Consider the following 57,671-nt stretch of genomic DNA (forward strand, 5'->3'; position numbering starts at 1 on the left):
TGACAAACTCACTGGTGCCGATATTATGATGTCTTTCATCGTCGATATTCTCACCAACTTTGGTTTGCTAGAGCGTTATTCCAATATCACTCGCTATGCAGAGCAACTCGCTAGCCATGAAACATGGCAAAAAGCGCAGCAACTAGAAATCAAGTTCTCATAACCTGTTCGCTTTCAAGCTGCCAAACTCAGTTTGGCAGCCTATTACCCAGCCTTTATGTTCTATTTATTCTCCTAGCATCCCTCAAGATAGAAATTATCTATCGATAACATAGCTACAATCAGTTTTATATCTAAGCCCCTGCCAACTATTCTCTGTCGTAGATAAACAGTCCTGCAAGACTTGTTAAACATGAACAATTCGACTGTCACCGACAAAACAAGAATCAACCAGACAGTTGAAAGTACGCGACACTAAGGAGCAAAATCATGGAACACAAAAATGGTAACAATGGCGGTCAGTGCCCAGTAATGCACGGCGGCGCAACCTCTTCAAATTCATCCAATGTAGCTTGGTGGCCAAATGCGCTTAACCTCGACATCCTTCATCAACACAACCAAAAAACTAATCCATTGGGCGCTGATTTTAACTATCGAGAGCAACTAAAAAAGCTAGATGTAGACGCGCTTAAAAACGATCTGAAAGCATTGATGACGGACAGCCAAGATTGGTGGCCTGCAGACTGGGGACACTACGGCGGCTTGATGATTCGTATGGCATGGCACTCTGCTGGTACGTATCGCATTGGCGATGGTCGCGGCGGCGCGGATACAGGTAATCAGCGTTTTGCTCCTCTTAACTCTTGGCCAGATAACGGTAACCTTGATAAAGCTCGCCGCCTACTTTGGCCAATCAAACAAAAATATGGCAATAAAATCAGCTGGGCTGATCTTATGATTCTTGCGGGTAACATGGCCTATGAATCAATGGGATTAGAGACATTTGGTTTTGCCTTCGGCCGTGAAGATATCTGGCATCCAGAAAAGGACATCTACTGGGGTGCAGAGCAAGAGTGGCTAGCCACCAGCGATTCAGATAACAGTCGTTATTCTGGTGAACGCGATTTAGAGAATCCACTAGCAGCTGTGATGATGGGACTTATCTACGTCAATCCAGAAGGTGTCGACGGTAACCCAGATCCACTTAAAACAGCCCAAGACATGCGCGTGACTTTTGCACGTATGGGGATGAACGATGAAGAAACCGTTGCCCTTACCGCGGGTGGACATACTGTCGGAAAAGCACACGGTAACGGCGATGCGTCAAAACTAGGTGCGGAGCCTGAGCGTGCAGAATTAGAAGAGCAAGGCTTAGGATGGAACAACCATACCTCTCGCGGTGTCGGTCGCGATACGGTGACAAGTGGTATCGAAGGTGCTTGGACAACCAATCCTACACAATGGGACAATGGCTACTTCCACTTGCTGCTGAATTACGATTGGTGGCTACAAAAGAGCCCTGCTGGTGCTTGGCAATGGGAACCAACCCATATTGAAGAGCACGATAAGCCTGTCGATGTTGAAGACCCAAGTATCCGTCATAACCCAATCATGACTGACGCGGACATGGCTCTACGATTTGATCCTGACTATCGTAAAATATCCGAGCGTTTCCACAACGATCCAGAGTACTTCTCAGAAACCTTTGCCCGTGCATGGTTCAAGTTGACTCACCGCGATATGGGACCAAAATCTCGCTACTTTGGTCCAGACGTTCCAGCTGAAGAACTAATTTGGCAAGACCCTGTTCCAGTAGGGAAAGCTGACTATGACGTTGCGGCAGTAAAAGCCAAAATCGCTCAAAGTGGCTTAAGCATCAGTGAGATGGTCTCTACGGCATGGGATAGTGCACGCACCTTCCGCAATTCCGATAAACGTGGCGGTGCCAACGGCGCACGTATTCGCCTTGCACCTCAAAACCAATGGCAAGGTAACGAGCCAGAGAAGCTGGCTAAAGTGTTACCAATAGTAGAAAGCATTGCGAATGAGTTCGGTATTAGCGTTGCAGATACCATTGTTTTAGCTGGCAACGTCGGGATTGAGCAAGCGGCTAAAGCTGGTGGCATAGATATTTCGGTTCCTTTCGCTGCTGGTCGTGGTGACGCAACCGCAGAACAAACTGATATCGAATCATTTGAGGTTCTTGAACCTGTGGCTGACGGCTTCAGAAACTGGCAGAAGAAACACTACGCTGTCAGCCCAGAAGAATTGATGCTAGACCATGCTCAATTGCTCGGCCTAACCGCACCTGAAATGACAGTACTAATCGGTGGTATGCGAGTACTCGGTACAAACCATTCAGACACTCAACATGGTGTATTCACGGACAAGGTTGGAACACTCACCAACGACTTCTTCGTTAACTTGACGGATATGCGTTATACGTGGAAGCCAACAGGTCGTAACTCATACTCGATTATCGAGCGCAGTAGCGGTGAGGAAAAGTGGACTGCAACACGCGTTGACTTAGTATTTGGCTCTAACTCAATCCTGCGAGCTTACGCTGAGGTTTACGCACAAGACGATAACAAAGAAAAGTTTGTTCAAGACTTTGTCAATGTATGGACTAAGGTCATGAACGCAGACCGTTTCGATTTAAAACGGTAACTTGAATCGCCTCCACTCTCTTCAGCGAGTAGTGGAGGCACAAACGAACTATTGAAAGCGGTTAATCGCTTGGAAAAATCGCCCAAGTTGCACTAGTTTTAATGATGTAACCAAAATTAAGAAATGAGGCGCATATAACGCCTCATAATCTATAAAGTAAGTGTTACCAGTGAGGAGAGTTGGTTATGAAAGGCTTCGATTTCTTTAAGTTGTTTGATACCAAAGAACTATTCATCTATTACTGATGTTTCGCTACCGCTTTCATCAGTACCGACGTATCCATACGCCCGAAGCCATCTTGCTGCAGTTCGGCGTATTGTTCGTCCACCTTTTTAGTTAAAGGTAGCTCTAACCCAACGCGCTGTGCTTCTTTCAGACAGAAGCCCAAGTCCTTACGCATCCAATCAATCGCAAAACCAAAATCAAACTTATCTTGTGACATTGTCACGGCACGATTTTCCATTTGCCACGAGCCTGCTGCACCATGCTTTAATGTTTCAACGACTTGCTCGACATCTAAACCTGACTTCTGCGCAAGTAACAGCGCTTCACTTAAGCCTTGCAAGATACCACCGATACAAATCTGGTTAACCATTTTACAGCGCTGGCCTTGACCATTTTCACCCAGCAAGGTCATCTGTTTGGCATAAACATCCATGACTGGTGCAACTTGATCAAATATAGCCTGTTCACCACCACACATAATGGTAAGTACGCCATTCTCAGCCCCTGCTTGGCCGCCCGACACTGGCGCATCAATAAAGTGATTGCCATTGGTTTGAGCCGCTTTGGCAAGTTCCACCGCTAGTTCAGCGGAAGTCGTAGTATGGTCGACTAAGACTGCCCCTTCCTTTAGCCCTGCAAATACACCATCTTCGCCGTAGATAACACTGCGCACGTCATCATCGTTACCTACGCAGACAAATACAATGTCACAATCCTGTGCAGCCTGTTTTGGCGTCTCACACGCAGTGCCTTGGTAATCATTAGCCCATTGCTCTGCTTTAGCTTTGGTACGATTGAATACCTTAGTTTCATAGCCTGCTTTACTTAAAAACCCAGCCATTGGATAGCCCATCACACCTAAACCAATAAAGGCTACTTTCTGCTTAGTCATCCCTATCTCCTTTTGAATTTTATAGTTAGAGAGACAGTCTACTAAACATTAGCCGTTTGTTTGACTAAAAACTTTTTCAGCAAGCCATTGTAGAAGTATCGAACTTTGGTTGAGGTGTACAAACGTTAATAAGGCAGGTGTAGAGACTAAAACGCGCCATTGGGGGGATGGCGCGCGGCGTCATGGCAGTAATGGACGCGAGTCTGATACTAGCTATCTTCGACAAGAAAAAACATGAAAGGAATTAGGAAGAATTGTGCATGTTTTCTATCAAGTATTTTTATTAATCCAAAGATTGTAGAAGTCGCTGTAGCCACCTTTACTTATTTCAACGCCTTGAACTTCCACACTGCATGTCACCTTTTCTTTCCCATGAAATAATGGCAATAACTGTTGGTGGCGATATAAAGATTGCTCAATTTCTTTCAACGCTTGGTATGGGTTTTGGTGACTTACTGCCTTCTTAACAGCTTCACAGTGTTTTTGCATTGCTTCATCATTATAAATAAACCTCAATCCTGATGAGGCAAGTAGCCAATCATATAGCCCAAAATCTTGAGGTTGCTCGATAATTTCCTCTATGAACAAGATATCAGCCTGATCTCTCATCGCGCCGGGGTCACTGATATCTTCAAGTGTTTTTATATCCACTGTGACACCCGTTTTCTCAATGACATCTTTCAGCCAAGCGACCGTTTTCTTTAACAGCGGAATCGTTAGTTTTGGCTTGGTGATTACTAGGTGCCCTTCTAATCGAGGTGGTACCGCCTGCATTATCTTGCGCTCATATTGCGAAAAACTTAGGTCATCAACGACTAAATCGGAGTCAAAAAGCTTTCGTTGGCTCTGCACATAATCAATAAGCTTTTTAATGGTCGCTTGGGTAATTTCAGCGCCATTTCGATAATTGATCGCTAAGTAAGAAAGAGCATTGATCATACTCTCTTCCACCACACCTTCTTTACGATTAAAGCTCAAATTGTAATCTTGTAACTCTGAAGCTTCCGTCAGCGTTATTTGATCAAGTAGCGCACTATGCCCATAGTACTTACAATGCCGTTTTAAAACCAAGCGCTCGCTGTCCCACTCTTTGACGAAAAATGGTCCAGTCCCTACGTTTACACTTAACCCATTCGCGAACTCAGCTTTATCCTCACTGTATATCGAGGTATGGGGTAGACATAAGATATATAGAAAAAGCGGATTTGATTGACAAAGCTCAATCGTCAGTTGGTTTCGACTCACCACCTTAATGTCACAAACTTGCTCAAATAGATATTTAACAGGCCCATCTATCGACATGAGTTGATTTAAGCAATCCACAACATGAGTGACTTCTAATCTTTTACCGTTGTGACATACCACCTCTGGCCTTAACCAAAGATGTATAAATCGTCCTTCTAGCTGCCAACAGTGCGCTAGCCCAGCTTGAATTTTTCCTTCTTTGTCCTGCACAAGTAAGGTGTTGTATATACTGCGTAGAATTTGTAGTTCGGGCAATCTATAAGTTTTAGCTGGTTGTAATTTATCAACCCAAGGGTATTGAGTTATCAGTAAATTTCCGCACTCCTCATTGAGTTGATTTTGTTTTTCAGTGGCTAACGTTAGCGCTTTAACGGCAGTTTCTCCGAAGAGTTCCATCATCCGAGTAATGTTCGAAAAACGGCCATGTTCAAGCTCTGCAACAAATAACTTTTCTAGCACACAACATAGCGTCACTTTGATTTGCAGCTGGCTCAAATTGCCCCTGCCTTTCGAAGGAATCCAACAGATCCACCCCAGTTCAGACAAACTTTTAATGATGTTTGACGTATTTCTACGCGAGGTTGAAAAAGCGTTCTCCAATTCTTCGATCGCCAAGTGGTAAACCTTATCAGGTTCATATTTTAATAGTAGCTGCTGGAGTCTACGTAAGTTCGCGTCGCTCAATGGTTATCCAATAAGTTTAATAAATTCAATTGCATAATGTTGCGGGTCAAATGAAAACATATAACTTTCCTCTTGCCAATCTTTGCTGGAGAAAAATCAAATTGCGTTGATGCCATTCACCCGATCATAAATGCTACCTTGGTATGTATTTTATAAATTTGACCCCTACAGAGCGTGAGCACAATTCCGGGTTTACATTTAATCGCTACAAATAGAGAGCGGCAAAAATATCATTATTGTGAATATCAATAACGAGAAAACCCTATGAAAAAAATAACATCAATATTCGCTGCCACAGCTGCACTCTGTATTCCTCAAGTTGCCAGTGCCGAGGCAATACTTCATGCATTCAATTGGAAATACTCCGATGTCACTCAGAATGCACAACAAATTGCTGCCAACGGTTATAAGAAAGTGTTGATTTCACCAGCAATGAAGTCAAGTGGGACTCAATGGTGGGCACGCTATCAACCACAAGACCTCCGTGTTATCGACTCACCGCTAGGGAACAAACAAGACCTAGAGGCTATGATTGCGGCTCTTAAAGCGCAAGGGGTAGATGTCTATGCTGACGTCGTTCTGAATCACATGGCGAATGAATCTTGGAAACGCAGCGACCTCAATTACCCTGGTACCGACGTATTAAATGACTACTCATCTCGCGCTAGTTATTACGCAAATCAAAAACTGTTTGGTGATTTGAGCCAAAACCTGTTCTCAGCATCAGACTTTCACCCTGCAGGATGTATCACTAACTGGAACGATCCAGGTCACGTTCAGTACTGGCGACTATGTGGCGCGGATGGTGATACCGGTCTACCAGACTTAGATCCGAACAACTGGGTTATATCACAACAAAAAAGTTACCTTAAAGCGCTAAAGTCGATGGGTATCAAAGGCTTCCGTATTGATGCGGTTAAACATATGAGCCAATATCAGATCGATCAAATTTTCTCTTCTGACATTACATCCGGAATGCACGTGTTTGGTGAGGTGATTACTAGTGGCGGCAAAGGTGATTCCGGTTACGAAGCATTCTTAGCCCCATACCTTAACAACACCAATCATGCTGCATACGATTTCCCACTGTTTGCTTCTATTCGAGGTGCTTTCTCTTTTGGTGGTGGGCTAAACCAACTGCATGATCCGCAGGCGTATGGTCAAGCATTAGAAGATGCACGCGCGATTACCTTTACTATCACCCACGATATCCCGACGAATGATGGTTTCCGTTACCAAATTATGGACCCTACCGACGAAAAACTCGCCTACGCCTACATTCTAGGCAAAGATGGGGGAACGCCTCTTATCTACAGTGATGAACTGCCTGACAGCGAAGATAAAGATAATGGACGATGGGCAGATGTTTGGAAAGATTCAACCATGATCAACATGCTCAAATTCCACAATGCGATGCAAGGTAAATCAATGACCATGCTACACAGTGATCAATGTACCTTGCTGTTCAAGCGCGGCAAAGAAGGGGTTGTCGGAATCAATAAATGTGGTGAAAGTAAAACAATCACTGTTGATACCTACCAGAATGAGTTTAACTGGCACGTTGCGTATAAAGATGTCTTAAGCTCAGATACGACAACAGTTAACTCACGTTACCACCAATTTACTGTACCCGCACGCACCGCTAGAATGTGGAAGCTGTAGCAGTACACCATCTCAAAGGCCTAATCATCGCTTAGGCCTTTGAACTAACCTCTAGACACCTAAGACCGCTATCCTAAACCTTGGCTTTTACTATAATTATTTTGTGTGTAAGAATGTCTGACCACACTGTTATGGATTAAGTCGTACCTATGAAATTTCAAGCTGCCATCTTTGATATGGATGGGCTATTACTCGACACTGAACGCGTTTGTATGCGTGTGTTTAAGCAAGCCTGTGAAAATGTCAATCTCCCTTTCTATGAAGACGTGTATCTATCAATCATCGGTAGAAACTCTGCGGGCATTGATCTGATTCTTCGCCAAGCATATGGTGACGATCTTGATAGGCTGCATGCAGAATGGCGCATAAATTACGATGCCATCGTCAAGTATCAGGCAATACCGGTAAAAGATGGTGTTGTTGAGCTACTAGAGTGGTTGAAAAGCAACAATGTTCCAACTGCAGTGGCGACCTCCACTCATCGTGAAGTCGCAACGATTAAACTCGAACTCGCTGGTTTGTCTAAGTATTTTGATAGTTTGACTTGCGGCTGTGAGGTCACACACGGTAAACCTGACCCAGAAATTTACTTACTTGCAGCTGAGCGCCTAGATGTACAGCCAGAACACTGCCTTGCATTTGAAGACTCCAATAATGGCGTTCGCAGTGCCGTCGCAGCTCATATGACGACATTCCAAATCCCCGATCTTGTTGAGCCTTGCGAAGAGGTCACCGCATTGGGTCATCAGATCCAGCCTTCCTTAATTGATGTCCTTGCTTATTTAAAAGCAGATCACTAATCGCCATGCAGGCTTAGACCAACTAAGCCTGTTTGTTTTGTTTATTAGTAATTCCTTATATCCTTTCCAAATTGTCAATAACCAGCTGTTCAAATAAAAAATTCCTTAAGGGCTTTTTATCCGATTTATGTATCCCAATGTTTGTTATTGCCGGATAACAATCTGAATAAGGAATAACAATGACAAACCAATACGTACCACCAAAAGTATGGAAAATGGATGACGAGAACGGCGGCCAATGGGCGAGTATCAACCGTCCTGATTCTGGTGCTCGTCATGAGAAAGCGTTACCTGTTGGTCAGCACCCTATCCAGCTACACTCTATGGGTACTCCAAATGGTCAGAAAGTCACAATCATGCTCGAAGAATTGCTTGCACTCGGCGTGACAGAGGCTGAGTACGATGCATACTTAATTAAGATTGGCGAAGGCGACCAGTTTGGTTCCGGCTTCGTTGAGATAAACCCAAACTCAAAAATTCCTGCATTAGTTGACCAATCAGGCGATACTCCGATTAATGTTTTCGAGTCAGGCAATATTCTGCTTTATCTTGCAGAGAAATTCGGTCACTTCCTACCAAGTGAAGTTACTGCAAAAACTCAAGTCATGAATTGGTTATTCTGGCTTCAGGGTTCTGCCCCTTACCTTGGTGGCGGATTTGGTCACTTCTATGCTTACGCGCCAGAGAAGTTCGAATACCCGATCAATCGCTTTGCCATGGAGACAAAACGCCAGTTAGATGTTCTTGATAAACAACTGGCAAACAACACCTTTATCGCCGGTGAAGAGTACAGTATCGCTGATATCGCAATCTGGCCTTGGTATGGCAATCTAGTGTTAGGTAAGACATATGATGCCGCAGAATTCCTAGACGTTGATAGCTACAAAAACTTGAAACGTTGGGCGGAGCAAATTGAAGCCCGTGAAGCAGTGCAACGTGGTCGCATTGTTAACCGAGCTTGGGGCGAAGATTGGGAGCAAGTTCCTGAACGTCACAGTGCTGAAGATATTGATAAAGTACTGGCTCTGAAACCTTAGCCCTAATCAATACAATCCATAAAGCCCTGCTAAATAATTAGCAGGGCTTTTATTTTGTCCACAACAAAGAACTGAGCCCCACCCCTCACAACCGAAATCAACCACAAAACATGGGGTTGATTCGATGAGTCTAATTAATAATAATTATCATTACATTAAGTTGAGGTGGATATGGATAATCAACAGTTACTTTATAACGCATTTTACAAATCTCAGGATCGATTTCTTGATCGTTATACTCAGTGTGGGTTTGAACCTGATGTCATTCACGACTACATACATTGGGGTATGTTGTTGGCGTCTCAATACGAGTCTGGAACCGACAACGAAAACCCACTTCTGTGTGAGCTTTTCCTGCGCCAACTCTATTTTCACCTGCTTGATGCTATTCAAGATCCAATACGCAGCCGAATTTTTCGTCGAGTCTGCCTAGACTCTATCCATACTCCGTTGATGTGTCTAAAACGCTACTACTATCAATGGGAAGATGGTGACGTTCAGTTTTTACACCTAAAACAACAATTACAGCGCATACAAGCGCCATTAGACTAATTCAAAAGGACCCAATGATGACTCAACGCCCTACTGCACAAGAATTTCGTACCGAGAAAGACAGTATGGGAGAGGTAAAAGTACCTCTTAATGCTCTATACCAAGCTCAAACTCAGCGTGCTGTCGATAACTTTCACTTCAGTAAACATGTGATGCCGGAAGGCTTTATTAAAGCACTGGCCTACATTAAGCAAACCGCCGCTTTGACCAATGCACAACTAGGACTGCTAGAAGGTGATATCGCACAGGCTATCGCAGATGCAGCACAAACCATCATTGATGGCGAGCACATGGAGCACTTCCCTATCGATGTCTATCAGACTGGGTCTGGTACCAGTTCAAACATGAATGCCAATGAAGTGATCGCAACGCTCGCCTCGCAATTACTTGGTGGCGATGTGAATCCTAACGACCACGTTAACATGGGACAAAGCAGTAACGACGTTGTTCCTACTGCGATCCAAATTAGTTCCGTATTAGCGATAGAAACGCAGCTTATCCCAGCGTTAAACCACCTTTCACAGGTGCTAACCGATAAACGAACCGAAGTTGGCGAGAGTGTTAAAACCGGCCGAACGCACTTGATGGATGCGATGCCTATTACTTTCGACCAAGAACTAGGTGGCTGGCAGTTCCAAATCGAACAAGCGAAAGCTGGAATCGAACAATCTCTGACTGCAGTCAAAGCCTTAGCTCAAGGTGGTACGGCTGTTGGCACAGGTATTAACGCTGACCCGAGATTCGCGACCAAGTTCGCAGACAACCTCGCCCAAGCAACACGTATTGATTTTGCTTCTAGCGAGAATTTCTTCTACAACCTCAGCAGCCAAGATGCCGTTGTTGCGCTTTCAGGTCAGTTAAAAACGGCCGCGGTAGCAACAATGAAGATTGCTAACGATCTACGCTGGATGAACTCTGGACCGCTGGCAGGTTTGGGTGAAATTGAACTGCAAGGTCTTCAGCCTGGTTCATCAATCATGCCAGGAAAAGTTAACCCTGTAATTCCAGAAGCGGCAGCAATGGCAGCCGCTCAAGTGATAGGCAACGACACGACAATCACGGTGGCCGGTCAGTCAGGAAACTTTCAGCTTAACGTTATGCTACCAGTGATTGCTCACAACGTACTGGAGAGCATTGAGCTACTCGCTAACAGCGCAACCGCGCTAGCAGATAAGGCAATCGCCACATTTAAGGTCCGCGAAGACAACCTCGAAGTCGCATTGGCGAAAAATCCAATTCTGGTGACAGCCTTAAACCCAGTGATTGGCTACCTGAAAGCAGCAGAGATTGCGAAAAAGGCCTACAAAGAAGGTGAAGCGATTATTGATGTTGCTGAACGTGAAACCGATTTAGATCGTGCAACACTAGAACGTTTGTTGAACCCAACGAAGTTGACCAAAGGTGGTGTCGCTGAATAGCGTATTTGGTCGGTCAAAACAGAAAGCACACATCCTTGTGTTGTGTGCTCTGGACTAAATCCAAGCCAGAGACAACAGCAAAAATGGTAAGGCAATCGCCGATGCCATTTTTGCTAACGCCAAAAACTCTCTTAGCATCACTTCACGCTTAGGTGAAACGGCTGCTTGCGAGAATGACGCCGCAACTTGTGCACTGTTCATATGTCCTCAAACAAATGAGATGTGAAAGGAGCGGCAATTCTATATCTAGCTCTGCTTGACTTCAACTGATATAAAATTAGCGAATATTTTGCGCAATTCTCCACAATACGCCTGATGGATCAATTACGCAGAACTCCAGCATTCCCCACGGCTGCTCAATCAACTCAGTCACTTTACAACTAAAGTTTTGCGCTATCTGCGAGTCTTTGACATGACTAAACCAACTGTTCGCATCCTCAACCAGTATGTGCATCATGGTGTTTTCTGCATGCTCAACGTTGTAGTAGTTTTGCAGCAAAAAAGCGTGGCTATCTCGCCTTAGGTAAGCGACATCACCAAATACAGAGGCAACTTCAAAACCCAGAGCTTGATAAAATCGTTGAGACTCATTGAAGTCTTTACTTGGAACAAACGATTTAATTTCTGTGATGGCTAAATTACTCATGATGAGCTTCCTTTCTCTCGGCAAAATTTACTAGGTGAGCAAAGGATACTCTGTTTGATAGTGAGAATCGATATCAATAACCAATTTTCGTCACAACCATCTTGTGATCGGAGCCATTCGGCTTTTCTACACTCCTACGCTCACAGATCCTTCTGCCACTTTGACTCGACTTAAGCCATAAATGGTCGATCGCAATCATAGTAAAATCCGGGGTTTGAAGTTGACTCGCCCAATTTGGCCAACTCGCTACGGGGGCGGTTTGAAAACTAGGGAACATTTTTCCAAATCGAAGGCTCACGGAAGAGAGGTTAAAGTCGCCGACAACCAACACTTCGTCACTGATATACAACTGATTTAATGACTCAATAGTACGGATAATGGCATTGCGTCGATACCATAGCTCTTTGGTCCTCGGGGAGGTGGGGTGCGCCACCATAAGCGTAATATTAGGATGTTTGTTTGGGTGCCATGTCCCACGAATAATCGCTTGTTCATCAGGCGTGAGAAAAACCGACATATCTTTTAGTGGTGAGCGACTTAACACCATCTGACTCGATGGATAACCTATTCCCTCTTGACCGCCATAGTAATAAGGGTAAACGTCATCAAGGGTTTTAAGCTTCTCACCTATTTCCGGAGCCACCTCTTGGAGAACCACCAAATCACTTGGATTGGCGAGCAAATAATTAATGAACCCATTTACATTGTCGTTCTCGTAGTAAAGGTTAAATTGAGTCACTGTGATTGGGTTGACGCAATTGGTAGTGAGCACACGGTTCGACTTAGGTGTGAGCAAAAAGAACACGCCAGAAACGACCAAGCAAACACACGCTTGCAGCCAATGTTTTCCGAGACAGAAGCCAACACTCATCACCCAATATACAAGCAGAAAGATCGCCGGAAATGCGACGATGTTTTCTATCCACCACGTTGACTCGTAGAACGACAGGCTCACCCAAGCCAATGCTGGAATGAATACGATAAACCAAATAACTGCTCTTTTCACCGAGACTCACTCTAAAGAATAAGGTTCAGTAAGTATGGTCTACATAACGTGAATGTCTCCAGATTGTCTTAATCTTAAGCAGCTAGTTTGTTATAGCCAACTCTCAAATTTCGATAACAATCAATAATATTGGAGAATGTGAATGAAACTATAAAATCAATAACGCTATACTTATCGAACAGAGCTAACCCTCTCAAGGAGTGATATGAGCAAGCTAACGGACAAAAAACTAATCAATCTTATCACCTATGCTCCCGCTACAATCGTTGCTTTTTTTACCCTGCTATGGGTATCGTTTACCGTTAGAGACACCATCCTAAGCTCTCAAGAAGATCTCGCTTCACTTCAACAGGATTACGAGCAAAGACAGCTTGTCGAATTAACCAACCGTGTAGAGTACGTCACAGAGCAAATTGAGTTCGCCCGTGACCAAACAGAACAACAACTAGAAAGTACGATTAAAGAGCGAATCTACGAAGCACACGCTATCGCCACTCGCATCTACGAAAACAACAAACAACTCCCTGAAAAACAAGTCACTAAGCTCATCACTGACGCCTTAAGAGATATTCGCTTCAATAACGGACGCGGCTACTTCTTTATCTATAAGACGGAAGGCCTCAATGTTATGCACCCTCTGCTCCCTAGAGTGGAAGGGACGTCTTTATGGGATTTCAGAGACGTACGCGGTAGCTACATTGTCCGAGAAATGGGCGAACAAGTTAAAGCTAAGGGCGAAGACTTTTATCGCTGGTGGTTTGTAAAACCCAATAACAAGAATCATGAGTTTGAAAAAATTGGGTTCGGTAAATATTTTGCACCCTATGATTGGTTTATTGGTACGGGTGACTATGTTGTCGACGTGGAAAATGACATCAAAGCGACTTCGCTCGAATGGTTAAAAAACTTAAGATTTGGTGAGCACGGCTATGTCTTTGTCGTTGATGAGAACGGTCAAGTTCTCTCTCATTTAGATCAGTCGTTAATTGGCAAAAGCATCTTTGATATTGGTAGTGAAGAAGTTAAAGAAGGCGCGAAGCGTATCATGGAAACCAACAAGGGCATTGTGAAATACATCGCGCCTGTTGGCCCTTCTAATATCTCTAACTACTCTAAAACCAGTTACGTCGTCAAAGATGAAAACTGGGGGTGGACAATCGGTGCAGGTATTTATAACGAACTAAACAATCAATATTTGGCCAGCCGTGCTCAACAAGCTGAACAAGAACAAAAAGCAACACTACAGCAAATGCTAGTCATTGGTGGATTCACGATATTCGTTGTCGCTGCTTTGTCTTTAGTGCTTAGCCGACTTATCGCTAATCGATTCAAGCGATTTGAAAAAAGAATTAACCGCGATTTTGATGATTTACAAGATACCAAGGACAAACTCGAATACATGGCAAGTCACGACGAGTTAACCGGACTGCCTAACCGAGCCCAACTTCACAACAATATTCGACAAGGTATTCAACTTTCCGAAAAGGCATGTTGTCAATTAGCAGTCATGTTTGTTGATCTAGACGACTTTAAGAAAGTGAATGACTTATACGGACACAGTGCCGGCGACAAGTTACTTAGTGAAATCGGTAAGAAGTTTGATGAGTTCTTAGGTCCAAATGACTTCGTCGCTCGCTTTGGTGGCGATGAGTTTATCTTCTGTTTCTCTAAGCTGAAAAACCTTTCTGAAACCGAATCGAAAGTCGACAAGATAAAAAACGTGTTTAAACAACAGTTTGTTATCGATGGTAAGGTTATTTTTGCCAGCTGCTCTATTGGCGTCTCCATGTATCCATCAGATGGAGAGGAGCCTGAGGATTTGATTTCAAAGGCCGATATCGTTCTCTATAAATCTAAGGCACGTCAAAAAGGCGATGTTCTGTTCTTCGACAGCTCCATCAATAAACAGGTGCAGTACGATTTCTTGCTTGAGAGAGAGTTAAGAGAAGCCATCGAACGTGACGAGCTGACCGTCAGCTATCAACCTCAAGTCAACGCCCAAACGGGTGAGCTGCATGGCGTTGAAAGCCTACTGCGCTGGTATAACCCACAACTTGGAAATGTGTCTCCATTAGAGTTTATTTCACTCGCCGAAGAGATCGGACTCATAGGTCAGATCGGAGAGTTCGTACTAAACAAAGCCTGTGAAGAGTTTACCCGTGTCTTCCCATCTCCAGAGTACAACTCTACCCTATCGATTAACATCTCCCCAATGCAGTTAATGGATAAGGCCTTCATCAGCCAACTAATAAAAGCGATAGAAACTAACAACTTACCAAGCAGTCGAATTACGTTAGAGATAACGGAAAATGTGTTAATCAGCGACCTACCCAAAGTGACTCCTATTATTAATCAGATAAAAGAGCTTGGCTTTACGATTTCTCTTGATGACTTTGGCACCGGTTATTCATCTTTGAGTTATTTGAGTAATCTACCGTTGGACGAACTCAAAATTGACCGAGTCTTTGTCGATAAGATGCTGAGCTCTGAACGAAGTGACTCTTTGGTAAAAGCAATTCTCGCTATCGCGCAGTCCGCCAAGATGAGGGTTGTTGCTGAAGGCGTGGAGACTGAAGCGCAGAAAGCCGTACTGATCGAATATGGATGCGATATTTTGCAGGGCTACCTTATTGAAAGGCCAATGCCCATTGCACAATTGGCAGAAAAGTATGCTGAGTTATAGTTCACGTAATTTTGTTGACACTGAGGTTACAAATCTCGCTAAAAAGTCGCTAACATTTGTAGGACTTCCTTCATTTGGTTAATGGTTTTTCATGGCCCTACGCTTATACGCTACTTTATTCTTTGGCTTATTTGCCTTCGATGCAAATGCATCTTTGCAGCAGATTTGGCAACAGTTTTATCAAAGCGCATGGTCTATAAATGAAGTGACATTGTCACAAGAAAAACTCTCTCAGTATCCTCATGAGTTACTCACTTCAGACAGCCAATATCCCAATTTTAGCCAGTTTTCGTGGCTAGACCTTGAGACACTTTCTAAAGTCGCAACACAATGTCAGGCTCCTTTAATTTATAGTCCTTCTCTGAAAAGCGCGATTGAGTTTGAGCTTTATATTTGCAACGAGAAGGCGATCCCGGACTCATGGTTTAAGGAAAATCCGAAACGCCACCCTGCTGGAGGCACTTTTGTCGACCGCTACTTCGAAAGCATCAAGCCAGTTAACGACCAACTAGTGGTTTGGTTATCTGGCGACAACCCATCACACCCATTACGAAGTGTATTCAACCAGATTTCAGAGACTGGAAGAGACGCACTACTTAAAGGTTACCGGGCTTGGCTAGAACCTGATGCTCTATGGCTCAATGGAGAACAAGGCTGGAAGAAGATTCTCAACAAAGATTGGCAGCCTATTGCACAGCAGTTTGCGCTCACGATTAATGGCCGCCAGTGTGACTTTCGCTATAGCAACCTGTGTATCGCTAAAGCTCAATCCAATGGATATATTGCGACGATACTCGCTTACGCCGTCTCTTTAGTATTGGCTTTGATCTTAGCTCGCACTCTTTATCTAAAACGTCAGCAAAGCCGGAACAAGCGTTTTATCTTACAGCTACTGACACATGAGCTGCGTACTCCCATTGCCAGTCTCGGTATGACCGTCGACCTTTTTCGCCAAGAGTTTGATTCGTTGAGTGATAACTCGCAACAGGCAATGTGGCGTTTGTTAGAAGACTATCAAAGGCTAGCTCAGCTCACCGAAGCCAGCAAAGGGTACTTGAGTTCAAAAGAAAGCTACAACGACGCCAATCAAGAAGCCTATTTAAGTGAATGGTTAGATCATACTTGCTCTGGGCAGAGCGTTGACTTCTGTTTGGATGAAGACAAACAACTCACACTCCCCTTCTATTGGCTCAGTATCTGTTTGAACAACCTGATAATAAATGCCAAACAACATGGTGAATCTCCAATCAAAGTCCATGTTTCTGCCAATGAGAAGCTCTGTATTACCGTTTCGGATGCTGGACAATTCCCTTCCTATTGGGATCGTATCAGAGTGAGAAAAAACACCAACCAAGACAGTAATATGGGCATCGGCCTAAGTTTGGTTCGCCATCTGATGTCGCACCTCGGTGGGAAACTTACCATCAACACCAATCCAACACGCATTACTTTGGAGCTGCCTCTATGAATTCAATCCTGCTCGTTGAAGACGATCAACTGCTCGGTCAAGGAGTCCAAGCCTTCTTACAATCCAATGGGTATCATTGTACTTGGGTTATCAACGCTAAAGAGGCCGGAAAACACTGGTTTAGTGCTGATCTCGTGATATTAGATCGCCAACTTCAAGATGGCGACAGCCTTAATCACTTACCCACTTGGTTACAAACGAAAGCACTGCCTGTGATCGTGCTAACAGCTAAAATCGAGGTTGAGCAACGCGTCGAAGGGTTAATGTGTGGTGCGAAAGACTATATGACTAAGCCCTTTGCACAAGAAGAACTCTTAGCCCGTATCGTTACTCACCTTCGTCCTCTGGGCTCAAGTACGATCGCTTATAAAACCCTTTCTATTGATGTATCTATGCGACAGGTGCTCGACCAAGATAAACCAGTCACCCTGAAACCGAAGGAGTTCCAGCTTCTCGTTCTCTTAATACAAAACCAAGGTCGTGTTTTCCATCGTGAAGAGCTGCTTAATAAGATCTGGGGTTACCAAGCCTTTCCCACAACCCGAACCGTAGACAACCATATCTTAAAGCTACGTAATACGTTACCGTGTTTAGAGATAGAAACACATCGCGGTGTAGGATATCGATTGGTGGAAAGCTCATGAAACATAAAGCTTGGATGGTTCCACCATTGCTGATTGCTCTCGTTGCTCCTTTTTGCGCGGCAAACAACACTCCATGGTTTCGCAATACACCAATGCAGTCGACCATGGAGGCTGTGCTCGAAAAGCAACCTAAACAAGCATGGCAAGAACTCACTCTCACCCTGAGTCAGAATCACATTGACCCTAAACATTGGCAACCTGTTAAAGAGGCTATATTAGCACAATCAAACTGTGGTCATCAGCTTGATACAAGTTTGTCTGCGATACCTCCTCGGTTAACGCTCTCTTTTATCAGTCGTAGCGGTTTCTCTAGCAGCGGCTACCAAGTCAAGGTATCGACAGAAGAAACACCACAAGGTGGTCATTTCTCGCTGGTCGATCAACAAGGGGTTACTCTGTTGTCGGGAGAGATTGAGCCTCACAAGAGCTATCAAGAATGGGAAACCAACGAACTCATTGTTGTTCCTGATGCGGGACTCTACTATTTGAAATACAATCGCAACGAGCTGCCTGTTGTTGTTTCTCATTACGATAGCAACCACTGGCTTAATCGTTCAACAATGAATAGCTCTCAGATTCAAGCGAGCCTTCCTCAACTCAATAACGGCTGTGCAAAACCCGTTGTGAATCTCCAATGGTTTGATTCCGATTACAATCAAGTAGGGAGCAAAAAAGCACTACAAGTGACAAGCAATCAAATAAGACTAGAGCAACTGCAACCTCCTACAAATGCTCACCACTTAAGTGCCTCTACTCTCATTTTTGAGTATCAGCCCGGAGTAAAAATAGAGTACATTCATCGTATCTCGTTACCCTTTGCGAATAGAGACAAATAGGTGACAAATATATACAACCGTTAAGCTGTAATAGGCATATTGAAAACAACACGAAGTAAAATATGCCTTATAAACCATACACCTTAGTCCTATCGGTCATAGCTGGCCTATTGTTCTCCTCCGCCTCACTAGCAACATCAGTTGACAGCATCTCACTCAATGCTGACTCACAATTAGTGAACATCAACCCAAGCTCACTGGCGATAAAGTGGAACAATCAATCGGTCAACCAAGCAGGTCTACAAATTGATGGTGTCAGTCAGCAAGCCGTACAGCTTGAGCAGCTTTCTAGCACACACTTTCAATGGACTCTTAAGCCGAGCAACATCCGTGTAGACGCAAAATTAGCATCAACTCTGAGCTTGTCTTTCCGCCTTGCTGAAAAGCAAACCGTGATAAGAGACCAACCTATTACCCTGAGTTGGTATAATCTAGCGGAAGAAGAGGTACAGGAGCTTTATTTACCTTTTAGTGAAGGCATGCGGGTTCCAACCGCAAACCCTGCATGGATCAAATACCTATCTGATAGCCGCGATGGCTCTAACACCACTCAAGATCTAAAAATGCCCTTTTGGACAGCTAAGCAGGGTTTTCAATACATTACCTGGCACATGGTGACCGCAACCAATAATTCGCTATCTTTTCACCAAGCTGCTGAAAAACTCGATATGAGGGCTGCGCATCGATTTACCTCTCTCAACTCTAAACAACCCTTTACCGTCTCCATTAGTATTAGTGATGATTGGTTGAGTGGAGCGAAGCAATATCGCCAATGGCGAATCGATAATGGTTTTAGTTCTACGTTGGCCGAGAAAAAACAAACTAACCCAAACATCGAAAAGCTTATTGGCGCTAGTCAGGTGTATCTATTTGGTTCTGATGGAATTAGTGTTCAAGACGTCACTGATTGGTGGGGTTTACACTCTTGGTTGTTTAAGCGTGCTCAGCTTACGATAGAAAAGTCAGCTCGAAAAGAGTTACAAGGTCTGCTCAAAGGCAAAGATTGGCTGAGTCACTATCACAAACAGTTGCTAGTAGACTCTATCAACCTCGCCCTTGATAAAAAGTTTAACGCACCAACACCAACTATGGTCGAGAACGCCATTGAAGCGCAATTTAAAGCCGCACAACAAAAGAAGCAGTGGTTAAGCATTCATGCAGGGCAATACCTCATTGATCCACAGCGATGGGGACAAGCTATCTCAACCGATATGGTAAAGAACCTTAAAGCATCAGGTTTAACCCATTTATGGCTCGGGTTTGATAACTGGATGCCCGCCTTTTACCAGCCAGAAGTTATTCAACGAGCTAAGCAAGCCGGGTATTTAGTCGGTACTTATGACTCATACAATACTGCAATACCCCTTGGACTCAACGATGGGTGGCTTACCGCGCAACTCCCTGACCAACTTCGTCATTCCTGCGCTATCGAACTGGCAGATGGTTCAAAAAAAAAGGGATTTCGTGGTAACGGCTATTACCTCAACCCACTTTGTGAAACAGAATACGTAAGCAAACGAGTTTCAGACATTATTCGATTTGGTCAGTTCGACAGTTTGTTCATTGATGTCGATGCTACTGCTATGGCGCGTGAAGACTACAACTTAAAGACAAGTGAACCTGATATGATACTTGGGTTTAACTCGCGAATGCAGTCAATTGTCGCTAAGAACAACGTCGTACTCGGATCAGAGGATGGCAACGCACTCACCACCTCGGGTATTGCTTTTGCCCATGGTTTAGAAACCATTGGGTTTGGCTGGAGTGATAAAGAGATGAAACGCGATGCCAGCTCACCCTACTATCTGGGTCGTTGGTATCCAAACCACAAACCAGATTTCTTTTTCAAACCTGCAAAAGTCAAAGAACCCTATAAAACAATACTTTTTGCGCCTCAATATCGTATTCCGCTTTATCAAGCCGTCTTTCACAATGAGGTGATTAACAGTCACCATTGGCACTCTGATAGCCTAAAATTCAGCGACGTTAAAGTTGAGCGTGACCTAACAGCTATGCTTTACAATGTTCCCGCGATGGTTCACCTCAGTAGAGACGAAGTATCGTCACCAAACAGCAAGAGATTAGTGCAACTTAAACACTACCAATCAGGTTTTAAGCCTCTACATCAGGCGCTTTGGGATAAGCAGTTAAACCGTTTTGAGTGGTTAACTGAAGATGGCAAGGTACAGCAAACGACCTTTTCTGATGGCAGTAAGATAATCGCCAACTTTTCAAACAAAGAAGTTGAACTAGCCAAGTACAAACTTGAGCCACAGTCTATATTGGCTTTGCTCGAAGGCAATAAAACGATGAGGTGGAAGCCTTTAGAACTGAAGTAATAACAAAAAAGGATTAATACCACTGTATTAATCCTTTTTGGGTCAAGCTTACTGCTTAGTAACGGCTATTCATTCCATAGTGATTCGCCATGCCGTCTTCTATGCTTCCACCTTTCCAAGAAGAAGGACTCGCTAGTTTAAGGACATCCATCGCCGTGTATTCCACTCCGGCAAAAATTTTATAGCTTAGCTCTTTACGTAAAGCATCTAACTGAGATTGGCTAAGTTCAAACTTGTAACATTGCTCGCTAGTGAGCTCATTACAAAACAGCGCAAGGTTATAGTGAAAGTAACGTTTGGAAGCCCCAACAGATATTGCAGCCTGTAAAACTTGACCAGCAGAGTAAAAGTCTCGTGAACCATACCCCTTAACCAAAGCAGGGGTCATTTGAGTAATCATTTTCCGTAGCGCCCTGCGCTTAAAAAAGGTTCTAAAAATAGGCATAGCTATCAATACCTGTACTACTTGATTTGCCACCACTATAGCACGAACCTCACTTCAAAAAGGGCTTTCTAGCTGTAGCCCGTACATTTCATAATTGAAAATTATCTTTGCACTTTTAATAATTACCAGCTCATGACAAAAGTGTTAACTTAATCAGCATTGGTTACACTGGTATAAAGATCTGCTAATAACCACAGAATCTTCATAACAGCTCAGATATGGATATAGAACCAACAACCTCCAAATATACAACAACTATTTTTGACTTTTCGCCCGCTTAGTAGCTGCTATGCGGGCATTTTTCTGTCCACTATTCTTATTCCACTCAACAATTCACTCTAATTAATCACTTGTTTAAATATTGATTAATTTTTGTCATATCGAATACTTAGCGTGCACTCTATAATTAATCGAATGTTTAATTTTTGAGGTAATAAGCGTGGCAACGACACCTAGGAAAGCAGGTCGTCCCAGCGATAGTATTGACGCTCGGCAAAATTTGATTCATCACGCCCGTGAACTTTTTACAGTGATGGCCTACGACAAGGTTTCAACACGCCTTGTTGCCAATCGAGCGGGCGTTAACGTAGCAATGATCCGATACTACTTTGGTAACAAAGAAGGTCTGTTTGAAACTATGTTGCGAGAAACCCTCGCGCCAATGAAACAACAGATGGACATTCTGGTTAAAGATAGTTCACAAAAGAATTTTCTCGACATCATGCGAACTTACTACCGCGAAATGATCAAAGTACCCCAGTTTCCACGTTTGGTTTCCCAAGTGATGCATATGGATGCCTCTGATACGCAAAGGAAGCTATTAGAGAAAGTGTTCTTCGACATCAGCCAACCAATGCAAATGGTGATGTTTGAAAAGCTTGTCGACAGCAAGATACTAAGGGCAGATGCAGACCCTAAACTTTGTAAAGTCTCCTATATTAGCTTGATGGTTTTTCCTTTTATCGCTCCTCCAGCCTTACTTGCTGTGCACGGAATTGAGCTTAATGAAGAATTTCTCAACCAACTGTTTGAACACAATATCAAATTAATGACGCATGGATTTCTTACCTCCAACGACCAGCAGGAACAACAATGATGAAAATAAATAAGAAGCTACTGTTTTTTCCAGCGCTAGCCGTTGGTGTGATTGCTTTAATTTTGGCAATTAAAATGAAACCAGACCTACCCGTTAAACCAGCAGGTGACCGAGCGCGCTTGGTAGAAACGACGACTTTGGAGCTACAAGCTATCGCACCAAAAGCGATTGGCTTTGGTAAGGTTGCGCCCAAAATTGAATGGAAAGCGATCGCGGAAGTGACGGGGAAAGTCGTTTATCGCCACCCAAGGCTAGAAAAAGGACAAGTGCTTCAAGCAGGGACAGAAATCCTGCGTATCGACCCACTCGATTACGAGTTGAAACTGGTACAAGCTCAAGCTGACCTCAAATCTGCTCAAACCTCTTTAGCTAAGCTTTACCAAGAAGAAGATAACCTTAAACAAACACTGAAAATTGAAAGCAATCGTCTGGTTATCGCTAACAAAGAACTACAACGTAAACAGAACCTGCGTAAAAAAGGGCTCACTTCACAGTCTGATGTTGATCAGCAAGAGCAAAGTGCGTTGTCGCAACGAAAACTAGTTCTCGATATTGAAAACCAAATCGGTTTGATGCCCGATGAAAAACGCGTTGCTGAAGCTTTAGTTAAAGTCAACACCTCTAAGGTCGAAGAGGCACACCGTTCGTTAGAAAAAACCATTATCACGCTGCCTTACGGCTTACGTATTGCCGCCGTTGATATCGAACAAAATCAGGTGGTGAACCTGCAGCAAACCATGGTGACTGCGCATGGTATGGATGTGATGGAAGTAGAAGCTCAACTTTCTATTCATGATATGCACACGCTTGCTTCTAGCATCGGCGAATTTAGCCGTGACGAATCCGGTATCCCTCAACCAGACATGACCTTTATCAATGCTAGTATTGAACTGAGCAGCGGTAACATGAAAGCAACTTGGCCCGCAAAAGTAAGTCGAATCAGTGAAACCGTCGACCCCAATCAAGCAACTGCTGGGGTCATCTTGGAGATTCAGCAAGACTACCGCAATCTAAACCCTAACAGTGTACCTCCACTCGTGAATGGGATGTTTGTTCGTGCATTTATTGAAGGTCAAGCAAATCCAAGCTGGGTGATTCCTGAGCGCGCACTTCACGGTGACAAAATTTACCTAATGGATGAAGCGAATAAGCTGTCCATCAAACCTGTCACCGTCCTTTACCGTCGCGACAATAAAGTCATTATTGATGGTGACCTGAGCCAAGGTGACAGGCTAATCCTTAATGACCTACTGCCTGCTATCAACGGCATGCTGCTTAAAGAGGCAACGGTGACTAAAGAGGAGTCAGCACAATGATTCGATTCTTCGCTAAACACCCGACGGCAGCTAACTTGCTGATGCTCGGCTTGCTCGTTTTGGGTATCACATCGCTGCCCAATATCAAAAGGGAAACCTTCCCTGAGTTTGATCCTCCCTACATCATGGCGGGTGTGGTTTACCCAGGCGCTTCACCACAAGAAGTAGAGGAAAGCATCTGTGTTCGAATGGAAGATGCGGTCGATGGTCTTGCCAACATTGAAGAGACCCAATGTGAAGCGATTGAAGGCTCTGCAAGACTGATCCTTAAACTGAACGAGAAAGCAGACATTGGTCGTATGTTGGTTGATGTGCAAACGCAGATCAACTCCATCAATGATTTCCCACAAGAAATAGAGTCGCCGGTTGTTCAAGAACTCGATTGGAACGAACCTGTTGTTGATGTCGCCATCACAGCCGATACCACATGGCCGGAGCTTAAAGCCTACGCCGAACAGCTTAAACGAACGTTAAAGCTTGATTACGACGTATCTCTTGTCGATGTGGCTGGATTTTCTGATCACCAGTTCCGCGTCGAGTTAGACTCTCAAGCAATGCGTCAGTTAGGTTTAAGTGTAGGTGATATTGCGACGCAAATTGGCCGCCAGAACATCAAGCTGCCGAGCGGTAATGTAGAGACGCCAGACAAAAACTTTTTAATCCGCTTTGATGAAAGGCGTATTACACCGCAGCAACTGGAAAGTATTGTCGTTGGCTCTGGTCCAAACGGCTCACTGATTCGTCTCAAAGACATTGCGACTATCACAGATCGCTTTGAGCTTGATGAACAGAAGGTCTTGTTCGATGGTCACCCTTCCGCCCTGCTTAAAGTCAGTAAGAACAAAGAGGATGATGCGTTACGGATTAAAGAACGTGTGGCTCAATTTGTCGAAGAGCAACAAGCTATCGCGCCGGATGGTGTCAAATTAGAACTGACCAACGATCTCTCTTCTGTACTCTGGGATCGCTTAACCATGATGGTCAGTAACGGTTGGCAGGGTATTATTCTTGTCTTCGCGACTATGTGGCTATTCTTTAGTTTGCGCTACTCTTTCTGGGTTGCTGCGGGCTTGCCTGTCGCTTTCCTTGGTGGCTTGTTCCTGATGGCGCAACTGGGTCTTTCTATCAATATCATGTCTTTAGTCGGTCTACTGATGGCAATCGGTATTATGATGGATGATGCCATCGTTATTGCGGAGTCAATCGCGGCACACTTAGACAGAGGTGAAGACGTCGATAACGCGGTGATTAAAGGCGTGAAGAAAGTGCTCCCAGGCGTTATCTCATCTTTCTTAACCACAGTCTGCATCTTCGGTAGTCTATTATTCTTGCAAGGTGAAATGGGCGCCGTGCTTAAAGCCGTGCCTCAAGTGTTAATTCTGGTATTAACACTGAGCTTGGTCGAAGCCTTCCTAATTCTACCGAATCACCTCTCTCACTCTCTACATAAAGAGAAAAAAGAGAAGCCACCAGCGAAGTTTAAGAAAAAACTGCTCGATGGATTTGAAAACTTTAGAAATACCACACTAGTTAGCGCGGTCGAGAGAGTTGTTGAGTTTCGATATGCCTTCTTAGGTGGTGTGGTTGCGCTGCTTCTTGTCTCGGTCGCGACAATTGCAGGCGGACTACTTAAGTTCCAACCTTTCCCAGAGTTAGACGGGGACATAGCAGAAGCTCGCATCATTCTTCCTCCGGGTTCATCTTTGGCTCAAACCGAAGCGGTAGTGGATAGAATAGTGGCGTCTGCGCAAAAGCTAGATAAGGAATGGACAGAGAAAGTCGAAAACGGTGTACCTCTCATTCAACACATTACCAGTCAGTTTAATGCGAATGCCGATGCCAACGAATCCGGCCCTCACATTGCGACGATAAGACTCGATTTACTCGGTGCAGAAAGCCGAAACACAGTAATTGACGACTTTATTGCGGCTTGGCGAGAAGACATCGGTGAGCTGGCTGACCCTATTTCTCTGGTCTTTAAGCAGCCGACAATGGGACCGGGCGGACGAGCGATTGAGATACGAGCTAAACACGACGATCTCGATGCGCTAAAAGCCGCTTCGATTGATATTCAGCAGTACCTGAATGAGTTTGATGGTGTGCACGGTGTGCTCGATGATATGCGTATGGGTAAAGAAGAAGTGCTCGTCAAGCTTCGTCCGGGCGCAGAAACGTATGGTATTAATGGACAACTGATCGCTAACCAACTTCGTGCGGCCTTTTTTGGCCAAACCGCAGACGAGATTCAGGTGGGTGTTGAAAACATCTCTATCGAAGTGCGTTTAGACAAAGTGCAAGCAGGCGATCTCCAGCAACTGGCTAATTTCCCCATCATTATGTCTGATGGAAGCCAAATTCCGCTTGCAACAATAGCGACACTAGACTTCCAGCGAAACTATGTGCGAATTCAACGTATCGACGGATTAAGAACCATTAGTGTGTTTGGTGACGTTGACAATACCAAAGCGAACTCAACCGCAATTATTGCTCAATTCCAGCGCGACGAAGCCCCTAAATTAACAGCCAAGTACCCAGGATTGCGCTTTGATTTTGAAGGGGAAGCAAAAGACACTGCTGAGACAGGCGCCTCAATGGCTAAAGGCTTCCTGTTAGGGCTATTTGGGGTGTTCGCAATACTGAGCTATCAGTTCAGAAGCTACCTTGAACCCGTTGTCGTTATGTTAGCTATTCCATTGGCGTTCATTGGCGTAGTTTGGGGGCATATTCTTCTAGGTCACTCACTCAGCATGCCTAGTATGATGGGCTTTGTCTCTTTGGCGGGTATCGTGGTCAACGACTCGATTCTACTCGTTCAATACATACGCCATCACGTTGATGAAGGCGATAGTGTGCATGACTCCGTTGTTAAGGCAAGTAGAGAACGTTTTAGAGCCGTCTTCCTGACCTCAATGACAACCGCTGCAGGTTTGCTCCCGCTATTGACGGAAACTAGCTTGCAGGCTCAGGTTATTCAGCCTTTGGTTATCTCGATTGTCTTTGGTATCTTCGCCTCAACTTTACTCGTGTTGTTTATGATTCCAGCCGCCTATGCCGTCCTCGCAGACTTTGGATTGGTTCATAAGCACGAAGAACTTTAACTAAATAAAAGCGGGTCACTTCGACCCGCTTCTTACGTTAGGACAAGATTTCAGTTTGGCTTTTGCTTCGCGTTATCAGCCTCTTTAACCTTGCAAATATTCCTTTGATATCCTCTAGCATGAGATACAAACACGGTACCAGTATCAGGGTTAGCAAGGTGGCAAACAGGACGGCAAAGCCAAGTGCTACCGCCATTGGGATAACAAACTTCGCCTGCAGGCTCGTTTCAAACATGATCGGCAGTACCCCAACAAAGGTAGTGATTGACGTCAGAGTAATCGCACGAAAACGAGCACACCCTGCTTCAATGACCGCTTCTTTAATTGCGACACCGCGCGCTCTTACTTGGTTGACGTAATCAGTCATAACCAAAGAGTCGTTAACCACAACACCTGCCGCTGCAATAAGACCGAATGTCGACATCATGCTGAGATCTAAGCCAAACCAATAGTGACCCCATATGGCGCCTGTTAAGCTAAATGGAATCACCGACATGATGATTAATGGCTGGGTGTAACTCTTTAATGGAACAGCTAGCAGTATGTACACAATAATCATACCGGCGATAAAGAAGATAATTTGCTCGTCTTGTTGGGCTTGCTGCTCCTCGATTGTTCCGCCCAATTCGCTTTTAACGCCTGGGTAAGCAGTCAGAATATCAGGAATAACCTCGGTATTAATTTGCTCAACGATTTGGTTCGGTTCGACAAGTTCTTCATCAATCGAACCATAGACATACACACTTCGATAACCCCCTTCACGACGAATACTGCTGACACCCGGTTTCTGGTTAATCTCAACCACATCGCCTAGCATGACTTTCTTGCCTTCTGGCGTGGTGATCACTGCATAACGCAATGAAGAGAAAGCCTCACGGGTTAACTGCGGATAGCGCACCATGACTTTGATTTCTTCACCGTCGCGTAAAACTCGCTGTGCTTCCCCACCATAGAAACTTCCACCCACCTGTGTCGCAATATCAAACAGATCTAACCCTAGATCGTATGCGACTGGTGCGAGCGAAAGCAATACTTCCTGACTACCAGAATCGATGGACGACGAGATATCAAACAAGCCCTTCTGTTGTTGCAAGTTGAGGATTAATTCACGACCCGCCGAATTCAGACTCTCGATATCAGAACCGTAGAGTAGGAAACCGAACTCATCGCCCTTTTCGTCGTCATTGACGTTATCGGACACGTTGAGCATTTTCAGCCCCGGTATACTGGGTATACGTTCGCGCCAGCGCCTTGCTAGTTCAAAGGTGTTAAACGGTCTGAGTTCTTCATCGACAAGCGGAATTACAAGCCGACCTTCTTTTCTTCCCTGGCTGAAAGTAAGAATGTCACGAATCATCTTCTGACCCGTTTCTTGTTCTATCTCTTGATCAATAGTCAAAACTGTCGACTCAATTAACTTCAGCGCCTCTATGGTTTGCTCACTGGAAACGTTGTCATTCATGACCAACTTAATGCTTGGAAAGTCATGAGGCACTTTCGGTGATGGTACGATTCTGACGTAACTTGCCATGACCATAGCGACGGTGATCGCTAACACGCCAACAAAGGTGGCAAACACACTCCATCGCCAGTGGGTACACCACTTTACAAACCTTTTGTAAGGTCCATTGATAAAACCAAAAAAACGTGTGTTGAATCTATCTCGCCAACTGCCTTTTTTGATCGGCTTAAACTTAGAGTGTGCCAAGTGCGAGGGCAAAATCAGCTTAGACTCAATCAAACTAAAGAACAGACAAAGAATCACGATGGAAGCGATGCCAAAGAAGAACGCACTCTCTATGCCTTTTGACATTAAAAATGGCGCAAACACGGCCATAGTCGTAAGCACACCAAACGTTGCTGGAGTCGCGACACGTTTTACGCCACGAACCACGTTTTCTACACCGCCTCCACTTTTTTCAATTTCGCTGTAGGCGCTCTCCCCTATGACGATGGCATCATCAACGACAATACCGAGCACCATGATAAATGCGAACAAAGAAATGATGTTAATACTCACGCCAATGGCAGGCATCATCATCACTGCGCCCAAGAAACACACCGGAAGCCCTATCATCACCCACATGGCAAGCTTAACGCGCAAGAAAAGACTTAGCATGAGTGCAACCAAGACTGCACCTTGCAATAGGTTCTTGAGCATCATATCGAGGCGAGCGTTAAGATAATAGGTCATATCGACCAGTGTTTTGATTCTTAAGTCAGACGGCAAAGTTTGGTTTTTCTGCTCGATGTAAGCTTTGACGGACTCAGCAACGGTCACCATATTTTGGTCTTTGGTTGCTTTAACCGACAGATACATTGCGTTTTGGCCAGAGTAACGGAAGTATCGATCATCTTCCGTAAATCCATCTTTGATCGTTGCGATATCTTGCAACAACACTTTACCGCCATTTGCGCCAATCTTGACTGGAATGGCTCTGAACTCTTCGCCTTTGTAATACTGGTTCTCTATTCGAACCGATATCATTCCGGCATTGGTTCTCACTTCACCAGCAGAGTAGTTCGCTGAGTAACGCTTGATTGCATTACTGACATCATTGAGTGTCAGGCTATACTTTTGAAGAACTCTAGGCTCTATTTCAACAGCAATTTCATATTCCGGAGCACCGAGCTCTACCAGAGCAACATTATTCAGCTGAAGAAGCTCATCTTCTATTTGTTTGGCAATAGGCTTAAGCTCAAGCAGGGTTCTATCACCAACTAACGCCATCTCAATAACATCTTGTCGCCATTCATATTGATAAACTTGAATCGGCTCCATTGCGTCTGGGAAATTAGAAGTCGAATCGACCTTCTGTTTCACTTTATCAAGCACAGCATCAATATCTTCATCGACACCGATTTCGAGCTCAATGTTGCCACTGCCTCGATAAGCACTCGACACGGCTTTTTTAATGCCCGTAACATCTTTGAGCGACTCTTCTAACTTGATCAGGATGCTTTCTTCAATCTCTTGCGGTGAAGCTCCCGGATACTGAGCACTGACATTGATGTAGTTCACTTCAATATTTGGGAACATTTGTCGCTGTATAAAGAAGAAGCTAACCGTACCAATGATCAATATAAAGGCCATTAGCAGGTTTGCCGCGACAGAGTTATTGGCAAAATAGGCGATCAAACCTTTCTGTTTGTTCTCTTCCATGACTCGCCTCTACCTATCCGATGAACTATCTTGAACCGCGACTTCTACTTGCAGCCCTTTTTGCGGATACTCAGGTACAGTCAACACGATTTGGTCATCATCACTTAAGCCTTGATTGATCAGCATGAACTCTTTTTCCGCCCGCAAAACGTTGACTACGCGTGGCTCAAGTTGGTTTTGTTCATTCACGACCCAAACCTGTTGATTGTTGACCAGCTCTTGTGGAAGGCGGTAGATATGCTTTAACTCTTTACCTGCAAATTGAACCTCGACATAAGAGCCAAACTTCATTGGTGCTTGTTCACTATCAATTGCATAGGGGTTATCAACCCTGACTACCATGTTTATCATTCGAGTGCTGCTATCAACCACGCCTAAATCGCGATCAATGATGCCTTCACGACGGGTACTAACGATGCCTCTCTGAATGATTTGAGCTGAGATACCTGCGTAATCTTGAGGTAAGAACGCACTGTCGAACCCTGCGATAGGAATGTGAATCTCGCCTGCTTCCACATTGTTAAGAGTCGCAACATGCGCCCCCGCTGAGATAAATTGGCCAACACCTATATCTTTTGCTACCACTAGCGCATCATAGGGAGCGACCACCTTACAGTTTTCCAGATCGCGATTTGCACGTTTAAGCGCTGCTAAGGCTGACTTCACTTGCGCATCGGCACTAAGCAGCTGTGGTTTACGCAAATACAGGTCTGTTACCTGTTTTTGCGGTAGGTTTTTAGCCTGACGTTTTGCTACTTCAGCCTTTGCTTTCTCCTCGATTAACGCCGCTCTAGCACTCGCTAATTGCGCCTCGGCTTGAAGCACTGCTGCTTGATAGTTATCACTCTCAATACGAAACAGTATTTCACCACGCTTAACGATTCCACCGACAACAAAGTTCGGATGCCAACTAACCACCTCACCGGACACTTGAGAGGAAAGCTGCGTAACTTCAACGGGTTGAAGCTCTCCGTGGCTAGTAATCACTACTTTGTGATCGCTCGACGCAACCTTAGAGACTTTCACGATTGGAGGTGCCTTGGCGGGCTTACTTTCTAAAGATTCAGGCGCACTAGAGGCAATGGTTGAATAACCAGCATAAGCACCACCTAAGATGATAAAAGGTAGCAACCAACGTAACGGCTTAGTCGTCATCAGAAATCCTTGTTTTCTATTATCGTTATTTATACGTGCGGATAGTGCTTCGACACCAATTTACTCGAAACTATCCGGCTAGCCTGCAAAATTTATAAAAATGAATGATACATAAACCAACATCTAATTCTTTTTTATAATGTCAGCAGTAAGAGCAAATCGAATGCCAACACACTACATCTTATAAAACAATCACTTAATACAAACCAAACCATATTCGAAGTATTCACATGGTAAATATAAACAATTAGTGGTGAAATTTACCTCGCTAAGGTTAGAATGAATTTTGATAAACCAATTAAGCTAATAGGAGGCTTAGGATGAGCCATGTCTATCTGTTCGATTGGGGGGACACCCTCATGGTCGACTTCGCTGAGCAAAAGGGAAAAATGTATCTTTGGCCTCAAGTCGAAGCTATTGACGAAGCTGAAGAGACACTTAAAGAACTGAGTAAAAATCACACTATCTACGTTGCAACCAGTGCGCAAGACTCTACCGAATCTGAAATTCAGCAAGCGTTTGAACGCGCGGGGCTTGACCCTTATATCAATGGCTATTTCTGTAAAGCGAACTTAGGTCTTGAGAAAAATAGCCCTGAGTTTTACCAAGCAATACTCGAATCTCTCGGTGACAGCGCTTCAGAAGTGACGATGGTTGGCGACAACATAGATAAAGATATATACCCAACGCTTGAAGCGGGTTTGCAGGCGATTTATTACAACCCACAACAGACTCAGGTACCAGAGGGTATCAACTGTATTTCTCGTCTATCAAAATTGTTAGCAGCTAACTAGTGATTAGTAAAAAGTAATAAGTGCTTTACCTCAACTATGGTTGAGGTTTTATAGTCCTTTCATCGAATCTCGATGACATTGAAAAGGACTTATAAATGAAGACATTAATACTCTTCTCTAGTGCGAACAAACAAGGTAATACCGCCAAGACAATTGAACACATAGCAGCAGATCATACTGTCGAGGTTGTCGATATTGACTCGCTCACTATCACCCCCTATCGATATGAGAACCGCTATCCAGCCGATGATTTTTATCCGCTTGTTGAAAAGATGCTTGAATCAGACAATATTGTCTTTGCGTCACCCATCTACTGGTATTCAGTAACAGCCCCTATGAAGGCGCTAATTGATAGGATGACAGAGCTGTTAGATGTTGCAGATCTAAAGCCTAAAGCAAGAGCACTAGAGTCTAAACGCGGTTTTGTACTCACCAGTTCAGGTAAACAAGCGATCTGCCCGATTTTTGACAGCTTCTTTGAAGGACTTTTTCGCTACTTTAATATTGAATACGCGGCAACGCTACACGCAGCCTGCAATAACGGATACTCAATAGATTCCAAAGAGGTTTCGCTGTTTAATCAAGCGTTGAACAATAGGTAGAAAATTAAAAGGCTTAGCAAATTGCTAAGCCTTTTAAATATGTAGCCTTAAACCGTCGTTGCCTGTGGCTGATAACGCCCTGGCTTGTGGTTCATTGCCAATATTAAGTTGGTCGCTATTGCTCCCACCACTGAGAGTAGAATCAATGAGATATCGACAATAAACAGCGACATCACAACAATAGAACAGTCGAGCGCCATCTGTACTTTTCCAGCACGAATCCCAAATCGCTCTTGTAAGAACAGAGCAAGAATATTGAAACCACCGAGACTCATTTTATGGCGGAATATGACTAGCATGCCAATGCCTATCATGCCACCACCAAGTAAGGCGGCATAAAACGGGTCAATACGTGCAATTTCAATCACATGATGCAAATGGTCAACGGCAAAAGACACGATCGTTACTGCAATAAAAGTATTGAGTGTAAAGCGCCAGCCCATGCGAGTGATTGAGAGGAGATAAAACGGTAGGTTTAGTGCGAAGAACACCTGACCAAAGCTAAAGTCACTGACTTTAGTAAAAAAGATCGCTAAACCGGCTGTACCACCAGTTAACAAACCGACTTTATTGTAAAAGATAACACCCAAAGATACTAAGGCACTACCGAGAATCAAGGCGAGTAAGTTCTCGCGCATACTATGTTCTTTATCCATTCTTAGACTTCCTATCCCTTTACGATTCACAAAAGAGGCGTGAATCAAACCTGCATAAAATGTCGATTATTGATAAAGAAGTCTAGAATTAGTGACAAATCACATGTTTTGAAGGTGTTAATCCTATTTTACACTGAGCTATTGCTTATTACCTTGCGCAAACAGCTTTACAACGTTTTGCGTCTTTTTCGAATCCGATTTTTCTTCTTGCTCAGCCTGTACTTGATCCTTACATTCTTTCTGAACATACATGGCTTTATCAGCGATACAGATTAGCTCATCTTTCGTCGTACCCTGCTCCGGGAAACAAGCAATGCCAATACTCGATCCTACGCTTAATGAATGCCCACCAAACACAATCGGTGATTTAATGACTTCACCAATTTGCTCTATTTTCCCGGGTACACCTTCCAAATCTTTTAGCAAATCGAGGCACACCACGAATTCATCGCCACCCAACCTGCCAACAACATCAGATTCGCGCACACAATCTGAAAGGCGCTCGGCTATTTTAACTAAGACATAATCGCCTGCATCGTGGCCGTAATTGTCGTTGACGTTTTTGAAGTCGTCTAAGTCGATAAACAGTAGCGCGAATTTATGCCCTGTTCGCTTGGCCTTAACAATCGACTGCTCAAGCTGTTTATCGAATGCTCTCCTATTCATTAAGTTGGTGAGAGGATCATGCTCTGATAAAAACAGCAGTTGTTCTTGCTTATGCTTGAGCTGTTTGGTTTGTCGAATGATCTCTTCTTCGAGCTCTTGCTTGGTCACTGTCGAGTGACACAGAGAGACCGTCATCTGGTTAAAGAAATTCGCGATCACACGAAACTCACTGTCCATCTTCACTGCTTCGACTTTGGTATCTAATCGACCCTGCGCTAGATTCAGAATCGCTGCTTTCATCGCTTCAGCCCCTGATTTAAAGCGGAACAGAATTAGCCAAGCAGTGACACTTACTAAAATCGAACAAAGGATTAACCAAGCCGCTGCAGTAGACATAACTTTTTCAAGCGAAGAAGCATTTCTCTTAACCACCAATCGGTGAACGTAAGCCAATTCTTCCGTCATGTTTTGAACTATCATATTGTAGCGCGAGTGAAGCAGATTCCTTGCAGTTAGAATGGAAGCAACGTCATCGACACCTCCTTCTGCCTCGACAAAGTAGAGTTCCTTTTCTCTAATCAAAAGGGTGTGCAAGCTATGGTTCATCCGTTGAATATTGTCGAGTTGGATATTGCTCCCTTTGTATGCAGTAAGCTTTGTTGAGAGCTCCGCTTGAGCCACCTCTACCTGGTTAAGGCTAGAACCGTCACCAAACTGTTTAAAGACCCATAGCTGGCTCCTCAACAAGTCGACACACAGCTGTAAATCGATGATTTGATCAAGCTCGACTTTAGTAACCTTTTGCTGTTCATTGATTTTAAAGAAAGAAACAACAATAAACAGAGTCAAAATCATGGTGGTTGTCGACAAGATAAACATCTTTTTAAACAGTGAGTCCAACATTGCTTAATCCCTTAATGCCACGGCTTGTTGATATGGATAGGAATACAAGACTTGACGAAAGTCAGGCGGTGTATCTTCAACAAAGCCATTCTCAATCGCCCAACGTGATTGAAGCTGGAGATTGGAAAGTAGCGAATTACCCAAGGACAGACGAAACAAATAGTCGTCCCATGACCATTCAATTTGATTAAGCGGAATATCTAACCTTTGTGAGATGATACGTAGCGCCTTGTCTGGGTTGGAGTTAATCCATTCGTTAGCCATATCAAGCGCTCGCAGTAATCTAATCGGTTCATCTCCTACAAACTCAAGGTAAGGGGAACGCGTAATTAAGTTAAATGAGAGCTGATATACGCCTTTTGTACCTAAGTTGGAGACTTCAGAGACAGATAATAAATTGGCTTCAAACCCCATAGGTTCCCATGCAGATATTGCTTCAACGCGGTAAGAGAGAAGAGCAGGCACAAGCTCATGAGGCTGCAGGTAGATCTTTTCAACTTTAATCTCGTGAGCGCTATTGCTAATTAGCACAGAATCAAAGTAAAACTCACTGGCCGTCCCTTTTACTATTCCAACTCGCTTCCCATCAAGGTCAGAAACGCTGCGTATATTAACCGGGGCAAGCGTAAGCAGTTTTAGGTCGTTATCAGATTCAACGAAGCTTGCAAGAAGGGTCAGATCATCTCTTTCAAAACTTTGAAACATCACTACCGATTCCGAAGCAATGGCATAATCGACACTTTGATCCAGCATTAACTGAGTACAAGCAGCTCCGCTAGAACAAGGGAATAATGTGGCATCTAGGCCAAAATGTTTGAATAAGCCAAGCTGCTCGGCAATTAAAAACGGCGAAGAGGAAGGCGTTAAGGACACCCCTATTTTAATATGAGAAGACGAGGTCTTTTTATTAACCTTCATCCCAATAATTACGCCCGCAACCACAGTGCATAGCACTAACACAGATACACCAAGCGCCAATTTTTTAGTTTTGAAAACCGGCATTCTAGATACACCCAGCCCTTATAAGAAACCTAGCACATATAAATCTAGCCTATGAATATGTAAATTTGCATCCACTACTCACATTTCCATCAACTTCATGTACAAACGGACTAAATATTTGGATTGGATCACAAAAATAAGCTTATTCAACATTAGGTTCTTAAATAATGAACACGTGTATTTATCTACTTGGTTGTTGATGTCAGAAGAACTCTACAACGTATTAGTCAACTATATGAGTTTAATTGGAAGACCTAATGAGAGTACTAATAGTCGGAGCAAGCGGCGGAATTGGAACCGCTTTAGCTAGTGAATGTTTATCAAGATATGTGGACGCTGAAATACATGGTACCTATTTTCACTCAGTCACGGGATACAAGGACGACCAAATTAATTGGCACCAGTTAGATATTCGTGAAGAAGAATCGATAAAGCATTTCTCTGAAAAATTTTACCAATTAGATTGGCTTATTAATTGCGTTGGTTTTCTACACAATGAACATCAAGGACCTGAGAAAAACCTCAATTCAATCTCTAGTGAGTTTTTCTTAGAAAATATCGCTATAAATACCCTGCCAACATTGCTTCTCGCCAAATACTTTTCAGCCCAACTCAAATCTAGTGGAGCTCCAAAGTTTGTAACACTGTCTGCTAAAGTCGGCAGCATATCTGACAACCGATTGGGGGGATGGTATAGCTATAGATGTTCAAAAGCAGCACTCAATATGCTTATCAAAACAATTTCAATTGAATGGAAACGATCGATGCCTAAAGCAACGGTTTTATCACTTCACCCTGGAACGACAGACACCGACCTTTCCCTACCATTTCAAGCAAACGTGCCAAAAGAGAAGTTATTTAGACCAGAAAAAGTCGCGAAAGATTTGATTGATATCATAGAGTCGAAAAGTGTCGATGAAAGCGGTCACTTTTACGATTATTCCGGTAAAACACTACCGTGGTAACAATTACGTTAGCTTTATCTACTCTTTCTACAACGCTCTGAACAATACTTTACGTCTTCCCAGCACTTTGCCCATTTTTTTCTCCAAGCAAAATACCGGTTACAAGCAGCACAAACCTTTTCAGGTAAATGCTGCTTCTTAATCTTATGAGGCACGACGTTGATTCCTTCGTTTTATCGCAGCCTCTTTCACCATAAAATCAAATAAGGGCGCAAACAAATTGGCAAACAAAATGGCTAACATAATCCCCTCAGGATAGGCGGGGTTGAGCACCCGGATACCGATAGTCATGACACCGATGAGTATTCCATATGCCCACTTAGCCTTATTGGTAAAGGCAGCAGAAACGGGATCAGTCGCCATAAAGAAAGTACCAAATGCCACACCACCCAAGACGAAATGCCAGTAAAAAGGCATAGAAAACATGGGGTTGGTGTCTGACCCAATGAAATTTAAAAGAACTGAAGTACTGACTAGTCCCACGATCACCCCCGCAACAATCCTCCATGAAGCGATCCTCATGCCGATAAGTATTATCCCCGCAATAGCTATAAGAAGCGTTGAACCTTCTCCGATCGAGCCTGGTAGATTCCCTAGAAACGCATCTAGCCACAAAAGGGGCTCGCCAGTTGCGTTATTGATTAGCCCTGCGTTTCCTTGCTCATACCACTGGCTTAAAGGGGTCGCACCGGTGTAACCATCAGCCGCAACCCAAACCAAACCACCCGACATGTTGCCAGGGTAGGCAAAATAAAGAAATGCTCGACCAGCGAGTGCTGGGTTCAGAAAATTACGCCCAGTCCCACCAAAAATTTCTTTGGCAACGACAATACCAAACGTTATACCTAAAGCGGCTTGCCACAATGGTATCGTTGGAGGCAAGATAAGAGAGAAGAGAACTGAGCTTACAAAAAAGCCCTCATTAACTTCATGTTTCCTGACAATTGCGAAAAGCACTTCCCAAAAACCACCCACGACAAAAACTGTTACATAGATGGGGAGAAAATAGCTTGCCCCAAGTACGAGTTTACTCCACCAAGAAGCGCTCGCTATGCCTTCGGCATCACCAAATACCATAGCAAGGCGCCAACTGTCATTAACTATATCGGCTAACCCATTAGCAGAGTAGCTTGCTAGCAACGCCAATGAGGTTTGGTTACCAATATTGTACATACCCCAAAACATGGTCGGAAATGTCGCTAACCAAACCAAAATCATGATGCGCTTCAGATCGATACTGTCTCGTACGTGCGTTTGTCCTTTGTTCACCAAACCAGGTGTATAGAAAATGGTCGCTACCGCCTCGTACAGTGGATACATTTTTTCGTACTTTCCACCTGCTTCAAATTTAGGTGCCAACTTATCTAAACGGCTTTTAAAACTCATGAGTACACCTTTTTCTTCATTGTTACGCTTTATTTCTACGCACTTCATCAGTAAGAAGAACAAAAATAGTTGGTGGTTATTTGAACTGGGCTTGACGACTGAGCGTAAGCAAGAGAGCACACAGAGGAGAAAATTATGGACTCACTTGCCGTAGACTTAGCCAGATTCCAGTTTGCTTTTACCGTCTCCTTCCACATTATTTTTCCCGCCTTTACTATTGGATTGGCGAGCTATCTAGCTGTTTTAGAAGGGCTTTGGTTGAAAACCAACAACAACAAATTTATCCAACTGTACAAGTATTGGTTAAAGATTTTCGCGATAAGCTTTGGTATGGGAGTCGTAAGTGGGATCGTTCTGAGCTATCAGTTTGGCACCAATTGGAGCGTATTTGCCGACAAGACTGGCCCTATACTTGGTCCATTGATGGGTTACGAGGTCTTCACTGCATTTTTCCTAGAAGCGGGCTTTCTAGGCGTGATGTTGTTTGGTATGGAGAGAGTGGGTAAAACACTTCACTTTGCCTCTACTTGTATCGTCGCATTCGGGACTTTTCTCTCTGCATTTTGGATCCTTTCCGTAAATAGCTGGATGCAAACGCCCGCTGGCTATTCGATCAACGAGGTTGGGCAATTCATTCCTGAAAATTGGTTTGAAATTGTCTTTAATCCCTCTTTTCCCTACCGACTTGTACACATGTTGCTCGCAGCGTACTTAACCACCGCTTTCGTCGTGGCGGCTGTTGGGGCATACCATCTACTCAAAGCACCTCACAACCCATTAGCAAGAACTATGTTCTCTATGGCGATGTGGATGGCAGCTGTTGTTACCCCAGTGCAAATCATAGCGGGTGATGTGCATGGTCTTAACACCCTTGAGCATCAACCAGCGAAAATAGCTGCAATGGAAGGACACTATCAAAGCCATAAAGGCGCTCCTTTGATACTGTTTGGAGTCCCAAACGATAGTACCAAGCAAGTGGACTTCTCTGTTGAGATACCAAAGTTGGGTAGCTTCATTCTCACACATGACTGGGATGGCGAAGTAAAAGGTCTAGATGCATTTCCTGAAGGCGATCACCCTCCAGTACAAATTGTATTCTGGAGTTTCAGAGTGATGGTCGCCATCGGTTTTGGCATGCTAATTATTGGCGTTTTAAGCCTTTGGTTACGTACAAAAAACCAGCTTTTCAAGGCTACTTGGTTCCACAAAATGTGCGCATATTCCGGCCCTGCTGGCTTCATAGCCGTCCTAGCCGGATGGATAACGACTGAAGTTGGGCGCCAGCCTTACACTGTCTACGGGTTATTGACCACTTCTGAATCCGCATCTCCCATAGACGCAGCAGCAATAAGCATCTCCTTAACGGCATTTGTCATAGTGTACTTCATTGTCTTTGGAGCAGGCTTCTTCTATCTAATAAGATTGATGCGTAAATCGCCTACTAAGTATGAACAACCGCTCGACAGTCGACTACCAGATGGTACTGAGTCCTCCCCTGTTTCCCACTCCAATCACTTAACATAGGAGAGTCTTATGGATATCGCATTGATTTGGTACGGACTGATCAGCTTTGCTGTACTTATCTACGTGATTCTCGATGGTTTCGACCTAGGCATTGGAATTTTGTTTCCTGGTGCTCATAGTGAAAACGAACGAGATTTAATGATGAACAGTATTGCGCCAGTGTGGGATGGCAATGAAACATGGCTTGTACTCGGTGGAGGTGGTCTTTTTGCGGTGTTTCCACTTGCGTATGCGGTTGTTATGCCTGCGCTTTACGCGCCACTCATCCTTATGCTGTTGGGGCTAATTCTTAGAGGGGTTTCCTTTGAATACCGGTTCAGGACTAAACGGGGTAAGTTTCTTTGGGATGGTGCGTTTTTTATTGGTTCCCTACTCGCAACCCTAATGCAGGGAGTCATGCTAGGAGCTCTTCTTCAGGGTATTGATATCGATGGAAGATCTTTTAGTGGCAGTTGGTTTGATTGGTTGACCCCTTTCAGCTTATTTTGTGCTTTCGCTTTGCTCTCCGCATACTCACTGCTTGGAGCATGCTGGCTTATAATTAAGATGCCTAAAGACCTCACGACCCGCTACTACATTATAGCCAAACGATGTGGCTTAATAATGACAACAAGTATCGTGGTTGTGAGCATATGGCTTCCATTTATAAATGAACTCATTTTTGAAAGATGGTTTTCATTCCCCAAAACATTGGTGTTCCTGTTGATACCAATCTGCGCTGCGGGCTTCATTTGGCAACTTTTTGCTTCTCTCATGCAACATAAAGGACTTAAAGCTTACCTATTTGGTATCGGTTTGTTTGTGATATCTGGAGTTGGGTTTGGAATTAGCACCTTCCCTTATTTGATTCCCTTTTCGCTGACTTATTATGATGCAGCGGCTCCAGACTCAAGCCTCAATTTCTTATTAGCTGGCGCCGTCTTTTTAGTACCTATGATTATCGTCTATAGCGCGTATTCTTACTGGGTATTTAGAGGACGATTGAAGCATGGAGAGGGGTATCATTGATGAGCAACAAAACATCTCGAATAATCTGGTTTGTGATTATATGGTCACTCAGTATCTCGGCACTTACTCTGTTCTCTTTTTTCGTTCACCTTGTTCTTGGAACATAAAGCACAAAACCAGAGTACTAGGTAATTAGCTTACGCCGACGGCTTTCCTCTGTAAAACAATTCATTTCACAGTATTTCTGCTGAGACCACCTACCCTTTTTTATCATCAATTTGATTAATTGCCCCTATAACAATTCACTACATCTAATACAAAACCAATAAACCATTTCATTTGTGATTGAAATTGACATTGTCCTGACACATAAACTCATTATTGAAACTATATTACAAACATAAGTTAAGTGTTGAAACAGAAGCAACTCAGATTTATCTATTTGATAGTCAAGATGCGCAGGATTACACAGGTATGAAAATCATCACGCTTGCCGTTCTAGCCCTATTTAATGCAACACCTACCTCAAATGTGGTAGACCAGGTTGAAGATCAAAACACTTCACCAACCACTGAGACGGTTTCATTAAAGAGCGCACCACGCGGCATTCAAGGCTAAGTAAATTGAGAATGGGAAGAGCAATGAAACAGTTAGTTCAGTCTGTGTTTACGTTTAAAAATTCGACGCTAAATCGACGACAGTATCTTGGCTTAATGGCACTTAACCTCGTCGTTTGCCAATTGATTGTGTTAGCAACTGTTAACCTAGTCACGCCACGTTCACACATGGCAGCCTTTACCCTACTGTTAGTTCCTTACAGTTTTTGCATGATTGCTAGCTTTGCAATTGTCAGTGCTCGATTAAAGGCCGCATTCCAGATTGGCACTGCTTCGAGTCTTGTCATTCAAGGCACAGTTCTAATCGGCAGTGCCATTCATGCCGCGTTTGGTATCGTCTCTCTACTACTCGGTTTAGCTTTGCTTTTTGCACCAACGAAGTCTATTTCACAGCCAGCCAGTGAAGTGATCGACGAAAACAAGCCACAAGAGGCATGCTAGCTGTGACTCATATAGACGAACATCGCGTAAAAACGGTTCGCGCTAAAGCAGAAAGATTTTCAGGTATTTGGGGAATCCCATTAACGATCCAACAAGGAAAGAAAGGCTTAAAACTAGTCGATGGATCTCTACGCGATTTATCTGGCGGCGAAATTGACGTTGTCTCTATGGATAAATTACTCGAAGGAATGGCTACCGGTGTGCGCTTATATCTTGTTAGTCGAAGATAGCGCGCTCGATCATCATAGTTCATCGAGGTGAAAAATGGTCAATTCAATGACTCACTCTATTGCGGCGGAGAATCAACAATGAACGTATTTTCTACTGCGCTGACTGGTGCACTCGTTGGGTGCTGCCTATTTTCAGTCAGCACTTCATACCTTAGCTCGTGTGCCGATTATTACCAAGAGGTAAACCAGTCGATCAGCCAAAGCTATAGCGAATGTCATGCAATCAGCCAAAGCTGTATAGAGTCGTCGAAAGAATCCGGTGACCATACTAGTTGCTTGCTCACTTCTGGGTGGCAACAAGCGAATGAGCGCTATCTATTTCAACAGCGCAAGTCTGACAAAATGAAATATCAGCTAGGCCGAGTCGTAGAGCTTATTTTTTGATTCGAACTTCAGACTTAACTGCATACAACACGATTATCGTCGTTTGCTTTCAGTTATCCGATTGAAAAAATCTAACCAATAACAGCAATGCTAAGTTGGATTCGGTAAATCCATTAGCAACTTACTACCTACTCTTAGGAACCCATTATGAATACTACTTTTAAAACACTGCTTGTTGCACTTGTCGCTACTTCTACTCTTGGCGGATGTTCTATCTATAACGATGTACAAGGTGCGCGTCAGGCGATCACCTACGATGTAACGTCAAATGATTCTATCTTCAATGCGACCGACGGTAATCAATACATTGTGGCTAAACACCGCTTTAGTGACGGCAAGATTCTGGCGTGTTACCAAGATTCTGGTGTGTTTGGGTCAAGCGATGAAGCTCCACTGCGCGGCGCGGCGAATGACTGGCTAGTACAGAACAAACCGGGCAAAATTGCTGGCGACTCAAATAGCATGTCTGGTGTGTTTGATGCTCGCGTCTGCTACGAATTCGTACTCGAAGATCAACAAGGCATTGGCGCTTACTTAGATGAAGAAACAGGCGATGTCGTTGTAGTCGGCGAACAAGATACCACTCAAGCAAGTGATGAAGATCTCCAACCTATCGGCGCATATCTCGATGAAGAAACTGGTGACGTGGTTGTGGTAGGTGAACATGATACCGCTCAAGCAAGTGACGAAGACCTACAGCCAATTGGCGCCTACCTTGACGAAGAAACCGGTGATGTCGTCGTCGTTGGTGAAAGTAACTAGAGACAATGTGTATATAAGTTAGGGCTATCAAACAAGACGAACCTAACGATCCATTCTTACACTTATCATCTCCACATATTCTAAAGCCCTAGCTATATTAGTTTAGGGCTTTATGCGTTGTGGAGACCAAATTCGCTTAAGGTTATCTCCTCGCTTTCTAGCAATCACGCCCACAAACCACTACTAGGGTCTTTTGAACAGAAACTCGCCCAACGTAGTCATCTAATTCAGCATATTCCCCACGAAGTGGATATCGAAAACCTCTTCTTTTCTCCAATTATCGACTCGAAATTTCCATTGCCCCTCCTATAGTTGCTCTTTTTTAGCGCACGCAACATCAAAAAAAACCATTCAACCGCCACAAAACCAACCACAAATGAAATTAACATATCATCAATGTCAGAAAAATGTCAAACATCAACCATTTTAAATACATTTGTTTCATTTATGCTTTTCAGGGGTTCACATTTGGATTTGAACACTGTATTATTCTTTTCGAGCTCAATAATGAAACGAGAGATTGGAATCATCTCTAATTATGAGCAATCCAAGGAAGGTTTTTTCATTATCAAATTTAATATAGGTCTTAACATGAAAAAACTAGCAGTCGCAACAGCAGTATTAGCAGCAATCACTTCATTCTCAAGCGCAGCTTTCGATCTTGAAGCTTCGCACGGTAACAACAAAGAAACGACACTTAAGTTCCACGATCAAGTGATTGGTGGACTCGCAGGTGGCATCGAAATCGTCGGTGCAGAAAACCTTAAGCGTCACAAAGAGACAACGTTCTCTCTAGATTACAAAATCGAGATGGGTCAAGCGTTTATCATGCCATCTTTCGATCTAACCGTACCGTCTGGCTACTCAAAAGAGTACAAGTATGAAACAGATGCAATGCCAGGTGCAATTGACGGCACTGCAACTTACAAAGACAGCAATATTGCTAAGTTCGGTATTAAAGGTGGTTACACCTTCGATAACGGTATCTACACTGCAGCTCGTTACCGCTACGAAATTTCCGATGGTAAGGGTGAGTTATCAGTTGCTCAGGGTGTAAACGTTCCAGGTTTCGGTGTCCCTTACCTAAGTGCAGAAGGCAACCACAAGTCCAAAGTTCACCGCGTAGATTTAACTGTGGGTTACAACGTGATGGATACTGTAGACCTATCTGCTAACTACATTGTTAAAAGAGCAAATATCGACGGACACCTGAACTTACCTGAGTTAAAAGGTACTGCTGATGGTAGTGCTACTGCAAAAAGTCAAGAGTTTGAACTAAAGGCAGTACTTACCTCGCTAGGTGACCTTAAACCATACGCACAATACACATATAAGTCACAAACACACCTAAAGGGTAGCGGTTCAAATAACTTAAATGAAAGCGCGTCATTCGATACAAAATACAAAAACGACAATGTATTCAAAATCGGTGTTGTTTACAGCTTCTAATCGCGGCAACACAACTGCATAGCCTCACTCTGGTTCGATAGTTATATAGCTATCGAACCAAAAAATGAGCAACTGCTAAGGTGCCAGGGATGGCACTTACTATCAAATTCTGGCCTACGGGTCTTTTTTGTTATCAAAGAGATGATTTATGAAATTCAGTAAGCAAGTTAAAAACACTGCCCAATTTTACTTACTTTGCGTTGTGGTTATCTTTGCCGTTTTAGCAAAACACACTTCAAAAGCGCACGCGGGCAATTTTGAAGAGAATGTTCATTATGTCACTCTCGACAAACAAACGACCAGTGAGCCACAAGTTAAGGTGTTCTACACTCCGTTTTGTCGCCCATGTGCCATTGTTCATACCCCGCTACGCACTATGGCAGAGCGCGCTGGTATTGCCTTTGTCGATGTACCGGTCGATTTTGGTCCATTAGGTAAAGATATTCAGGCAAGTATCGCAACGGCAAATCACCAAAACATTGGTGATAACTACGTCAGCGAGTTGATTTCTAGCATTCATATGCGTCCAAGCACTGCGCCAAGAAGCCGCGAAGACTTAGCAAACCTTATTGAGCGCTGCGGCGGTGACGCGACAGATTTCCGCAGTGGTTGTGAAGATGTCCGTGAAGATATCGAAAATTTCGATCAGCTGACCAAGCAATACTACATCAACGCAACCCCAACGATTGTCGTTAACGGCAATAAGCGCATAAACCTAGGTTCACTAAAGAGCCTATCAGAACTAGAACAGCTACTTATTGAGCTAAGCGGCGTTCAATCTTAATCAAATCAGAATCTATGGAGTAGCCAAACAACTAGGCTGCTCCTATCCAATACTAATCGGAGAAAAGCAAATGAAACAGGCAAGAGGTTTTACTCTTATTGAACTCGTTGTCGTTGTGGCCGTATTAGGGATTTTAGCGGCAGCAGCCCTGCCGAAATATATGGAAGTGACCAAAGAAGCACGTGTATCAACACTCAAAGCCACGCAAGGTGCAGTGATAGGTGCTGACTCCATGGTCTATGGTAAAGCGTTGATCAGTGGCCTACATAAAGAAAGAGATGAAAACATCGTTGTAGGTGTAAGCCCAGAAGGTGATGACATTGAAGTCGCTGCTCACTATGGCCACATCCAAAATGATAAATCTAACTTCAAAGACGTTTTGACTCTATCAGATGTCTTTATCGTCAATGTACCTGTAACCAATACACTGGATGACCAAGCGCCTACATTAACTACAGCAATCATGTTTAAAGAACATAAAAGCGAAACAAACCCACTTCTACAAGACAAATGCCATATCAAAATGGTGCAAAGTCCCAAGAATGGCGAATACACATTTAAGTTAGAAGATAGCGGTTGTTAACCCTCAGCAATGCTTGTCTTTTGTTATCCATTATCACAATCGAGGAAACCATGTTTACAGTTATCGGCACCAACGTTCAGAACTTCTCTACTTACCAGCTTAATCAAAACCTGTTTGCACACCTAGCAACTCAAAACCGCTGGATAAGCCTTTAATCCCCTATTTGGCGGCATCGCGCCGCCTTTTTTTATTGAATAAAAACACAATGATAAAACGTATAGCAACCGCTGCCCTATTAGTAGCATCAATGCAAGCCCAAGCAGTCACTGTGCTTGCAACAATAAAACCCATCGAGATGATCGCTCATGAGATCATCGTTGAAGGCGATACCACCAGCACGCTATTAAATGCGAATGCTTCACCTCACGATTATGCACTTAAACCTTCTGATCTTATCCGCCTTAAACAGAGTGATTTAGTCGTTTGGTTCGGACAAGATTTAGAAAGCTTTCTTGTTAAGCCAATGGCAGAAATTGACCATGCTTTAACGCTACAAGAACAAGAGTCGATTGAGCTAAGAAAGTTCGGCAAGAAATGTGGCTGTGGTCACCACCATAGCACTTATGATCCGCACATTTGGCTTGGTCCATGCCAGTCGATTGAAGTGGCTCGCTTAATTACGCAACGCCTGATTGCAATTAATCCTGAACAAACCGCCTCCTACCAGCAGAATTTTGATAAGTTCCAATACAACCTAAAAGTCACTGCTGCGGCAATTAATTTTGAGTTGAAGCCATTCAAAAATGACGGCTACTACGTATTCCACGACGCGTATGGCTACTTTGAAGATTACTTCAAAACGAAGAAGCTTGGCCATTTTACTGTTGATCCAGAGCGTAAGCCTGGCGCGAAAAAACTTAACAAGATTCGTAACACCATCAACGAAAAGAATGTTCAATGTGTCTTCACTGAGCCTCAGTTCACCCCTGCGGTTATTGAGTCCACGGTTCGCGGTACAAACGCGAAGATTGGCTCTCTTGATCCATTAGGCACTGACATTGATGTCGAGAAAGGTAGCTACTTTACATTCTTGAAGTCGATCTCGAACAGTCTAACCAGCTGTTTAAAGCAACGTTAAATTGGTATAAGGCTGCGTTTGCAGCCTTTATCTTTTTCACATTCAATAAGAAATCATGAAAAAAGCCACTTTAATCCTGCTGTTTTGCTGTGCTCAAGCATTCGCTCACCCTCATTCTTGGATTGAGATGAACACCTATATCCAAGGTAATGAACAAGAGATTACCAGCCTTTATATGGTGTGGGAGTTCGACGCAATGACCACCGCCTATATGTTAGATGGAGAAGATAGGTCAGATCCTACTATGCTCAAACGCTTAGCGAATTCGATTGCTGAAAACATGTTGGGTCACCATTACTTCACCTACTTCTATCAAGACGAAAAACCGATCAAATATCGCAAGGCTATTGACCCAGATCTCACGTTAAAACGCGGAAAGGCCACACTACGTTTTGATCTTCCTCTGGCAAAGCCCGTTCCACTTAACAGCGATAACCTCAAGCTGCTCATTTTCGACCCTACATACTACGTAGATATGAGCTGGAATAGCGCAACTGCGATCCATTTAAGTGACATTATGGCGTGCAATATCAGACTTGAAAAGCCAAATCCTACACCCGAGCAGATGGCCTACGCAATGGCACTCCCCATAGATGCTGACCCAGATGAGGCACTCGGCCAGCTTTTCACTGAAACCGTTTATATAGACTGTCATTACAATGAATAAAAAAAAGATTCTTTTCGCTAGTTTACTCGTCGTACTGGCCTATACCGTTATTAGCTACTGGCCAGTGCTTATGGTCAAAGCGATTCATGTCCAACGTCTTCTTAACCATGAACTAGCTGAACTTATCTACGACATAGAAGAAAACAAGCAAGGTGCTTTGCTATGGTTTATCGGCGTCAGCTTCTGCTACGGCCTGCTACATTCGCTTGGAGCAGGTCACGGCAAAGTGCTTGTTAGCTCCTATTTGATCACCAATCGCGGCACCGTATCCAAGGCGATCTTCATTACCATTACAACAGCAATGCTACAAGCATGCGTAGCGATAGTTATCGTCGAATTCATGTTAGCCATGTTCTCGGCCACCATGCGAGAAGTGCATAACGCCATTGCGTCGGCTATCCGTATCAGCTATTTCTGCGTTATCTGCCTTGGTGTGGTTCTTATGATAAAAGCTGTTTCAAAAACACCACTGCTGATAAATAGACATGGACTTTACGGCATAATTGCTGCTGTCGGGCTTAGACCTTGTACCGGCGCAGTTATGATTCTACTGTTTTCGAATATGGTGGGGTTACGCGAAGTCGGTATTATTAGTGCGATTATGATGGCTCTTGGCACCGCAATTACCACCAGTGCTATAGCCTGTTTAGCGGTAAAAGGGAAAGACTCAATCGCTGAACTTATCCCTTCAAAACACTCCTTTAAAGCGATTCAGTTTGTAGGTGGCGCATTTGTTGCCTTGTTTGGCTATTTACTGCTCACTACCGAGCAATACGCTACCTTTATTCAGATATAGGCAGCGAGGTAAAAGGCAGGTGTGCTACCACCTGCCTTTTGGACGCTTGAAGTGCGGCTTAAACAAACATTAAACCACTATCAGACCGAATGGCTCTAACAATTGAGCCTGTTGCCAATCGCAGATTTTTACCCCAGTCATAGCAACTCTGCGTAAGTTGAGCCCCTCTAGATCCACATGGGTTAAGTCACACTGTTCCATATTGAACGTCCCCCATTGCTCTGAACTAAACTCGCTACTCGATAAATCTGATCCTAGCAAACTAGCGCCAAATAGGTTGGCACCATTCCAACGATTCTCAAACAGTTCACATTTCTCTAGCAACGCCCTTTCGAAATTGGCGTAAATCAGATTACACCCCGTAATGAAAGCAGAACAGAAATAGGCTTTATGGCTAATATGGTTCGCAAAGTTAGCACGTTGAAAATTAGCGCCTTTCAGATCGCATTTGCGTAGCTCTATTCCAAAACAGTCTGCTCCATTGAACTGGCACATGGCGAGCATGCAGTTGGAAAAACTCGCATCTTTTAGGTTGGCATGTTGAAAACTGCATGCTTCTAGGGCTTGGGGTTCAATGAAACGGCAGTCGACAAACTTAGCTTCTCTTAAATCAGCTCGGTCAAAAGTACATTTAATAAACTGACATCGCTCAAAAAGGCTATTTTGTAAGTCTTGGTGGCTAAAGTCTTCAAATTCAAAAATCGCGTCGCTTGTAATCATAGTGTCTCCTTGTTGAACGCAAGACTAACATTCTAAGTTACTGTTTTTCCACAAAAACAAACCCTTTCAAATCATCAGCTTACAACCCCTTCAAATCGCTAATTTAAGGCATCAAATTGAGCCTCTAGCCCCCCTATTTCAATTTAACCAGATGTGCTTATGCAAAAAATAATTTCGTTCAACTCAGCACTACAGACAAAGCTTGGGGAATCAAAGGGAATTTCAACTTTCAATAGCCAAGTATTCTGTAATAAGATCGCTGCAAATAGTTAGTGGATAAATACTTTGTTAGAAGAAATATACATTGCTGGCGGCTGCTTATGGGGCGTTCAAGAGTTTATGAAACACTTACCTGGTGTAGTGGGTACCGAAGCAGGTCGAGCCAACGGAACCACTGATACCACTTCGAGTGAGTATGACGGCTATGCTGAGTGCGTTCGCACCCAATTTGATCCCGATAAAGTTTCTGTCGAACAGCTAATGGATTATCTTTTCGAAATTATTGACCCTTACAGTGTCAATCAGCAAGGGGAAGACGTGGGTGAAAAATATCGTACAGGTATATACAGCCAGAACAAGGCTCATCTAATTGACGCCAAACAGTATATTGCCAATCGCCCCGACAGCGAAAACATTGCAGTGGAAGTCAAACCGCTGACCAATTACGTCAAAAGCGATGAAGAACACCAAGATAGATTAACGCACTATCCGGATGATTACTGTCATATTCCAATCGAACTTCTTAAGAAATATAGAAAGCGCTAGATTTCGCTAGCGCTTCCATTTCAGAGTACTCCTCGAAGCTAACCTTGTTCAGCTTTGTTAGTACTCCACTGTATTATCTGGCCTGAAACCGACAACGGGGTTAGATCTCTATCGGGCTTTGCATAACCGAGTCGATAGAGTCTTTGCGTAACATGGTAACTATCTAAACCGCTAATCGCCACAATATCCATCAACTCTGCGTCTACGTAGCCGTCTGGCAGAATCGCTGTTTGGGGGATTCTACATTGTTCTATTTCCCCAACCACTAACACCGTATTATTTGCTTTTATCACGTGATGCTCTGTCAACTTAAGTCCAATTTTCAAACTGCTTTCAAATACATAAGGGGCTCTAAATCCATCTTCAAAAAATGGTGTCAGCCCAACAGCTTCGAATTCTGATTCTAGCTTGCCGTAGCGAGCAGAGGTTTGATGAGCAATGGCTGCAATATCAGCGTCTACTGAGTTTATTGTAAAAGCTTTGGTGGCTAAGATGTTTTCCAACGTATGTCTCTCAACCGAATTAGGTCGACTAATAAACCCCATCAAAGGTGGGTTGGAGCCAATGTGAAATACGGAGCTAACAATTGCCAAGTTTTTGTTTCCCATATCATCAATAGTGCCAATCAGGTTTGCACTTTTGAATCCAGTTAAACTGTTGACTAACTTCGCTCGGTATCTATCTTCCATTAAGGAAAACTGCTTGCGACTAATATGTAGCTCTTCTGTCATATGTATCACAGTACCTTCGTTCGGTCTTACAAAAGAATAAGACAAAGCGTTGATTGCTTTGCCTTTTGCGTTTAGGTGTTCAGCGTTACTTGGGCAAAATCACATGGTCAATGACATGAATCACCCCATTACTCGCTTCCACGTCGGTCACAACAACATTGGCATTATCAACCATCACCTTGTTGTTCATAGTTTTGATCGTAATATCTTGCCCTTGCACCGTCGTTGCCTTGTCGATATTAACAACATCAGCAGCCATAACTTTTCCTGGAACCACATGATAGGTAAGTACCGCGACGAGTTTGTCTTTATTCTCCGGTTTTAGCAGTGACTCAACTGTCCCTTCGGGAAGTTTGGCAAACGCCTCGTCCGTTGGAGCAAACACAGTGAAAGGCCCTTTGCCTTTGAGGACTGAGACAAGGTCTGCGGCCTTAACAGCAGCCACCAATGTGTTAAATGAACCGTTTTCAACCGCTACATCAACGATATCGGCTTTCTTCATACCGTGTTCATGCGCCTGAGCAGGGAGCACAAATGCAAACAGAGCGATAAGAGCGGTCGAAATAATTAGCGAATATTTGAACATAGTTTCTTCCTTAATGATTGGGAGGGTGATCCTCACTGAGCAACAGTCCTGCTCTGGAAACCTGTTACGCAGCACTAAGAAAAATCGATCATTTAAGCAATGTGCTCTTGCCTAATAACTTCCAACTTACTCTGTTTAATCGTCTAAAAATCAGTTACTTTGGCGACTAGGATTTAAACGGTTCAGGGCAGGACATGTTTCAACAAGTCGTAGGGATACTTTTTCCAGTATTTGCATTGGTAGCAGTGGGTTACGCGGTTGGACGTTGGTTAAAGCCCGACTTCAAGCCGATCAACCGCATTAACATGGACGCATTTACCCCTGCCCTAGTCTTTTCTTCACTGGTTGCAATGCCGCTGGATACACAGCAAGTGCCTTTGCTAACTGCATCTCTCGTCGCGGTATTGCTCCCGGGGGTGGTGATGATTCCAGTGTGCAAATTGTCTAAACTTAAATATAAAGCTTGGGCTCCACCGCATATGTTTCGCAATAGCGGTAACTTGGCGATTCCACTTTTTACTTACACCTTTGGCGACACTGCTCTCGCTTCCGCTGTATTACTGTTTGTGGTTTCAGCCTGTATCCACATTAGCCTTGGCTTGGCTTTACTCAGTGAAGGGAATCCGTTCAAACAGATCATCAAGATGCCGATCTTTCTTGCAGCAAGCGCAGCGCTGATCCTCAACTTAGCTGGCATTGGAGTTTGGTCTCCACTGTATGAAGCAACTTCATTACTCGGTCAAGCTGCTGTTCCAGTTATGCTGCTCTCCTTAGGGGCTCAAATGTGCAATATGAGACTCAGTGGTCTGAAAGTTGGTATTCTATGCACACTGCAATCATTGTTTACTGGCGCGATTGCTTTCGCGGTTATTTACTTCTTTATTCCACTACCAACGATGCAGTTACAAATGATGGTACTTTTCACCATGCTGCCACCTGCCGTAATGAACTACTTGTTCGCTGAGCGCTTTCATATAGAGCCCACCAAGGTGGCTTCAATGGTTTTATTTGGCAATTTCTTTAGTATTTTAACTCTGCCCTTGTTACTCGGGTTCGCTCTCTCCTTGTGACCACTCTTCAGGGTTGGTCAGCAAGGTTTTGCCTTTAAATGTTTCAGCACGAATGTCTTGAGGATTGTAGATAGCGCAAGATTCCATAGAAAGGCAGCCACAACCGATACAGCCACCGAGATCGTCTTGAAGTGCTTTTAACTGCAAAATTCTGTGTTCAAGCATCTCTTTCCACCCCGAAGCCATGCGATCCCATTGCTCCCTATTTGGCGCTTGATGCTTAGGCAACTGGTCAAGAGATTGGACAATCTCCTCTAGCGTTAAACCAACTTCCTGCGCAGCTTTAATCACCGCAATTCTTCTCAGAACACTCCGATGATAACGCCGTTGATTGCCTTGATTTCGCCAACTGTGGATCAAACCTTTTTGCTCATAGAAGTGAAGTGCCGAGACTTTAACTCCGGCACGCTTTGCTACTTCCCCTACGCTCATTTCCATATAAGCCTCCAAATTAATTGAATAAAGTTCTTTACCTCAAGTTAGCTTGAGGTTTTAGAGTAACCCAAGTTGGTGAATATACATAAGGAAAATTCAATGAACCTGATCGCAAAAAGCAGAACCTTGCCTTATCTTTCCGGCCGCTTTTTTGATGGCATTTCGTCAGGCTTGTTTATGATGGCTCTGCCTTGGATCATGCTTGAGTCGGACAACATGGGCACCTTCGTCGCCCTTATCGCACTCGCCTGCACCGCAACCTCGTTTGTCTTAACCCCTTTTTTCTCTACTTTGATCGACAGACATTCGCGCAAATCACTCTTGGTATTGGTCCAATTAATTCAGTCAACCACGGCTATAACTGTTTTCGTTGCATACTGGTTGCATGAAGGGTCACATTGGTTACTTGCCGCTGCACAACTTGTCTTCTGGGTAACGAGCAATTTAGCTTGGACAACCAATAATGCGTTTACTCAAGAAAACTACGATCTGCACGAATACGCCTCTATATCAGGCAAGCAAGAGATCGTGATGCAAGGCACGACGCTCGGTGCAGGCGCATTGGGAGTCATATTACTTCAAGAGTGGGGAATGTTGGAGTTTGCTGCTTTTGCTGCCAGCGCCTCCGGCATCGCCGCGCTTAGCTATATGGTGACACCCTACCGAAGAAAGTTACGCAGTACTCGCAACGTGCCCTTTATTGAACAGATGAAAGAGAGCAAAAGCATTTTCGCAAGAGAACCTCACTTTTACGCCTTCATTCTGCTTTCTTGCCTTTCGTATCCGATACTGACTTTTTTAGGCAAGTTAGTTCCGATTTGGTTTGCGGAGAACGGTGTTTCAGGTGATTGGTATGCAGGATACAACATCACCTTTGGCTTAGGCTCACTGCTAACAGGTGTGCTACTGAGCAAATTGCTGTCATTGACCTCACATCAAACAACCATGCAGTATTCCATGGCCGTGGTCGCATTCACTCTAGTTGGAATGAGTTTTTCGCAACATCCAGGTTATATATTACTGTTCACTCTGTTTTTTGGCTTCTTTAACGCATTAAATCGCATTGCACGTACTAATTGGATGCACCATACCGTTGAGGTCAATCAACGTGGGCGAGTGGATGGGGGGCTGGCAATGTTCTCAACCTCAGTTCAAAGCATCAGTTATGTTGCCATCGCGGCTTTGGCTCACAATGACGCAACTCAATATGGCTTTATGCTCGCCGCCACCGTTATGTTTGTCGCAGTCGCTGCGATGATCAGATTAAATCAAAAAAACGCATTAAAGCCGTTGCTGGCATCTTAAACTTTTCCGTGTCGAGTGGTCGTTATACCAATAGGGATAAATAGATGATCAGATAATTGCACAGAAAAAATCGCTTAAAGCAAGGCATAGATTGCAGCTAGCTACTTGTTCTACCTACACCATTCTTTGAAAAGATAGCTATAACGATGCTATCAGCGATTTTAGCCAGCAGGGGTGACCAGATATTTGTTCCGGTTGGTATTAAACAACGACCACTTCAACATCCACAAAGGGGGACTTACTGGCTAGCACTTTGGTCAGTTGACCTTTTTGTTCACGCCAAACAGTATTGTCTTGTTGTTGAAGCTGCTGCAATGAGACACCAATTACGACCAAATAGCTCGATCCGGTTTTACTAATATTGAGTCTTTCTATTTCCTGCTTGGCAAAGTGTTCCGTCACTAAATCAGAGATCTCTTGATGTTGCTGTTCGTTTTGTAATTTACCTCCTGCTAGCTCGACAAAAGCCTCTCGAATTATGCCTATCGGCTGACCTATCATCAGTAGTGCCAAAACTAACACCAATAGTGCATCGCCAATATACAGCAGGAAATCAAGTTGGCTGCCAACTTGCACATAACCAATCACAACCAAAATAGCGCCAGTCGAAGCGGACAGCACCCCATCAATCAAAGAAGATTTTTGATCGACCTTGAGCATGGAGCTGCTATTGGCAATCTTTTTATTCTGGAAATAATAGAATGCGGATAACCCCCAGCAGATCAAGACCATAGCAATCGCATAGTAAACAATCACACCGGTTTTAATTGTCGCTAATTGCGCACCATTCAAGTAACTGACAATTTTAGAGCCGTTACTCACTATCGCAGATATAACAACACCTAATAGCAACAACCCTTTCATCAGGCTGTATAGCGCCTCGGTCACGTATAAACCAAAAGGATAGGTTTCGCTGCGCAGCGATTTTATCTGAGTGATTTTGAGTGCCACGATAGCCGTCAGAAAGAGAATAAAAGACATGTTGCCATCAAGGAGCAAAGCCTCTGAGCCCGACAAGTTGTAGGCAGCCCAACCAGAGAACGCCATCACTAAGTTAGCCGCTATTCCCAGCTTTAGCGCTCGTTTCTCTATTTGAGCAATTTGATCTTTCATTAATACATCCTCTGCAGTATCGGATAGCTTAAACCGTTGGCGTCGAAACGTGACATTGTAATAGCGAGGTAATCACCAAGCAATTTATTCGCGCCATACTCAGATTGCGAAGTCTAGATTATGAATGAAGCGCTCGCTCAGTGGTCGAGATTCAATAACGACATATTTATCAGTGGTGTAATAAATCATTTTTGAAATCAATATAAATTATTGATGAATTTATGCCCAAATCAGAAACGACCCAGTGGAATATGAGAGATAGCAACTTGCAAGGTGTTTAAAAACAGCATATATTTTCTTGTAGTTTCATATTTGAGAAGAATACTTACCCGTTAAGGTTTTCACCAATGCAAGACAATTATCAAGATAGAATCATAGCGCTTTTAAAAGAGCGTGGAGAGAACAACGCGTCATTGGCACAAGGTATTGGCAAAGGTAAAGCAACCATCGGTCGCTACCTTTCAAAATCAAGCAACCGTACTTATCCAAGCTTAGAGGAGCTTTCTGATATTGCTCGCTTTCTTGATGTCGAACCACACTGGCTTTGCTTTGGAATTGGTGACAAGTCAACAGATAAAGAGACCATTAACCTATTGTCTGACTCTGAAGCCGCAACCGTTAACATCTATAAGCGAACTGACGTTCATCAACAACTGACAACCGGCGATGCCATTGCGATAGACACTATGCCTGTGGCCAAAGAATATGCCGATTGCTTTGGTGTGGTTTACCCTGTCGCTGGCGTAATTTCAAGAACTTGGAGTTGCTACGCACTTATTACCAAAGATAAAGAGTGGGCAAACGATGATATTGTTCTCGCTCGTATTGGTAATAACCCGACTCCTGACTTTTTCACATTGGTTAAAATCGCTGACAAAGTTCACGTTTGGTATGGTGAAGATACCGATCGCAACCCGATCAACACCATTGATGAATCTGAAATTGAAGTGATTGGCATTGTTCGCTGGGGCGTTTGGGCTCGTCGCAGCTAATCCATTATCCAGATAGTAGAAGAGGCACCCATCGGTGCCTCTTTTTGTTTTATATTAGTCAAGTTTGAATCGACCCACGATTCCGGTCAATTTCTGGTTCATGTCAGAGATATTCTGAGCTTCCTCAAGAGCTTGTTGACCATTGCTGTCCAACTCACCAACTATGTCATTAATCGCCGACATATTACGGCTCAACTCCTGAGTCACGCTACTTTGCTCTTCCGCCGCTGTCGCAATCTGAGTGCTCAGATCATTGATGTCGGTAACAAACTCTGTCATCACATCTAGGCTTTCTGCTACTTCGCCGGCACCGTCCGCGGTTTGCGCACATTTCTGCTTCGTAGAGTCCATCGAATCCACAACAGATTGGCTACCACGTAGCAAACTTGCAAGCGCTGCCTCGATTTCTTCGGTGCTGGTTTTCGTTCTGCTTGCAAGGTTACGTACCTCATCGGCAACAACTGCAAAACCTCGACCTTGTTCACCTGCACGCGCCGCTTCAATTGCCGCATTTAGGGCTAGTAAATTGGTTTGCTCTGCGATATCACCGATAACGCCCAAAATAGTGTTGATACCATCCGTCTCTGACGCCATGTTATTAACATTATCAGATGCTGTACTGACATCATCGACCAGTTCCTGAACGTTATTTTGCGCCTGTGTCACTGTACTCTTCGATGTTGCACTCGCCTCACTCGCTTTATGTGTCAGCTGAGCGGTATTCGCTGCATCCGTCGCCATAGATTCCGCGGTCGAATTCATCTCTTCTATCGCAGTGACAACCTGCTCTGTTTCTTGAACATGGTTTTGCAGAATCACACTATTACGTTGGCTCTGATCTTTCATTCGATCAACGTTTTCATTCAAGTGATCAGTGACTTCCCTGATCTCAAGCATCATGTTCTGCAAGTTAGCAATAAACGCATTGACTCCTTCAGATATCTGCCCAAGATCATCATTGGTTTTCACCTCAATGCGTTGGGTTAGGTCACCGTTACCTTGACTCAAACCAGCAATGGTTTCTTTCAGTACCAATATTGGTCGGTATAACACATTCATGATTAGTAGTGCCAGAACCACACTGATCACCGTGGCAACTAGCGCAGTGGTGATGGCAGATGTCTTCGCCGAAGCGAGATCAGCAAACACAATGTCCTTTTCTAGACCAACAACAAAATACCAACTCTTACCCGCTATGTTGATTTGATGCGAGAAAAATAACTTCTCTTTATCTCCCATGAGTCCATCAAATACCGACTCACTGACGCCAAGTGATTGCTTTGCAACGTCACTAAGCCAAGGGTATTTATCGGATTTTTCGCCAGCTTTTACCTCTTCGAATGATGATGCAAGAATGGTTTTATCGTGGTTAATAATCATCGCTATCGCGCCAGGTATCTCGTTCGCGTTTTTGACGATTTCGTTGAGAAACCCGAGCTGCATATCGGCAGAAATCATGCCGCTAAATGTCTTACGAACAATGGATACCCAATAGGTGTCGCCATCACTGTCTAGGTATGGTTCAGTCATAGCCGCAGTGGTACTTTGCCGACCGAGCTGATACCAACTTCGTGTTGTAACATCACCATCGTATTTGTGGTTCGGCCAAGTCTTGGCGGTTTGATTCCAATAGGCGTCACCATTGGTAAACCCAACAACCGAACTATTCAGATTCATCCCGCCTGCAATCAGGTGGGTCAATTGAATGAAATCTTGTTCTGTTCCCGTAATAGGCTCACTTTCGAACTGTTTGCCAAGCT

55 protein-coding genes (2 of these 55 only partly in view) are annotated in these 57,671 nt (G+C 43.9%); 36 read left to right on the forward strand and 19 right to left on the reverse strand.

Going from position 1 to position 57,671, the window contains the following annotated elements:
• Positions 1–163, forward strand: partial view of a glutathione S-transferase family protein gene (locus AC6R16_RS02330; RefSeq protein WP_500673454.1) — the 3' end only. Its footprint begins 455 nt before the window's first position; the window shows 163 of its 618 coding nt (coding positions 456–618); its start codon lies beyond the left edge, outside the window; the stop codon is at positions 161–163.
• Between the two features lie 266 nt (positions 164–429).
• Positions 430–2,607: a catalase/peroxidase HPI gene (katG, locus tag AC6R16_RS02335; RefSeq protein WP_500673455.1), complete on the forward strand. Its 2,178-nt coding sequence runs from the start codon at positions 430–432 to the stop codon at positions 2,605–2,607.
• A gap of 238 nt (positions 2,608–2,845) precedes the next feature.
• Here the strand turns inward: katG and AC6R16_RS02340 are convergent, their stop codons facing one another.
• Positions 2,846–3,724 carry an NAD(P)-dependent oxidoreductase gene (locus AC6R16_RS02340; RefSeq protein ID WP_500673456.1) on the reverse strand — a complete coding sequence of 293 codons (879 nt, stop codon included), beginning with the start codon at positions 3,722–3,724 and terminating at the stop codon, positions 2,846–2,848.
• Between the two features lie 270 nt (positions 3,725–3,994).
• Positions 3,995–5,653 (reverse strand): ABC transporter substrate-binding protein, encoded by a 1,659-nt coding sequence (locus tag AC6R16_RS02345; protein WP_500673457.1) that lies wholly within the window; start codon positions 5,651–5,653, stop codon positions 3,995–3,997.
• Positions 5,654–5,917: 264 nt separating this feature from the next.
• Here AC6R16_RS02345 and AC6R16_RS02350 point away from each other — a divergent pair, with 264 nt between their 5' ends.
• The 5 genes from AC6R16_RS02350 (at position 5,918) to AC6R16_RS02370 (ending at position 11,122) form a co-directional block, all read left to right on the forward strand.
• Positions 5,918–7,315, forward strand: coding sequence for an alpha-amylase family protein (locus AC6R16_RS02350; protein WP_500673458.1), 1,398 nt, complete (start codon positions 5,918–5,920; stop codon positions 7,313–7,315).
• A gap of 149 nt (positions 7,316–7,464) precedes the next feature.
• Complete coding sequence (locus AC6R16_RS02355; protein ID WP_500673459.1) at positions 7,465–8,115, forward strand: HAD family hydrolase; 651 nt, start codon at positions 7,465–7,467, stop codon at positions 8,113–8,115.
• 179 nt (positions 8,116–8,294) lie between these two features.
• Positions 8,295–9,152 (forward strand): glutathione-dependent disulfide-bond oxidoreductase, encoded by an 858-nt coding sequence (gene yghU, locus AC6R16_RS02360; protein WP_500673460.1) that lies wholly within the window; start codon positions 8,295–8,297, stop codon positions 9,150–9,152.
• Between the two features lie 171 nt (positions 9,153–9,323).
• Entirely contained in the window at positions 9,324–9,704 is a 381-nt protein-coding gene (locus AC6R16_RS02365) for a hypothetical protein (protein ID WP_500673461.1), read from the forward strand.
• 17 nt (positions 9,705–9,721) lie between these two features.
• The gene (locus tag AC6R16_RS02370) at positions 9,722–11,122 is read left to right on the forward strand and encodes a class II fumarate hydratase (protein WP_500673591.1); all 1,401 of its coding nucleotides are present in this window, start codon (positions 9,722–9,724) and stop codon (positions 11,120–11,122) included.
• Between the two features lie 54 nt (positions 11,123–11,176).
• Here the strand turns inward: AC6R16_RS02370 and AC6R16_RS02375 are convergent, their stop codons facing one another.
• The 3 genes from AC6R16_RS02375 to AC6R16_RS02385 form a co-directional block, all read right to left on the reverse strand.
• Positions 11,177–11,323, reverse strand: coding sequence for a hypothetical protein (locus AC6R16_RS02375; protein WP_239824320.1), 147 nt, complete (start codon positions 11,321–11,323; stop codon positions 11,177–11,179).
• 76 nt (positions 11,324–11,399) lie between these two features.
• On the reverse strand, positions 11,400–11,768 hold the full coding sequence (locus tag AC6R16_RS02380; RefSeq protein WP_500673462.1) for a VOC family protein: 369 nt from the start codon (positions 11,766–11,768) through the stop codon (positions 11,400–11,402).
• Between the two features lie 73 nt (positions 11,769–11,841).
• Entirely contained in the window at positions 11,842–12,774 is a 933-nt protein-coding gene (locus tag AC6R16_RS02385; protein WP_500673463.1) for an endonuclease/exonuclease/phosphatase family protein, read from the reverse strand.
• Positions 12,775–12,979: 205 nt separating this feature from the next.
• Between AC6R16_RS02385 and AC6R16_RS02390 the strand changes: the two genes are divergently transcribed.
• From AC6R16_RS02390 to AC6R16_RS02410, 5 genes are all read left to right on the forward strand, one after another.
• On the forward strand, positions 12,980–15,457 hold the full coding sequence (locus AC6R16_RS02390) for a bifunctional diguanylate cyclase/phosphodiesterase (RefSeq protein ID WP_500673464.1): 2,478 nt from the start codon (positions 12,980–12,982) through the stop codon (positions 15,455–15,457).
• Positions 15,458–15,548: 91 nt separating this feature from the next.
• Positions 15,549–16,925: an ATP-binding protein gene (locus AC6R16_RS02395; RefSeq protein ID WP_500673465.1), complete on the forward strand. Its 1,377-nt coding sequence runs from the start codon at positions 15,549–15,551 to the stop codon at positions 16,923–16,925.
• On the forward strand, positions 16,922–17,569 hold the full coding sequence (locus AC6R16_RS02400; protein ID WP_500673466.1) for a response regulator transcription factor: 648 nt from the start codon (positions 16,922–16,924) through the stop codon (positions 17,567–17,569). The genes AC6R16_RS02395 and AC6R16_RS02400 overlap by 4 nt, the downstream gene beginning before the upstream one ends.
• Complete coding sequence (locus AC6R16_RS02405) at positions 17,566–18,405, forward strand: DUF2861 family protein (RefSeq protein ID WP_500673467.1); 840 nt, start codon at positions 17,566–17,568, stop codon at positions 18,403–18,405. Before AC6R16_RS02400 ends, AC6R16_RS02405 begins: the two co-directional genes overlap by 4 nt.
• A gap of 62 nt (positions 18,406–18,467) precedes the next feature.
• Positions 18,468–20,744: a glycoside hydrolase gene (locus AC6R16_RS02410; RefSeq protein WP_500673468.1), complete on the forward strand. Its 2,277-nt coding sequence runs from the start codon at positions 18,468–18,470 to the stop codon at positions 20,742–20,744.
• 55 nt (positions 20,745–20,799) lie between these two features.
• Here AC6R16_RS02410 and AC6R16_RS02415 read toward each other — a convergent pair whose 3' ends face one another.
• Positions 20,800–21,189 carry a DUF6559 family protein gene (locus AC6R16_RS02415; RefSeq protein WP_500673469.1) on the reverse strand — a complete coding sequence of 130 codons (390 nt, stop codon included), beginning with the start codon at positions 21,187–21,189 and terminating at the stop codon, positions 20,800–20,802.
• A gap of 439 nt (positions 21,190–21,628) precedes the next feature.
• Here AC6R16_RS02415 and AC6R16_RS02420 point away from each other — a divergent pair, with 439 nt between their 5' ends.
• Genes AC6R16_RS02420 through AC6R16_RS02430 form a run of 3 tightly spaced genes read left to right on the forward strand, consistent with a single transcriptional unit; the run spans position 21,629 to position 26,699 of the window.
• Positions 21,629–22,285: a TetR/AcrR family transcriptional regulator gene (locus tag AC6R16_RS02420; protein WP_500673470.1), complete on the forward strand. Its 657-nt coding sequence runs from the start codon at positions 21,629–21,631 to the stop codon at positions 22,283–22,285.
• Complete coding sequence (locus AC6R16_RS02425; protein ID WP_500673592.1) at positions 22,285–23,601, forward strand: efflux RND transporter periplasmic adaptor subunit; 1,317 nt, start codon at positions 22,285–22,287, stop codon at positions 23,599–23,601. The genes AC6R16_RS02420 and AC6R16_RS02425 overlap by 1 nt, the downstream gene beginning before the upstream one ends.
• Positions 23,598–26,699 (forward strand): efflux RND transporter permease subunit, encoded by a 3,102-nt coding sequence (locus AC6R16_RS02430; protein WP_500673471.1) that lies wholly within the window; start codon positions 23,598–23,600, stop codon positions 26,697–26,699. Before AC6R16_RS02425 ends, AC6R16_RS02430 begins: the two co-directional genes overlap by 4 nt.
• 37 nt (positions 26,700–26,736) lie before the next feature.
• Here the strand turns inward: AC6R16_RS02430 and AC6R16_RS02435 are convergent, their stop codons facing one another.
• Together AC6R16_RS02435 and AC6R16_RS02440 are read right to left on the reverse strand one after the other, a co-directional pair.
• Positions 26,737–29,862, reverse strand: a complete 3,126-nt coding sequence (locus tag AC6R16_RS02435; protein ID WP_500673472.1) for an efflux RND transporter permease subunit — start codon at positions 29,860–29,862, stop codon at positions 26,737–26,739.
• A 9-nt stretch (positions 29,863–29,871) separates the two neighbouring features.
• On the reverse strand, positions 29,872–31,017 hold the full coding sequence (locus tag AC6R16_RS02440) for an efflux RND transporter periplasmic adaptor subunit (RefSeq protein ID WP_500673473.1): 1,146 nt from the start codon (positions 31,015–31,017) through the stop codon (positions 29,872–29,874).
• 320 nt (positions 31,018–31,337) lie between these two features.
• Between AC6R16_RS02440 and AC6R16_RS02445 the strand changes: the two genes are divergently transcribed.
• Both AC6R16_RS02445 and AC6R16_RS02450 read left to right on the forward strand, forming a co-directional pair.
• Positions 31,338–31,811, forward strand: a complete 474-nt coding sequence (locus AC6R16_RS02445) for an HAD family hydrolase (RefSeq protein WP_500673474.1) — start codon at positions 31,338–31,340, stop codon at positions 31,809–31,811.
• 95 nt (positions 31,812–31,906) lie between these two features.
• The gene (locus tag AC6R16_RS02450) at positions 31,907–32,413 is read left to right on the forward strand and encodes a flavodoxin family protein (RefSeq protein ID WP_500673475.1); all 507 of its coding nucleotides are present in this window, start codon (positions 31,907–31,909) and stop codon (positions 32,411–32,413) included.
• 47 nt (positions 32,414–32,460) lie between these two features.
• Here the strand turns inward: AC6R16_RS02450 and AC6R16_RS02455 are convergent, their stop codons facing one another.
• From AC6R16_RS02455 to AC6R16_RS02465, 3 genes are all read right to left on the reverse strand, one after another.
• On the reverse strand, positions 32,461–33,069 hold the full coding sequence (locus AC6R16_RS02455) for a DUF6198 family protein (RefSeq protein ID WP_500673476.1): 609 nt from the start codon (positions 33,067–33,069) through the stop codon (positions 32,461–32,463).
• 138 nt (positions 33,070–33,207) lie between these two features.
• Positions 33,208–34,578 (reverse strand): diguanylate cyclase domain-containing protein, encoded by a 1,371-nt coding sequence (locus tag AC6R16_RS02460; RefSeq protein ID WP_500673477.1) that lies wholly within the window; start codon positions 34,576–34,578, stop codon positions 33,208–33,210.
• Between the two features lie 3 nt (positions 34,579–34,581).
• Entirely contained in the window at positions 34,582–35,580 is a 999-nt protein-coding gene (locus AC6R16_RS02465; RefSeq protein ID WP_500641309.1) for an ABC transporter substrate-binding protein, read from the reverse strand.
• 257 nt (positions 35,581–35,837) lie between these two features.
• Here AC6R16_RS02465 and AC6R16_RS02470 point away from each other — a divergent pair, with 257 nt between their 5' ends.
• The gene (locus AC6R16_RS02470; RefSeq protein WP_500673478.1) at positions 35,838–36,545 is read left to right on the forward strand and encodes an SDR family oxidoreductase; all 708 of its coding nucleotides are present in this window, start codon (positions 35,838–35,840) and stop codon (positions 36,543–36,545) included.
• Between the two features lie 14 nt (positions 36,546–36,559).
• Here AC6R16_RS02470 and AC6R16_RS02475 read toward each other — a convergent pair whose 3' ends face one another.
• Together AC6R16_RS02475 and AC6R16_RS02480 are read right to left on the reverse strand one after the other, a co-directional pair.
• Positions 36,560–36,700 (reverse strand): DUF2256 domain-containing protein, encoded by a 141-nt coding sequence (locus AC6R16_RS02475; protein WP_500673479.1) that lies wholly within the window; start codon positions 36,698–36,700, stop codon positions 36,560–36,562.
• Positions 36,690–37,931 (reverse strand): NADH:ubiquinone reductase (Na(+)-transporting) subunit B, encoded by a 1,242-nt coding sequence (locus tag AC6R16_RS02480; RefSeq protein ID WP_500673480.1) that lies wholly within the window; start codon positions 37,929–37,931, stop codon positions 36,690–36,692. The genes AC6R16_RS02475 and AC6R16_RS02480 overlap by 11 nt, the downstream gene beginning before the upstream one ends.
• Before the next feature lie 135 nt (positions 37,932–38,066).
• Here AC6R16_RS02480 and AC6R16_RS02485 point away from each other — a divergent pair, with 135 nt between their 5' ends.
• The 14 genes from AC6R16_RS02485 to AC6R16_RS02550 all read left to right on the forward strand — a co-directional run bounded on the left by AC6R16_RS02485 (position 38,067) and on the right by AC6R16_RS02550 (position 48,194).
• Complete coding sequence (locus AC6R16_RS02485) at positions 38,067–39,455, forward strand: cytochrome ubiquinol oxidase subunit I (RefSeq protein ID WP_500673481.1); 1,389 nt, start codon at positions 38,067–38,069, stop codon at positions 39,453–39,455.
• Between the two features lie 9 nt (positions 39,456–39,464).
• On the forward strand, positions 39,465–40,463 hold the full coding sequence (gene cydB / locus AC6R16_RS02490; protein WP_500673482.1) for a cytochrome d ubiquinol oxidase subunit II: 999 nt from the start codon (positions 39,465–39,467) through the stop codon (positions 40,461–40,463).
• Positions 40,463–40,570: a DUF2474 family protein gene (locus AC6R16_RS02495; RefSeq protein WP_500673483.1), complete on the forward strand. Its 108-nt coding sequence runs from the start codon at positions 40,463–40,465 to the stop codon at positions 40,568–40,570. Before cydB ends, AC6R16_RS02495 begins: the two co-directional genes overlap by 1 nt.
• A 307-nt stretch (positions 40,571–40,877) precedes the next feature.
• The gene (locus AC6R16_RS02500) at positions 40,878–41,021 is read left to right on the forward strand and encodes a hypothetical protein (RefSeq protein ID WP_500641316.1); all 144 of its coding nucleotides are present in this window, start codon (positions 40,878–40,880) and stop codon (positions 41,019–41,021) included.
• A 23-nt stretch (positions 41,022–41,044) separates the two neighbouring features.
• Positions 41,045–41,461, forward strand: a complete 417-nt coding sequence (locus tag AC6R16_RS02505) for a hypothetical protein (protein ID WP_500673484.1) — start codon at positions 41,045–41,047, stop codon at positions 41,459–41,461.
• Complete coding sequence (locus tag AC6R16_RS02510) at positions 41,455–41,691, forward strand: hypothetical protein (protein WP_500641318.1); 237 nt, start codon at positions 41,455–41,457, stop codon at positions 41,689–41,691. The genes AC6R16_RS02505 and AC6R16_RS02510 overlap by 7 nt, the downstream gene beginning before the upstream one ends.
• 78 nt (positions 41,692–41,769) lie before the next feature.
• A complete protein-coding gene (locus tag AC6R16_RS02515; RefSeq protein WP_500641319.1) occupies positions 41,770–42,075 on the forward strand; it encodes a hypothetical protein in 306 nt (101 codons plus the stop codon).
• Positions 42,076–42,222: 147 nt separating this feature from the next.
• Positions 42,223–42,837 (forward strand): hypothetical protein, encoded by a 615-nt coding sequence (locus tag AC6R16_RS02520; protein WP_500673485.1) that lies wholly within the window; start codon positions 42,223–42,225, stop codon positions 42,835–42,837.
• A 591-nt stretch (positions 42,838–43,428) separates the two neighbouring features.
• On the forward strand, positions 43,429–44,286 hold the full coding sequence (locus AC6R16_RS02525; protein ID WP_500673486.1) for a hypothetical protein: 858 nt from the start codon (positions 43,429–43,431) through the stop codon (positions 44,284–44,286).
• A gap of 148 nt (positions 44,287–44,434) precedes the next feature.
• Positions 44,435–45,070: a thioredoxin domain-containing protein gene (locus tag AC6R16_RS02530; RefSeq protein ID WP_500673487.1), complete on the forward strand. Its 636-nt coding sequence runs from the start codon at positions 44,435–44,437 to the stop codon at positions 45,068–45,070.
• A 70-nt stretch (positions 45,071–45,140) separates the two neighbouring features.
• Entirely contained in the window at positions 45,141–45,653 is a 513-nt protein-coding gene (locus AC6R16_RS02535; RefSeq protein WP_500673488.1) for a prepilin-type N-terminal cleavage/methylation domain-containing protein, read from the forward strand.
• Positions 45,654–45,858: 205 nt separating this feature from the next.
• Positions 45,859–46,731: a zinc ABC transporter substrate-binding protein gene (locus tag AC6R16_RS02540; RefSeq protein ID WP_500673489.1), complete on the forward strand. Its 873-nt coding sequence runs from the start codon at positions 45,859–45,861 to the stop codon at positions 46,729–46,731.
• Between the two features lie 55 nt (positions 46,732–46,786).
• Positions 46,787–47,398: a DUF1007 family protein gene (locus AC6R16_RS02545; RefSeq protein ID WP_500673490.1), complete on the forward strand. Its 612-nt coding sequence runs from the start codon at positions 46,787–46,789 to the stop codon at positions 47,396–47,398.
• A complete protein-coding gene (locus AC6R16_RS02550) occupies positions 47,391–48,194 on the forward strand; it encodes a nickel/cobalt transporter (RefSeq protein WP_500641326.1) in 804 nt (267 codons plus the stop codon). Before AC6R16_RS02545 ends, AC6R16_RS02550 begins: the two co-directional genes overlap by 8 nt.
• Before the next feature lie 69 nt (positions 48,195–48,263).
• Here the strand turns inward: AC6R16_RS02550 and AC6R16_RS02555 are convergent, their stop codons facing one another.
• A complete protein-coding gene (locus AC6R16_RS02555) occupies positions 48,264–48,914 on the reverse strand; it encodes a Qnr family pentapeptide repeat protein (RefSeq protein ID WP_500673491.1) in 651 nt (216 codons plus the stop codon).
• Positions 48,915–49,199: 285 nt separating this feature from the next.
• Here AC6R16_RS02555 and AC6R16_RS02560 point away from each other — a divergent pair, with 285 nt between their 5' ends.
• Positions 49,200–49,679 carry a peptide-methionine (S)-S-oxide reductase gene (locus tag AC6R16_RS02560; RefSeq protein ID WP_500673492.1) on the forward strand — a complete coding sequence of 160 codons (480 nt, stop codon included), beginning with the start codon at positions 49,200–49,202 and terminating at the stop codon, positions 49,677–49,679.
• Positions 49,680–49,717: 38 nt separating this feature from the next.
• On the opposite strand, the gene AC6R16_RS02565 is transcribed toward AC6R16_RS02560, so the two are convergent.
• Both AC6R16_RS02565 and AC6R16_RS02570 read right to left on the reverse strand, forming a co-directional pair.
• Entirely contained in the window at positions 49,718–50,410 is a 693-nt protein-coding gene (locus AC6R16_RS02565) for a flavin reductase family protein (RefSeq protein WP_500673593.1), read from the reverse strand.
• Positions 50,411–50,495: 85 nt separating this feature from the next.
• On the reverse strand, positions 50,496–50,996 hold the full coding sequence (locus tag AC6R16_RS02570) for a fasciclin domain-containing protein (protein ID WP_500673493.1): 501 nt from the start codon (positions 50,994–50,996) through the stop codon (positions 50,496–50,498).
• A gap of 194 nt (positions 50,997–51,190) precedes the next feature.
• Between AC6R16_RS02570 and AC6R16_RS02575 the strand changes: the two genes are divergently transcribed.
• Positions 51,191–52,066: an AEC family transporter gene (locus tag AC6R16_RS02575; RefSeq protein WP_500673494.1), complete on the forward strand. Its 876-nt coding sequence runs from the start codon at positions 51,191–51,193 to the stop codon at positions 52,064–52,066.
• Here AC6R16_RS02575 and soxR read toward each other — a convergent pair.
• A complete protein-coding gene (gene soxR, locus AC6R16_RS02580; protein ID WP_500641331.1) occupies positions 52,040–52,504 on the reverse strand; it encodes a redox-sensitive transcriptional activator SoxR in 465 nt (154 codons plus the stop codon). The genes AC6R16_RS02575 and soxR overlap by 27 nt on opposite strands.
• A 96-nt stretch (positions 52,505–52,600) precedes the next feature.
• Here soxR and AC6R16_RS02585 point away from each other — a divergent pair, with 96 nt between their 5' ends.
• A complete protein-coding gene (locus tag AC6R16_RS02585) occupies positions 52,601–53,806 on the forward strand; it encodes an MFS transporter (RefSeq protein WP_500673495.1) in 1,206 nt (401 codons plus the stop codon).
• A gap of 201 nt (positions 53,807–54,007) precedes the next feature.
• Here AC6R16_RS02585 and AC6R16_RS02590 read toward each other — a convergent pair whose 3' ends face one another.
• Positions 54,008–54,919: a cation efflux transmembrane domain-containing protein gene (locus AC6R16_RS02590; protein ID WP_500673496.1), complete on the reverse strand. Its 912-nt coding sequence runs from the start codon at positions 54,917–54,919 to the stop codon at positions 54,008–54,010.
• Between the two features lie 347 nt (positions 54,920–55,266).
• Here AC6R16_RS02590 and AC6R16_RS02595 point away from each other — a divergent pair, with 347 nt between their 5' ends.
• Complete coding sequence (locus AC6R16_RS02595) at positions 55,267–55,911, forward strand: helix-turn-helix domain-containing protein (protein WP_500641334.1); 645 nt, start codon at positions 55,267–55,269, stop codon at positions 55,909–55,911.
• A 54-nt stretch (positions 55,912–55,965) separates the two neighbouring features.
• On the opposite strand, the gene AC6R16_RS02600 is transcribed toward AC6R16_RS02595, so the two are convergent.
• A protein-coding gene (locus AC6R16_RS02600; protein ID WP_500673497.1) for a methyl-accepting chemotaxis protein crosses the window boundary here: on the reverse strand, positions 55,966–57,671 show its 3' portion. 205 nt of this gene lie beyond the right edge of the window; only the last 1,706 of its 1,911 coding nucleotides appear in the window; the start codon falls outside the window, past its right edge; its stop codon occupies positions 55,966–55,968.

The sequence above is a fragment of the Vibrio sp. R10-SG3-ISO10 genome (genome assembly GCF_059834185.1).

Excerpts from the sequence above, each read along its gene's own strand:
- AC6R16_RS02595 (WP_500641334.1), top strand. The coding sequence starts at position 55,267 with ATGCAAGACAATTATCAAGATAGAATCATAGCGCTTTTAAAAGAGCGT.
- AC6R16_RS02380 (WP_500673462.1), bottom strand. The coding sequence starts at position 11,768 with ATGAGTAATTTAGCCATCACAGAAATTAAATCGTTTGTTCCAAGTAAA.
- AC6R16_RS02550 (WP_500641326.1), top strand. The coding sequence starts at position 47,391 with ATGAATAAAAAAAAGATTCTTTTCGCTAGTTTACTCGTCGTACTGGCC.
- AC6R16_RS02370 (WP_500673591.1), top strand. The coding sequence starts at position 9,722 with ATGACTCAACGCCCTACTGCACAAGAATTTCGTACCGAGAAAGACAGT.
- AC6R16_RS02450 (WP_500673475.1), top strand. The coding sequence starts at position 31,907 with ATGAAGACATTAATACTCTTCTCTAGTGCGAACAAACAAGGTAATACC.
- AC6R16_RS02430 (WP_500673471.1), top strand. The coding sequence starts at position 23,598 with ATGATTCGATTCTTCGCTAAACACCCGACGGCAGCTAACTTGCTGATG.
- AC6R16_RS02460 (WP_500673477.1), bottom strand. The coding sequence starts at position 34,578 with ATGTTGGACTCACTGTTTAAAAAGATGTTTATCTTGTCGACAACCACC.
- AC6R16_RS02340 (WP_500673456.1), bottom strand. The coding sequence starts at position 3,724 with ATGACTAAGCAGAAAGTAGCCTTTATTGGTTTAGGTGTGATGGGCTAT.
- AC6R16_RS02455 (WP_500673476.1), bottom strand. The coding sequence starts at position 33,069 with ATGGATAAAGAACATAGTATGCGCGAGAACTTACTCGCCTTGATTCTC.
- AC6R16_RS02435 (WP_500673472.1), bottom strand. The coding sequence starts at position 29,862 with ATGGAAGAGAACAAACAGAAAGGTTTGATCGCCTATTTTGCCAATAAC.
- AC6R16_RS02425 (WP_500673592.1), top strand. The coding sequence starts at position 22,285 with ATGAAAATAAATAAGAAGCTACTGTTTTTTCCAGCGCTAGCCGTTGGT.
- AC6R16_RS02545 (WP_500673490.1), top strand. The coding sequence starts at position 46,787 with ATGAAAAAAGCCACTTTAATCCTGCTGTTTTGCTGTGCTCAAGCATTC.
- AC6R16_RS02500 (WP_500641316.1), top strand. The coding sequence starts at position 40,878 with ATGAAAATCATCACGCTTGCCGTTCTAGCCCTATTTAATGCAACACCT.
- AC6R16_RS02530 (WP_500673487.1), top strand. The coding sequence starts at position 44,435 with ATGAAATTCAGTAAGCAAGTTAAAAACACTGCCCAATTTTACTTACTT.
- AC6R16_RS02505 (WP_500673484.1), top strand. The coding sequence starts at position 41,045 with ATGAAACAGTTAGTTCAGTCTGTGTTTACGTTTAAAAATTCGACGCTA.
- AC6R16_RS02575 (WP_500673494.1), top strand. The coding sequence starts at position 51,191 with ATGTTTCAACAAGTCGTAGGGATACTTTTTCCAGTATTTGCATTGGTA.
- katG (WP_500673455.1), top strand. The coding sequence starts at position 430 with ATGGAACACAAAAATGGTAACAATGGCGGTCAGTGCCCAGTAATGCAC.
- AC6R16_RS02515 (WP_500641319.1), top strand. The coding sequence starts at position 41,770 with ATGAACGTATTTTCTACTGCGCTGACTGGTGCACTCGTTGGGTGCTGC.
- AC6R16_RS02535 (WP_500673488.1), top strand. The coding sequence starts at position 45,141 with ATGAAACAGGCAAGAGGTTTTACTCTTATTGAACTCGTTGTCGTTGTG.
- AC6R16_RS02520 (WP_500673485.1), top strand. The coding sequence starts at position 42,223 with ATGAATACTACTTTTAAAACACTGCTTGTTGCACTTGTCGCTACTTCT.
- AC6R16_RS02465 (WP_500641309.1), bottom strand. The coding sequence starts at position 35,580 with ATGCCGGTTTTCAAAACTAAAAAATTGGCGCTTGGTGTATCTGTGTTA.
- AC6R16_RS02365 (WP_500673461.1), top strand. The coding sequence starts at position 9,324 with ATGGATAATCAACAGTTACTTTATAACGCATTTTACAAATCTCAGGAT.
- AC6R16_RS02510 (WP_500641318.1), top strand. The coding sequence starts at position 41,455 with ATGCTAGCTGTGACTCATATAGACGAACATCGCGTAAAAACGGTTCGC.
- AC6R16_RS02555 (WP_500673491.1), bottom strand. The coding sequence starts at position 48,914 with ATGATTACAAGCGACGCGATTTTTGAATTTGAAGACTTTAGCCACCAA.
- AC6R16_RS02400 (WP_500673466.1), top strand. The coding sequence starts at position 16,922 with ATGAATTCAATCCTGCTCGTTGAAGACGATCAACTGCTCGGTCAAGGA.
- AC6R16_RS02355 (WP_500673459.1), top strand. The coding sequence starts at position 7,465 with ATGAAATTTCAAGCTGCCATCTTTGATATGGATGGGCTATTACTCGAC.
- AC6R16_RS02390 (WP_500673464.1), top strand. The coding sequence starts at position 12,980 with ATGAGCAAGCTAACGGACAAAAAACTAATCAATCTTATCACCTATGCT.
- AC6R16_RS02495 (WP_500673483.1), top strand. The coding sequence starts at position 40,463 with ATGAGCAACAAAACATCTCGAATAATCTGGTTTGTGATTATATGGTCA.
- yghU (WP_500673460.1), top strand. The coding sequence starts at position 8,295 with ATGACAAACCAATACGTACCACCAAAAGTATGGAAAATGGATGACGAG.
- AC6R16_RS02440 (WP_500673473.1), bottom strand. The coding sequence starts at position 31,017 with ATGACGACTAAGCCGTTACGTTGGTTGCTACCTTTTATCATCTTAGGT.
- AC6R16_RS02395 (WP_500673465.1), top strand. The coding sequence starts at position 15,549 with ATGGCCCTACGCTTATACGCTACTTTATTCTTTGGCTTATTTGCCTTC.
- AC6R16_RS02410 (WP_500673468.1), top strand. The coding sequence starts at position 18,468 with ATGCCTTATAAACCATACACCTTAGTCCTATCGGTCATAGCTGGCCTA.
- AC6R16_RS02480 (WP_500673480.1), bottom strand. The coding sequence starts at position 37,931 with ATGAGTTTTAAAAGCCGTTTAGATAAGTTGGCACCTAAATTTGAAGCA.
- cydB (WP_500673482.1), top strand. The coding sequence starts at position 39,465 with ATGGATATCGCATTGATTTGGTACGGACTGATCAGCTTTGCTGTACTT.
- AC6R16_RS02415 (WP_500673469.1), bottom strand. The coding sequence starts at position 21,189 with ATGCCTATTTTTAGAACCTTTTTTAAGCGCAGGGCGCTACGGAAAATG.
- AC6R16_RS02525 (WP_500673486.1), top strand. The coding sequence starts at position 43,429 with ATGAAAAAACTAGCAGTCGCAACAGCAGTATTAGCAGCAATCACTTCA.
- AC6R16_RS02350 (WP_500673458.1), top strand. The coding sequence starts at position 5,918 with ATGAAAAAAATAACATCAATATTCGCTGCCACAGCTGCACTCTGTATT.
- AC6R16_RS02570 (WP_500673493.1), bottom strand. The coding sequence starts at position 50,996 with ATGTTCAAATATTCGCTAATTATTTCGACCGCTCTTATCGCTCTGTTT.
- soxR (WP_500641331.1), bottom strand. The coding sequence starts at position 52,504 with ATGGAAATGAGCGTAGGGGAAGTAGCAAAGCGTGCCGGAGTTAAAGTC.
- AC6R16_RS02590 (WP_500673496.1), bottom strand. The coding sequence starts at position 54,919 with ATGAAAGATCAAATTGCTCAAATAGAGAAACGAGCGCTAAAGCTGGGA.
- AC6R16_RS02585 (WP_500673495.1), top strand. The coding sequence starts at position 52,601 with ATGAACCTGATCGCAAAAAGCAGAACCTTGCCTTATCTTTCCGGCCGC.
- AC6R16_RS02485 (WP_500673481.1), top strand. The coding sequence starts at position 38,067 with ATGGACTCACTTGCCGTAGACTTAGCCAGATTCCAGTTTGCTTTTACC.
- AC6R16_RS02375 (WP_239824320.1), bottom strand. The coding sequence starts at position 11,323 with ATGAACAGTGCACAAGTTGCGGCGTCATTCTCGCAAGCAGCCGTTTCA.
- AC6R16_RS02540 (WP_500673489.1), top strand. The coding sequence starts at position 45,859 with ATGATAAAACGTATAGCAACCGCTGCCCTATTAGTAGCATCAATGCAA.
- AC6R16_RS02470 (WP_500673478.1), top strand. The coding sequence starts at position 35,838 with ATGAGAGTACTAATAGTCGGAGCAAGCGGCGGAATTGGAACCGCTTTA.
- AC6R16_RS02565 (WP_500673593.1), bottom strand. The coding sequence starts at position 50,410 with ATGACAGAAGAGCTACATATTAGTCGCAAGCAGTTTTCCTTAATGGAA.
- AC6R16_RS02445 (WP_500673474.1), top strand. The coding sequence starts at position 31,338 with ATGAGCCATGTCTATCTGTTCGATTGGGGGGACACCCTCATGGTCGAC.
- AC6R16_RS02405 (WP_500673467.1), top strand. The coding sequence starts at position 17,566 with ATGAAACATAAAGCTTGGATGGTTCCACCATTGCTGATTGCTCTCGTT.